Genomic DNA, 57,671 nt, shown 5'->3' on the forward strand with positions numbered 1-57,671 from the left:
GGCGACGAGCACCGCGCGGCGGCGGGCCCGGCCACCCGGCGCCCGACGGCCAACGGGGCCGTGCGCCGGGCGGACGGTGCGAGGAGGCGTGGGGCGGGAGGCGTCGGCCATGGGCTCAGCCCTCCCGCAGGCCATGGACCGGCGGCTCGGCGACCACTCGGCGGGCGACCCACCCGGCGGCGACGACGGCGAAGAGGACGAACCCGGCGGTGACCGCGGCGACGGCGGCGGGGGAGGCCGCGGTGCCCAGGTCGGCGTAGCCCGCGGCGAGCTGCGCCACCAGCGGCGCGAAGACGAGCCGCTGGAGGGCGAACGCCGCCAGCGCGCCCGGGAGCGCCAGCACGAGCCCGGCACCGAGCAGGACCCGCAGCACGGTGCCCGTGCCCGCCCCCTGCGCCCGCAGGAGCGCGAGCGTCGGCCGCCGCTCCCGGGCGGTCAGCGCGAGAGCCTGCACGAGGGCGTAGAGGCAGACCAGCCCGTCGAGCAGCGCGACCGCGCGGAGCACGGTGGCGAGGGTGTCGAGGAAGGAACGGTTGCTCGTCGTCGCGCCGGCCACGTTCGTCGGCGTGGCCCCGATCGCGGCCAGCCGGGCCGCGACCACCGCGCGGTCGGCGCCCCGCTCCAGCCGCACGGCGAGGTCCGGCGTCAGGGACGGGTCGGCGGCCAGCAGGCGGTCCGAGCGGGCGAAGGCCACGCGGCCGTCGTCCTGCAACGCCCGCACGGTCCCGACGACCCGTAGGCGCAGCTCGGCGCCGCTCTGCAGTTGGACGGCGAGGGTGCCCCCGACGCCGAGCCCGAGGGCGGTCGAGAGACCCGTGCCGATCTCGACCTCGCCCGTTCCCTGCACGCGGCGGCCGTCGGCGAGCGGCGGGTTGACGAACCGCCCGACGTCGCCGCCGAACGTCGTGAGCTTGACGGGCTCGCCGAGCGCGAACGAGTCGACGCCCCGCGTCTCGACCCGCGTCCCCGCGTCGGCGACGCCCGGCACGCGGCGCACCGCGGCGGCGCCCCCGGCGGGTGCGGTGACCGTGAGGGCGTAGCGCGTGCCGACGGCGGTGGGGTCGTCGCGCAGGGCGGTCAGCAGCGAGGCGAGGCCGAGCATGAGCAGGATCACCCCGCCCGAGGCCGCCAGCACCACGACGGTGGCGCCGGCGCGCCCCGGCCGCGCGAGGGCGAGCCGGGCCCCGAGGCCCAGGAACCCCGCGCGCCCGGGGCCGCCCGCCCGCCGCCGTGGGGCACGAGCGGCCAGGCCCCCGCCCCGCAGCAGGGCCACGGGCGGGCGCCCGGCGGCGCGCCACGCCGGCCAGCCCGCGGCGACGGCGGCGATCAGCCCGAGCAGCACCGTCAGCCCGGCCAGCGGCAGGAGCAGCGCGCTCCCGGGCGGGGTCTCGTTCAGCGCCGCCAGCAGGTCGCCGCTGGGGCCGCGGACGAGCAGCGCCCCGAGCGTCACGCCGATCCCGCCGGCGACGAGCCCCACGATCCCGGCCGACAGCGCCTGCTCGCCCGCGACGGCGCCCCGCGGCACGCCCAGCGCCCGCTGGACGCCGATCACGGCCAGCCGCCGGCCGACCTCGGTCGCCGCCTGCGCCGCCAGCATCGTGGTCGCCGCGATCAGCGCCACGAGCGAGAACGCCACGAGCAGCGCGACGACGACGCCCGCCGCCTGGTCGATGATGAGCCGGGTGCCCGTGCGGGTGACGAAGCGCAGGTTGCCGACCCCGTAGGTCGTCGCTCGCGCCTGCTGCAGGGTGACGTCGGTGCGCGAGCGGTCGTGGGTCCAGACGAGCGCCTGGTTCACCCGCAGCTCGCCGCCGAACTCGCGCGCCAGGGCGGTGCCGGAGAGGTAGACCCGGGGCGCGGTGGCCAGCGGGAACGCGACGTTGTCCGGGGCGATCGACACGCCGACGATCCGCACCGGGCCCGCGCGGCCGACCTCGATCGTGTCGCCGACCTCGAGCCCCCACGTGCGGGCCAGCCCCTGCTCGACGAGGGCCTCGCGGGTGTTCCCGCCCGTGCGCGGCAGGTCGCGCCCGGCGACGATCGCGTAGCCCCGCCGGGCGGTCGTGTCGACGAGCTGCAGGCTGCCGCGGCGGGTCGACTCGCCCCCGGCGCGCAGCCGCACGTTGGCGATCTCCGTCCGGGGCGCGTAGGCGGCGACGTTCGGCAGCGCCGTGATGCGGGCGCGGATCCGTTCGGGCGGCTGGTCCGCGAAGCGGGCGACGACGTCGGGCAGGTCGGCGCGCTCGGCGGAGCGGTCGAACCCCGACCCCAGACCGACGGAGACCGTCAGCGCGGCGCCGGCCATGGCACCGGCGACGAGCACACCCGCGGCGGCCAGGAGCGTGCGACGGCGGCCGCTGCGCAGCAGGCGCAGCGCGCCGCGCAGCAACGCCGCGGCGCCCGTCACCGGCCTCCGCCGAAGAGCAGCGGCTCGGCCGGCTGCAGGCGGCCGTCGACGAGCGTGACGGTGCGGTCGGCCATCGCGCTCGTCCGCGGCTCGTGCGTCACGACGACGACGGCGCGGTCGGCGGTCGCCGCGGAGCGCAGGAGCGCCAGCACGGCCGCGCCGGACTCCTCGTCGAGGTTGCCCGTCGGCTCGTCCGCCAGCAGGACAGGCGGGTCGAGGACGAGCGCGCGGGCGACGGCGAGCCGCTGCTGCTCCCCGCCCGAGAGCTCGTGGGGCCGGCGGCGGGCGGCGTCGCCCAGGCCGAGGCGCTCGATCAGCTCGCGGCCGTGCTCACGCGCGCCCCGCGGCGCGCCCGGCAACCGGGCGGGCAGCAGCACGTTCTCCTCGCCCGTCAGCTCCGGGACGAGGTGGAAGAACTGGAACACGAACCCGATCCGGCGCCGCCGGAAGCCGCTGAGCTCGCGCTCGGAGCGCCCGTCGACGCGCTCCCCGGCGACCTCGATCGTGCCCGCCTCGGGCCGGTCGAGCGCGCCGACGAGGTGCAGCAGCGTGCTCTTCCCCGTCCCGGAGCGTCCGACGATGGCGACGACCTCGCCCCGCGCGACGTCCAGGTCGGCCCCGTCGAGGACGCGACGTGCCGCGCGGCCGCTGCCGTACGTCTTGACGAGTCCGCGGGCCGCGATCACTCCGAGGGACGGTAGGGCAGCGGACCCGCCGCCGAGCCGGGCCGGGCGATGCCGCGCAACACCGCGCGTCCCGGCCGACGGCCGTGACGCTCAGTCCGCCGCGAGGATCTCGTCGAGGTGCGCCAGCGGGTCGGCGATCTCGAGGGTGCGGACGTCGTCGAGCCACACGCGGAACCCGGCCACGGAGCGGGCGACGAGCAGGCGGGTGCGCCAGTCCGCGGGCCCCGTCTCGCCTCGGCGCGTCAGCAGCTGGCGGGTCATCGCCTCCTCGCGCCGCGCGAGCTGCGTCAGCGGCGAGGACCGCACTGCGCCGGTGTCGGCGGCCACCTGGAAGAACCGGGACAGCCGCTCCCAGTCGGCGATGACGTTGGCCGCCACCTCGCGCTGGCCGACGGCGACGACCTCCGCGTCGCTGAGCCCCGGAGGAGCGGCGGCCATCGCGGCCTCGAGCCGGTCGGCCATCTCGCGCACCGGCTCCAGGAGGACGGCCTCCTTCGTCGGGAAGTACCGGAAGAAGCTGCGCGGCGCGACGTCCGCGGCGGCGCAGATCTCGTCGACCGACGTCTCGGCGTACCCGCGCTCGGCGAACAGCCGGATGGCGACGTCGACTACGCGCGCCTTCGCCGCCGCCCGCTTGCGCTCGCGCAGGGTCGGCTCGGCCTCGGGCGACGCGGGGTGGTCAACGGGTCCGGTCATCTGCCCCGAGATTGTGGCATCTTCTGTCTCGAGGCAGAAACTGCCATGAGGAGAGACATGTCGCACCGCAGCCCCCACCAACCCACCACCCCGGACGGCGCCGGACCCGACGAGGGCTGGGAGCCGCAGCAGATCGCGGCCCTCGCGGCCGTCGCGATCTGCGGCGTCCTCGTGGCGCTGACGCAGACCCTGCTCGTGCCGGTCCTCCCCGAGCTCCAGCGCGACCTCGGCAGCTCGACGAGCGACACGCAGTGGCTGCTGACCTCGACGCTGCTGTCCGCCGCGATCGCCGTCCCGGTGTTCGGCCGCCTCGCCGACCTCTACGGCAAGCGCCTCATGCTGCTCGTCGCCGCGGGCGCCCTGACCGTCGGCTCGCTGATCTGCGCGCTCTCGAGCGACCTCGCGCCGCTCATCGTCGGCCGCGCGGTCACGGGAATGTCGGCCGCGGCGATCCCTCTGGGCATCAGCCTCATCGGCACCGTCCTGCCGGCCAAGCGCGCCGGCACGGGCATCGCGCTCGTCTCCGCCACCCTCGGCATCGGCGGCGCCCTCGGCCTGCCGCTGGCGGCCCTCATCGCCGAGAACGCCGATTACCACGTCCTCTTCTGGATCTGCGTCGCCGGCGGCCTCGCCGCGATCGTGGGCATCGCGACCAGCGTCGCCGAGCCGCCCCTGGGTTCCTCGGGCAGCTTCGACTTCTTCGGCGCCGTGCTCCTGAGCGCCGTGCTCGTCTGCCTGCTGCTCCCGCTGGCGCAGGCGTCGAACTGGGGCTGGGGCGATCCGAAGACGATCGGCCTGCTCGTCGCGGCCGTCGTCGGCCTCCTGACCTTCGTGACCGTCGAGCGGCGCACGACGTCGCCGCTGATCGACGTGGCCAGCAACGCCCGGAAGTCACTCCTGCTCACGAACGTCGCGTCGATGTTCGTCGGCTTCGCGCTGTTCGCCAGCCTGATCGGTACCGCCGCCTTCGTGCAGGCGCCGCCGCAGGCCGGCTACGGGTTCGGCTCGTCCGTGCTCGAGGGCGGCCTGGCGATGCTGCCCAGCGGCGTCGCGATGATCCTGCTCTCGCCGGTGTCGGCGCGGATGTCCAGCCGCCTGGGCCCGAAGATCACCCTGGCGATCGGCGCGTCGATCGTCGCGCTCGGGTTCCTCGTCCGCATCGTACTCGTCGACTCGTACTTCCAGGTCGTGCTCGGCACGACGATCGCCGGCGCCGGCACGGGCATCGCCTACGCCGCGATGCCGAGCCTGATCCTGCTCGGCGCGCCGAAGTCCGAGCTCGCAGCGGCCAACGGGCTCAACACGCTCTTCCGCAGCGTGGGCAGCTCGCTGGCCAGCGCCATCGGCGGCACGCTCCTGGCGGCGCAGACGATCGCGCTGGCCGGCAACGAGCTCCCGTCGCTGGACGCCTACCGGCTCCTCTTCGCGATCTGCGCGGGGGCGGCACTGGCCGGCGCGCTCATCGCCCTGGTGATCCCGAAGGCCGACGACTCCGCCGCGGCCGAGGCCGGCGCGGCGGCCCCGGCGCCCGCGGCCTGACGGGCCGGAGCCGGGCGGCCACCGCCCGCGGGGTAGCCGGCCGGGCGGGCGGTCGCACACGCCTCCCGCACCCTTGCGGCGCGGGCCGGCGGGAACGGCGAGGGCCCCTCCTGGGAGGGGCCCTCGGTCCTGCGGTGGCCGGCGCCCGCGGGCGCCGGGCGGGGAGTCCGCGCCGGGAGCGCGGACGGTCCTAGCGGCGCTTCAGCACGCGCGCCGAGACGTACTGCTTCTTCTCGATCGCGGTGGTGAACTTCGCGGCGAGGACCAGCGACGCCTTCGGGCGCGCCTTCAGGGTCGCGCGGCCCTTGGCGGTCGTCTTGATCGTGACGACGATCGAGCCGGCCTTCGTGACCTTGCGGGTGACCTTGCCCACGACCCGCACCTTCTTGCCGACCTTGACGCCGAGCTGGTAGCTCACGCGGCCGGCCTGCGGGAAGGCGTCGGTGAACCGGAAGACCCGGAGGCTGCGGGACAGCGTGACCTTCTTCGGGGCCTTCTTCAGCGCCTTGAGCATCGCGGCCTTGGAGACCGGATCCGTCGTCGGCTTCGGGGCCACGACGGGCTTCGTCGGGGCGACCGGCGGCACCGTGCCGGCCGGGACCGGCGCGACCGGGGCCGGGGTCGACGGCGTGTCGCCACCGGACGCCGGCGGCTGCGGCAGGTCCGCGGCGAGGCGGTAGCCCGCGGGGAGCACCTTCTCGGCCGGGGCCTGGACCTGGCCGGCCGCGGCACCCGGGGCCTCGGCCGTCGGGATCCGCAGCTGCAGGTTCTGCACGCCGACGGGCGCCTGGCCCGTCGACCGCTGGGCGTAGGGGTAGTCCTGGCCGAGCAGCTCGAGCTTGACCTGGTGCCCCTCGGCGATCTTGTACGCCTGCGGGTGCAGCTGGAACACCTGGCGGCTGGTGCCACCCGGGTTCGTCGGACGGTACGTGGCGCGCGCGATCAGACGCTCGCGGTTCGTGGCCGGGTCGACGTCGTAGAGGCGGGCGTAGACCGCGTCGTTCGCGTTCTTGACCGTCAGGTCGGCGACGACCGTCGGGGAGCCCAGCAGCGTGTAGCCGCCGGCCGGGGCAGCCGGGGTGCGGTACACGGCGGCGCCGGGGGTGTCGGTGGCGTCGGCGTCGGTGCAGACCGTCGGGGCCGGCGAGTTCGGGTTGATCTGCGGGTCCTCCGGCGAGAACGTGCTCGTCGCCTGCGTGTCGGGCGCGACCGTCTGGGCGGCGGCGCCGTCCACGCGGACCTCGCCCGGGGCGAGCGACGCCCAGTTCTTCGCGCGGAAGGTCTGACCGGCGGAGCCGATCGGGCACGTGCTCGTCACGGCGGTCACGCCACCGACGGCGTCGGCCGGCGCGGCGCCCTGGCCCTTGACGTAGTGGGCGAACCAGGCGTTCTGGGCCTGGATCAGCTCGCCGAAGCCGGCGACGCCGCCACCGGTCCCGCCGGAGCGGTTGCCGTGGCCGAGGTCGAGGTTGAAGATCGAGATCGGCGTGTTCGGGTGGTTCGCGCGGACCTTGTTGTAGTACCGCAGGCCCTCGTCGGCGGGGAACAGGTCGTCGTTCCAGCCGTTCTCGAGCAGCACCGGCGCCGGGGCGACGGAGTCGTCGGTGCCGTAGGCGCCGTGGCGCGGGAAGGCGTCGAGCTGCTGCTGGACGACCGGGTCCAGGTCGTACGGCCCGCCGGTGTTGTTCGTCGCGAGCCAGGGCGTGATGTTCGCCGTCGGGTCGGAGTGGGAGGGGGCGTAGAAGCCGGTCTGGGCACCGCCGCCGTACAGCGAGAGGTTCCACACGTACTTCTCGATGCCGAAGCGGTTCTTGCCGTTCGGACCGGAGTACGGGTTGTAGGCCGCGTAGTCCAGGCCGCTGCCGTTGGGCATGAGCGACTGCACGAGGTCGGACCAGCCGAAGAGGGGCGCCGTGGCGGCGATCTGCATCGGCTTGCCCTGCGGGCTCGTCCACGGCACGAGCGTGCCGTCGGTCTGCACGACGCGGTTCTTCAGCGCGCCGAGCTGCATCGACATGCCGCCGCCGTAGGAGCCGCCGGTCGCGCCGATCTTCTGCGGGTCGATGGCGCCGTCGTCGGCGAGCTGGCCGAGCAGGTACTGGGCGTCGCGGACCTCCCAGGCGTTGTCCATCAGGTGGATGTAGCCCTTCGCGCACGCGGCGGGCTTCGGCGCGGGCACCAGGACGCCGCACGAGGCCCAGAAGCCGCGGGTCGTGATGGTCATGACGGCGTAGCCCTGCTGGACCCAGCGCTGGACGGCCGGGCTGCTCGACGCGTCCTTGAACTGCCCGTAGCCGTGGAAGACGCCGACGACCGGGAAGTTCCCGTCGCCGGACACGGGGGCCCTGGGCAGCGTGACGGTCGCGTCGATGGGTGCGCCGTCGAAGCTCGGGACCGTCGTCGGGGTCACGGCGGGGTTGTTGCCGGCCTGCGAGCCGCACCAGCGCTGGCCGTCAATCGCGCCCCCGCTCTGGGTGGCGCACGCGATCGGCCGCGACGTGCCGGTGAACACCTGCGTGATCGGGTCTGCGGCGTTCGCGGCTGGCGCGAAGGCCAGTGCCGCGAACACGGCCCCGATGATCGGGATCTTCCTCATGCTGCTCCCCCTCAGGTACCTGGGGTGCCGGGACCGAGGGGGTCACGCGGCACCGTCGCGTGATGAACGCGACGCGCCAGACTAGGCCGTACCGGCGCGTAGGGGTGAGTGTTTTCGCAAGCCTCGGACACCCGTCCAGAAACACGGTGCTACGAGCGCCGCGGCGCCACGTTCAACGGTCGTTCCGGGGCGTGGCGTCTCGCATCGGCCACCGGGCCGGCCTGCGCCCGGCCCTAGGGCGAGAGCAGCTCGCGCAGCTGCGCCCACGACTCCACGATCGCCGCGACCCCGACCTCGCGCAGCGCGTCGATCCGCGCCGCGCGCTCGTCCGGGGCGACGAACTGCAGGTTGCCGACCGTCGGGAATCCGGCGGCGACGGCCGACTGGGCGCCGACGACGGCGTCCTCGATCGCCACGGCCTGGGGGCCGGCGACGCCCAGGGCCTCCCCGGCGAAGAGATAGACGGCCGGGTCTGGCTTGCTCGTCGGCACCGGGAGGGAGTCCTCGGCGCTGAAGCGGTCCGCGACGGGGAAGAGCTCGTCGAGGCCCGCGGCGGTGAACGACGCGGCCAGGCGGCCCAGCGCGCTCGAGCTGACGACCGTCAGGCGGTAGCGCCCCGCCAGCGCGCGCAGCGGCTCGTGGACAGCCGGGTCGGGGCGCAGCTCGCGACCGAGGTGCGCGGTGACCTCCTCGCGCTCCTGCTGCACGCGGCGCTCGAGCTCGTCCGGGGGCAGGTCGACGCCGTGCTCGGCGGCGAGCGCCAGCGCGGTCGAGCGGAAGTTCCGGCCCTCCGCCGCCCGGCGCAGCTCGTCGACCTCGAACTGCCGGTCGACGCCCAGGTCGTGCAGCAGGCGGTTCGTGACGACCGTCGACGCCTCGAACGCGAGGCCCTCGGACGGGAAGAGGTTGCCGTCGGCGTCGCAGAGCAGCACCTCGACGGCGGACGCGTCGATCGGCGCGTAGGAGAGGATCTCGCCCGGCATCAGACCCGGGTTCCCGTCCGGTCCAGGGCCTCGGCGAGCGCCTGGCGCGCGCCGACCCGCTGGATGCGCACGAGGGCGTCCTCGAGCTCCTCCGCGAACGCCTCGTCCTCGCCCAGCGGCCCGAACAGCTCGGGCTCGGCGAGCAGGCCGCGGGGGTCGGTGCCGCCCGCCCGGGCCAGCGCCTGCAGGCGGTCCGCGGCCGGGTCCTCGACGGGCACGGGCGCGCCGTGCTCGTCGACGCCGCGCAGGTAGCGCAGCCAACCGGCGACGGCCAGGGTCAGCAGGGGGTGGGCGCCGCCCCGGGCGCGGATCTCGACGATGGAGGACACGATGTGGGACGGAACCTTGACGGATCCGTTGCGGCACAGGCGGGCCAGGGGGTCCGCAAGCGTGGCGTTGGCCAGGCGGCGCAGCACACTCTCGCGGTAGCGCCCGAGGTCGAGGCCGTCCGGGGGCGGCAGGATCGGCGCGATCTCGTCGGCCATCATCCGCCGCAGGTAGTCGTGGAACACCTCGTCGGCGACGGCGGCGTCCGTCGTGCGGTGCCCCGCGAGGTAGCCCAGGGGGCCCAGCGCGCAGTGGCTGCCGTTGAGCATCCGCGTCTTCACGAGCGCGTAGGGGCGGACGTCATCGACGAACCGCACCCCGACGGCGTCGAGCGGCGGCCGGCCGTCGGAGAACCGGTCCTCGACGACCCACTGCGAGAACGGCTCGGTGATGACGGGCCAGCGGTCGCGGATCCCGAACTGCCGCGCCACCATCGCCCGGTCCTCGTCCGTGGTCTGGGGGGTGATCCGGTCGACCATCGAGCTCGGGAACGCGCCCTGATCGGCGATCCAGTCCGCCAGCGCCGGGTCGCGCAGGCGGGCGAAGGAGCAGACGGCCTGGCGGGTCAGCGCGCCGTTATCGGGCGCGTTGTCGCAGGAGAGCACCGTGAAGGGCGGCAGGCCGGCGCGCCGGCGGCGGTCGAACGCCTCGACGAGGAACCCCAGCGCCGAGCGGGGCTCGGTCGGCGTGGCCAGGTCGGCGACGACGTCGGGGTCGTCCGCGGCGAAGTGGCCCGTGGAGGGATCGACCTTGTAGCCGTTGCGCGTGATGGTGAGCGTGACGACGCGGGTGCGGGCGTCGGCCAGCGCGTCGACGACCCCGGCGCGATCCTCCGGGGCGAAGAGGTAGCGGTTGATGACGCCGACGACGCGCGCCTCGTCGCCGTCCGCGCCGCGGGCGACGACGGTGTAGAGCCCGTCCTGGGCCGCGAGCGCCGTGCGCATCTCGGGCCGGCGCAGGCCCACGCCGACGAGGCCCCAGGCGTTCGTGATCCCGCGCTCCGCGAGCGCGTCGAAGTACATCGCCTGGTGCGAGCGGTGGAACGAGCCGACGCTCATGTGGACGACGGACGGCACGAGCGCGTGGCGGTCGTACGTGGGCACGCTGACCTTCCCGGCGTGCCGGGCGAGGGTGCGGTCCGAGAGGCGGCGCGCGCGCATCAGGCGCCCACGCACGCCGGTGCCCGGTTCGCGATCATGCGGGGCACATGCGTCTCGTCTACAACGCCTTCGCCGGCCGGTTCGCCGACAGCCCCCGCGCCCTGTACGAGGAGCTCGTGCGCCGCGGCGGGGACCACGAGCACGTCTGGCTCGCGGACCCGAAGCACGTCGACGCCTTCCCGGAGGGCGTGCAGACGGCGATCCTCGACAGCCCGGAGGGCATCGCGGCGCTCGAGGCCTGCGACGCGCTGATCGCCAACACGCACACCGAGGTCGAGTGGGAGAAGAAGCCGGGGGCCGTCTACCTGCAGACCTGGCACGGGACGCCGCTCAAGCGGATCCACTGGGACGTCCTGTGGGCGCCGGAGGGCCGCCTGGAGCGCCTGCAGCGCGACGTCGACCGCTGGGACCTGCTCGTCTCGCCCAACGCCGCGTCGACCCCGCTGCTGCGCGGGGCCTTCCGCTACGAGGGCGAGGTCCTCGAGACGGGCTACCCCCGCAACGACGTCCTGTCCGGTCCCGACAAGGACGCGATCCGCGCCCGGGTGCGCGAGCGGCTCGGCATCGCGGAGGGCACCCGTGCGGTCCTCTACGCGCCGACCTGGCGCGACGACGTCGTCTTCGCGGGCGGCGACGAGCCGCTCGAGCTGGACCTCGACGTGGAGCGGATGGCGGCGGAGCTCGGCGACGACCACTGCCTGCTGCTGCGGCTGCACTACATGCTCACCGGCCGGTTGAAGGCCTTCGGTTCGGACGCGATCAAGGATGTCTCGTTCTACCCGGACATCAGCGAGCTCTATCTCGCCGCCGACGTCCTGATGACGGACTACTCGTCCACCATGTTCGACTTCGCGGTGACCGCGAAGCCGGAGCTCTTCTTCGTCCCGGACCTCGAGACCTACCGGGACACGACGCGCGGCTTCTACTTCGACTTCGAACCCGTGGCGCCCGGCCCGCTGCTGGCGGACACGGACGGTGTGATCGCGGCGCTGCGCGACCTGCCGGCCGTGACCGCGCAGAACGCCGACCGCTACGCGACGTTCCGGGAGCGTTTCGCCCACCTCGAGGACGGGCACGCGACGGAGCGCGTGCTGGACCGCCTGCTCAGGACGCAAGGCGACCGACCGGCGTAGCGGGCACGTCGACGAGGGCGCGCTCCACCAGCTCGGCGACGGTGGAGCGCCGCCCGAACCGCTTGCGGGACAGGATCGTCCAGCGGTCGGGGCGGATCGACGGCGCCGCGAGCACGGCGTCGACGACCTCGTCGTGGGTCAGTCCGAGGTCCGCGGGACACACGGGCAGGCCGAGCCGGGAGTACAGGCGGCGCAGCGTGTCCAGCAGCGGCGACTCGTGCGCGGCCGCGGTGATCAGGGTGCCGAGCGCCACCTGCTCGCCGTGCAGCGCGGCCCGGGAGCCGAGCTGGGCGTCGAGGACGTGCGAGATCAGGTGCTCCGCGCCGCTGCAGGGCCGGCTCGTGCCGGCGGCGGCCATCGCGAGCCCGGAGAGCAGCAACCCCTCGGCGAGCACGCGGTGCGAGGCCGGCGAGCGGACCTCCTCGAGGTCGAGCGCGGGTCGGGCGGCGGCCTCGGCGATCATCGCCGCGTAGGCGTCGAAGCGGTCGTGGCCGCGCTTGTCGGCCAGCCGCCAGTCGAGGCCGGCGGTGAGGTTCGAGACGAGGTCGCCGACACCGGCGAGGATCGTCGGCTGGGGCGCCCCGCCGATGGCGGCGACGTCGACGACGATGCCGGCGGGCATGCGCGCGGCGTGGCTCGCGCGGACGCCGTCGCGGTCGACGAGGGACGCGACGGGGGACGAGATGCCGTCGTTCGACACGGCCGTCGGCACGCTCACGAAGTCGATGTCCGTGCGGGCCGCGGCGAGCTTGAGGGTGTCGAGCGCGCGGCCGCCGCCGACGGCGACGGCCACCGTGACCGCCTCCTCGATGATCGTCGCGGCGACGTCGGCCGCCTGGGCCAGCGTGCCCGTCAGGTCGGGGACGAACCGCACCCGTACGTCGTGGGCGCGCAGGCCGGCCACGACGTGCTCGGCGAGCACGCGGGACGGGCCGGGGCCGCTGCCGACGAGGACGTGGTCCAGCTCGAACTCGTGGTCCCGCAGGAGCGGGCCGACCTCGCGCAGGCAGCCGGTGCCGACGTGCAGCAGCCGGGGAATGGCGACCTCGCGGACGCGGGAGCCGCTCATCGCGCCGCCAGCTGCTCGGCCGTCCGCAGGTCGGCGTCGTCGTCGATCTCGACCCAGTCCGAGTCCGGGAGGGGCCACACGTGCCAGGCGACGCCCTCGGCCGCCGTGCGGCCGACCGCGCCCTCGTACCACTCGTTCCGGCTCGCGTGGTGGCCCTCGAAGGTCGCCAGGCGGTCGCGGAACGCGTGCAGCACCGGGCCGCGGGCGAGCAGGATGCCGATGTACTCGCCGACGGGCGCGTCGATGTCGACCTTGCCGATGCGGTCGAGCGTGCCGTCGGCGCGGCGGGCGACCTTCATGGACTCGTCCGTCAGGTCGCGGGCGAGGTCGACGGCGAGCAGGCCGTCGGCGGGGCCCGCGGCCGCCGCGCGGAGGAACGCGGTCACGTGCGCGGGGGACACGAGCAGGTCGCCGTTCATGACGACGATCGGGCCGTCCTCGGGCAGCTCGCGGATGGCCTTGAGGACGGACCACCAGTTGTTGATCTCGGCGTAGTCCGGGTTACGGACGATGCCGACGGGCTCGTCGCGCAGGGCGAGCTCGCGCTCGATCGCCTCGCCGGCGTGGCCGACGACGACGCGGACGGAGGCGACGGCGTCGCCGGCGGCGCGGATCCCCTCGAGCTGGCGGTCCGCGATCGTCCGCCCGTTCACGTCCAGGAGCCACTTCGGGGTGTCGTCCCCGACGGTCCCGAGACGGCTCCCGCGCCCGGCCGCCAGCACGACCACATGCACGGGGACGGCACCGGATGGTGCGGCATCAGCGTGAACGTGGGCGAGGGGATCAGACATCGGAAACACTTTAGTAACAATGCCCGATCCGGCCGGCTGGTATGCCTCCGGGGGTCTAAGACCTGCCCTACGCGGGTACTCCAGCGTGGCGCTTCGCGCGTCTCGGGGGTCAGAACGGCGTGCCGAGGGGGGACCTCGAGCCGCTCGCGGGGGCTCGCCAAGGCGCTCGCGGGCGCCAGCGCGGCCGGTCAGCCGCCCCAGCCGCGGATCCCCACCCGCACGCGGCCGTCGTGGCGCCCGCGCGGGCCGGAAGCTGGCGCCCGTCCTTGTCCCGGAGGACAAGGACGGGCGTACGACCTACGGCTAGGTTGGTCCGGTCGGGGTCGTGGAGGCCCCGGCGCGGCTCGCCCTCACGAGCCGTCGACCCGCCTCGAGGAGTCGCATGATCCCCCGTCCCCGCGTGCTCGCCGCTCTGCTCGGCGCCGCCTTCCTGGCGGTGGCACCCGCCACCGCCGGCGCCTCGTCGGCCTCCCGGTCCGCCGACGCCTACCGCGCCGTGAGCGGGACGCCCGCGGCGCGCCACGCGGGCAACCCACGCGAGGTCGATCCGGCGCGCTTCCACGCCTTCACCGTCGACCACGGGGCGCTGCGCAGTGTCCTCGCCGACGCACCCGCCCCGCGGCCCACCGCGCGTCGCGGCGGCGACGCGCTGACCGTCACGCTGCCGGGGCCGGACGGGCAGGAGGCAAGGTTCGCGGTGCAGGAGTCCCCGGTGCTCGACGCGGAGCTCGCCGCCGCGCACCCCGAGATCAAGACGTACGCCGGCGTGGGCGTCGACGACCCGACGGCGACCGTGCGGATGGACCTCACGCCGCTCGGCCTGCACGCCGCCGTCCGCGGCGCCGAGGGCCTCTGGTACGTCGACCCGTACTACCGCGACGACCGCTCCCTCTACGTCTCCTACCGCCGCGAGGACCTGGGGGCGAGCGTCCACGGCCCGCTCGTCGAGCCGGAGGACGCGTTCGAGCCCGAGGCGCTCGAGCCGTTCGCCAACGGCGCCCCGCGCGCGGGCGGCACGGTCACGCAGCACACCTACCGGCTGGCGCTCGTCACCGATCCGACCTACGCCGCGTACTTCGGCGCCGAGAACGTCCTGGCGGCGAAGGCCACGCTGATGGCACGTGTGAACCAGATCTACAACGACGACGTCGGCGTGCACCTGCAGCTCAGCAACGCCACGCTGCCCGAGGGCGAGGCGCCGGGCGAGGACCCCAGCGGCGACGCCCTGAACCTCGACACGCCGGCCGAGATGTACGGGCCGAACGGGCCGTGCGGCACCGCTCCCTGCTACACCGTCGAGGACCCGGAGCAGGTCGCGTGCGACGGCGACGTCCTGAACTCCAACGTCACGGCGATCCCGCAACTCATGCGGGGCGAGCCGTTCGAGATCGGCCACATCGCCCTGGGCGCCCCGGGCGGCGGCGTCGCCGAGCTCTCGGCGGTCGGCCTGACGTACAAGGCCGTCGGCTGCACCGGGATCCCGACTCCGGTGGGCGACTTCTTCGCGGTCGACTACGTCGCCCACGAGATGGGGCACCAGTTCGGCGGCAACCACACCTTCGCCGGGACGGACCGCAACTGCTCTACCGGCAACCGCAACGACGGCTCCGGCTCGGAGGGCCCCAGCGCGCGGGGCACGTCCGTCGAGCCCGGCTCGGGCAGCTCCGTCATGGCCTACGCCGGCATCTGCGACGCCGACGACCTGCAGCCCCACTCCGACCCCTACTTCTCGCAGCGGTCGATCGCCGAGATCGTCAACCACACGGTCCGGGAGTACACCGCGCTGCAGGAGTACCAGACGGTCTCGTTGCGGTCGTTCGGCGCCGGGGACGCGTTCCGGCTGCGCAACGGCGCGCAGGTGTCCTCGCCCGTCACCTTCGGCACCGGCTACACGGCGGCGGCGATCCAGGCGGCCCTGGCCGAGATCGCGATCCCGGGCACGGCGGTCACCCCCTACGGCACGGCCGAGACGTTGGGGCCTGAGGGCTTCGGTATCGCGTTCGGCGACGACCTCGACCGCCCGCTGATCGAGGTGGAGCCCGCCGACGCCACGACGGACGTCACCGGGTTCGCGGGGGAGACCGTCAAGGGCGGCACCCCGACGAACAAGGGCACGTCCGTGGCCACGGGCAACCGCGTCCCGGAGGTGAGCGCGCCGGCCACGGCGACCGTCCCGCTGCAGACCCCCTTCACGCTGACGGGCTCCGGCACCGACCCCGACGGCGACCGGCTCTCCTACCTGTGGGAGCAGAACGACCCGAACAAGGCGGGCGGCACCTCGCTGGTCAGCAACGCCAAGGTCACGGGCCCGCTGTTTCGGATCTTCGGCCGACGCGCCGTGGTCAGCGACGCGGACGCCCTGAAGACGCCGTCCCCGGGCGGGAACGTGGCCTCCGCCGACCCGTCGCGCACCTTCCCCGACATGGCGCAGATCCTCGCGGGCAACACGAACGCCGCCTCGGGCACGTGCCCCGCCGCCGCGGCCACGGAGGCGGACGACCCGCCCGTCGCCCCCGACACGGTCGAGTGCTTCGCCGAGTTCCTGCCGACCTCCGCGTACCTGGGCAACACGGGCGTGGCACGGCTCATGCATTTCCGCCTGACCGCGCGCGACGCCCGGATCGGGGGAGGGGGCACCGGCTCGGCCGACACGGCCGTCCGCATCGACCCGACGGCCGGCCCGTTCCTCGTGACCTCGCAGGCGACGCCGTCGTCCGCCGCCGCGGGCGGTCCGCTCGCCGTCACCTGGAACCGGGCCAACACGGACAACGCGACGACGAACGTCCAGAACGTCCGGATCCTGCTGTCCACGGACGGCGGCACGACGTTCCCCACGGTGCTCGCGACCTCGACCCCGAACGACGACGCCGAGACGGTCACGCTGCCCGCGGGCACGGAGACGAGCGCCGCGCGGATCAAGGTCGAGGCCGTCGGCGGCGTCTTCTTCGACGTCACGGACGCGCCGCTGACGATCACCGCTCCGGCGGCGCCCGGGACGGAGCCGCCGACGCCGACCACGCCGACGCCCGCCACGCCGACGCCGGACACGCCCGCCCCGACCGCCCCGACCCCGACGAGCCCCGCCCCGACCACGCCGACGCCGGTTCCCGCCCCGCCGACGCCGACCCCCACGACGGCCACCCTGCGGCCGAGCCTCTCGGGGCTCGCGTCCCGCGTGCCGCTGGCGTCGACGGGGCGCGTGCCGGTCCGCGTGCGCTGCGTGGTCGTCGGGTCCGGCGCGGCCCCGGGACGGTGCACGGGCAGCGTCCGGATCACGACGCGCATCGGGCGGCGCACGGTGACGATCGGCACCGCGTCCCTGCGGGGCGCGCCTGCCGGCTCGACGGTGCGGGTGCGCCTCACGGTCCGCGGTCGCCGGCTCGCGGCCCGGCGGACAGGCGTGACGGTGCGTGTGCGGGTGAGCGTGCGCACGGGTGGGACGACGCGGACCGCGACGAAGGCGGTCCGGGTGATCCGGGCACGCTGACCGCGGGTAGACGTCTGTCCTATACGGCGCCTCGGCCGGTCGTCCACCACGGTGCACACGTGTTGGGTGAAGCGGCGGCGCGGCCGACCACCTCACCATGGAGGACGTCGGCCGACTACGCACACCGCCCCCGTGGCCGTGGGCGCTGGCCGTGCTCGCCGTCGTGATCGTCGGCCTGGGCGGCCTGCACGTGCTCGAGCAGCGTCACGACGCCGCGAAGGAGGGCGCGGTCGCCGCGCAGGTCGTGGTCCGGCAGATCGAGGCGCTCGCGGGCGACGACGGCGGCCGGGCCGTCGCCACCGACACCGAACGGGCCGTCGCCGTCGCCGCGCTCGACCAGGCGGTGCGGGCCACGCGCGCGGCGTTCGGCGAGCTCCGCCGGTCGACGAGCGGTGCCGACGTCGACCGGTTGAGCGTCATCGTCGCGGAGTCCGCCGCGCTGCTGAGGCGGCCTGCCGACGCCACCCTGGCGCGGCTGATGGGGGCCAAGGCCCTCGAGGGCTACGACGTCGCCCGGGGGATCGTCGCCCGGCAGCGCGCCGAGGTGCGGTCGATCCGTCGGCAGACCGCGGCGGGACAGGGGTCGATCGTGGTGGTGGTCGGGGCGCTCGTGCTCATGGTGCTGCTGGCGGCCAAGCGCGCGTTCGAGGCCGAGGCCACACGACACACCGCCCACCTCGTGGAGCTCGCGCACCTCGACCCGCTCACGGGCATCGCCAACCGCCGCTCGCTCTCCCGCGACGCCCCGTGCGTCGAGCGCCGGAACGACGCCCAGGTCCTCGTGCTCGACCTCGACGGCTTCAAGGACCTCAACGACCGGCTGGGCCACGACGCCGGCGACCGTCTGCTCGTCGACGTCGCCCGCTCGCTGGCGGACGACCTCGACGGCACCGTCTACCGCACCGGCGGTGACGAGTTCTGCATCGTCGCCCCGGACGGTGACGGGGACCTGGCGAGCCAGGCCGAGCGCCTCGTCCGCGCCGTCGCCCCGGAGGGCGTGACCGCTAGCGTCGGCGTGGCCCGCCTGCCGCACGAGGCGGACGGCCTGCTCGCGGCCCTCAAGCTGGCGGACGCCCGCATGTACGCGGCGAAGCTCTCCCGGCGCACCGGGCGCCCCGCCGACGCCGGCGGACACCCGATCCCCCGGCCCGGGTTCGCGCAGGCCTAGGCGGCCGGCGTGACCGCGGGCAGGCGCAGGAGCCGCCGGCCGCGCTCGGGCATCCACCAGTTCCAGCGGCCGAGCCACGAGACGGTGGCGGGGACGAGCAGCGAGCGCACGATGAGCGCGTCGAAGAGGACGCCTGCGGCGAGTCCGGTGGCGAGCACCTGCAGGTCGGCGTCGCCGGAGGTCGCCATGGAGGCGAACGCGAGGAAGACGATCAGCGCCGCGCTGGTCACGAGCCGTCCGGTGCCGGCCATCCCGCGCACGACCGCCTCGTCGGTGGAGCCGGTGCGGTCGTACTCCTCGCGCATCCTGGCGAGGATGAACACCTCGTAGTCCATCGAGAGCCCGTAGATGAACGCGAACACGATCACGGGCGCCCACGACAGCACGGCGCCGTTCGCGCCGGTGCCGAACAGCAGCTCGGTGCCGACCCCGTGCTGCCAGACGAGCGTCATCACGCCCCAGGTCGCGAAGACCGACAGCAGGTTCATCGCGATCGCCTTCGCGGGCAGCACGATCGAGCGGAACGCGCGCGCGAGCAGCACGAACGTGACGACCGAGATCAGCACGAGCATCAGCGGGAAGGAGCCGTAGACGCCGTCGACGAAGTCCTTCGTCTCTGCGGTGCCTCCGCCGACCGTCGTCGCGGGCAGCGCGGCGGCGGCGTCACGCACGGCGTCGACCGCCTCGCGTCCGGTCTGCGAATTGGTGTCGCTGCGGGGGAGGACCTCGACGACCGCTTGACCATCGGCGCGCCACGCGCCGCGCGGTGCGCTGGCGGCTCGGACACCGTCGACCGCCGCCATGCGGGCGGCGGTGTCGTCCGCCCGGCCGGCCGGGGTGAGGACCTCGATGGGTGCGAGCGGCGCGGCGCCGATGCCGGAGCGATCGAGCTGCACAACCGCGGCCTTCGGGTCGCCGGTGCCGCCGAGCGACCGTGCTTCAGGGCTGCCGAGCAGCATGCCCTGCGCGACGATGCAGAGCGCGACGAGCGCGGCGGTGCCGCCGAGCGCCGCGGCGACGCGGTGGCGGATGACCAGGCGCGTCCAGCCGGCCCAGTGCCGCTCGGCGCGGTCGGTGCGGCGCAGCCGGCGGGCGTCGGCGACCGGCCCGACCGTCGCGAGCACGACGGGCAGCAGCGTCAGCGCGACGACGACGGACACGAGCGGGATGAGCAGGCCGCCGAAGCCCATCGAGCGCAGGAACGGCACCGGCAGCACGAGCGCCGAGAGCAGTCCGATCGCCACGGTGGTGCCGCTGAACAGCACGGCGCGCCCCGCGGTTCCGGCGGCGTGCACGATCGCCTCCTCGTTGCTGCGCCCGCGCTCTCGTTCCTCACGCCAGCGCATGACGATCAGGAGCGCGTAGTCGATCGCGACGCCGAGGCCGATCAGCGAGACGAGGAAGACGACGACCAGGTTGACCTCGGTCAGCGCGGTGAGCCCCCAGACGGCCAGCAGCGTGACCGGGATCGCGACGATCGCCATCAACAGCGGCACGAGCGCGAGTGCGGACGCGAAGACGAACGCCAGCACGATCAGTGCCCCGACGCCGGCGATGAGCGTCTCGTTCAGGAAGGCGGGGCCGCCACCCTCACCTGGCGCTTCGCGGGCCAGCAGCGCGGCACCCGTCAGCCGGACCTCGGCGCCGCCCACACGAGCGCCGGCGGCGGCTTCCTCGGCGCGCGCCAGCGTCGCGTCGCTGATCTCGTTCCCGCTCGGCCCGGCGTCCTCGACCACGGCCGACGGCGGATGCACGATCGCGAACGTGGTGCGGCCGTCGTCCGAGACGTAGGCCGGCTCGGGTGTGGAGCCGAAGGACGCGATGCGAGCGCCGGGGACGGCGCGCGCGAGGTCCCGCTCGAGTGCCCGCAGGTCGTCTCCGACCGCCGGAGCGCTTGCCGTCGTTCCGGGTGGCAGCGTGACGACGGCGACGAGCGGCGGGGTGGCACCGCCCGAGTCGAAGCGATCGACGATCCGCTCGTTCGCGATGGTGCTCGCGCTGTTGGGCATCGTGAAGTTCTCGTTGAGCGCGTCGGTGACCTTCGCGGAGCCGTAGAACCCGACGAGGGTGAGCGCCAGCCAGCCGACCGCGACCAGGCGCTTGTGGGCGAGCACCCAGCGGGTGAGGTTGGCGAGCCAGCGCCCGGCACGGTCGACCGGTTGGACGGAGATGGGTGTCGTTTGCATGACCGGGGAAGCTAGGTCGGTCGCGGCCCGCGCAAAACGTCCGCTGGGCGGGTCTTCCGTCTCCTCCCGCGGGAGGAGATGCTTCCTTCCGTGGGAGGTGTTCGGGCAGGGGGCGCGCCTCTAGGCTCTGCCTCGTGTCGAGGATCCAGTCCGCGCGGAGCCCGCGCCAGATCGCGCTCGACGCTGCGCTCACGACTGCGGTGTTCGGCTTCTCGGTCGCGCAGGTGGCCACCCAGGCGTTCGGCGCGAAGACCGGCCAGGCGGGCTCGGCCGACGTGGTCGGCGTCGCCGTCTGCCTGCTCGCCGCGCTCCCGCTGCTGGTGCGTCACCGGGCGCCGCGAGCGGCGCTGGTCGCGGTCCTCGTCGGCACGGTGGCGCTCGTCGCCCTCGACCTCGCCGTGCTGACCGCGCCCGCTCCGGCGATCGTCCTCGTCACGCTCGCCGAACGCGACCGGCGGAGACAGGACGCCTCCTTCATCCTGATCGCCTGCATCGCCGCCTTCGCGGCGTTCGTCGCCGTGACCTGGGCGCGCTTCGAACCCGAGTCGGGCGAGTACACGATCACCGCGCTCCTGTGGGCGGGCGGCTGGATCGTCGGCGATCGCCGCCGCCTGGCCCGCCAGCGGGCCGCGCAGGAGCGGGAGCGCACCGTGCGCGAGCAGCGCCTCGCGGTCGCGGAGGAGCGCACGCGGATCGCTCGTGAGCTGCACGACTCGGTCGGGCACGCGATCAACTCGATCCTCATCCAGGCCGGCGCGGCGCGGCTCGTCCAGGACAGTCAGCCCGAGCGCCGCCGCGAGGCGATCGCGAGCATCGAGGCGATCGCGCGCGAGACCATCCAGGACGTCGACGCGATCCTGGGCGGCATGCGCGACGGCGCGCCGGCCGACCTGGAGCCGCTGCCCGGCATCGACCGCATCGCCGCGCTCGTCGAGCGCCACCGGGCCGCCGGCCTGGACTTCTCGCTGCGCGACCGCACGAGCCCCGAGCTGCGATTGCCGCCACCGGTCGATCGCGCCGCCTATCGCATCGCCCAGGAGGCGATGACCAACGCCGCGCGCCACGGAACCGGCGCCGCCGAACTGACGCTCGAGTGCCGCGACGGCGTGCTGACGCTCGCGGTGGCCAACCCCGTCGCCGACGGCGCGACGGCGCGGGCCGCGGGCGGCCACGGCCTGACCGGGATGCGCGAGCGCGCCGCGCTGCTCGGCGGCACGCTGGACGCCCGCCGCGTCGGCGACCGCTTCGAGGTCCGCGCGACGCTGCCCCAAGGCCCGGGGGCACCGTGACCGACGAGCGCGGCGCGGTCCGCGTGATGCTGGTCGACGACGACGACCTCGTCCGCCGCGGCCTGCGCCTGATCCTCTCCAGCGACCCGACGCTCGACGTCGTCGCCGAGGCCGAGGACGGCGACATCGCGGTGCGCCGCGCGCCGCACCACCACCCCGATGTCGTGCTGATGGACGTCCGGATGCCACGGATGGACGGCATCACCGCGACCCGCGAGCTGATCGCACGGGTGCCCGACGCTCGCGTGCTGATCCTCACGACCTTCGACGAGGACGAGTACGTCGTCGGCGCGCTGCGCGCCGGCGCCAGCGGCTTCCTGCTCAAGCGCAGCACCCCCGAGGATCTGCTGCGCGCGATCCATGTCGTGGCCCTCGGCGACGCGCTGCTCTCCCCCGCGGTGACCCGACGCGTGATCGAGCGGGCGATCGAGCAGCCGCTCCTGAGCTCCTCCCCGGATTCCCAGCTTGGAGACCTGACGCCTCGCGAGCTCGAGGTGTTCCTGCTCATCGCCCAAGGGCGTTCCAACCGCGAGATCGCCGCCGCGCTGACCGTCGAGGAGACGACGGTCAAGAGCCACGTCCGCAACGTGCTGACGAAGCTCAGCGCACGCGACCGCATCCACGCCGTGATCCTCGCCTACGAATGCGGCGCGGTCTCGCCCGGCAAGCGGCCGGCGGCGTGATCTGCCGGGTGCCTCGCACCCGCGGCGACCATCCGTCTCGATCCGGAGGCCAAGCCGGGGTCGTGCGCGGTGCAGGTCGGATCTCGAGTTCCGTCCCAGAACGCAAAAAACCCCGCATCAGCGGGGTTTTTCGAGGCGCGCCCGAAAGGATTCGAACCTTTGACCTTCGGTTCCGTAGACCGACGCTCTATCCAGCTGAGCTACGGGCGCAACGGCGGAGAACTATAGGGCACATCCCCGGATCGCGTCGGCTGGCCGGGCGGGGGCTGGTCCCCCGGGGTGCGAAGTACGGCGCACGCCTCGCCGGGCCCGCACCGTCGTGGCCGTGGAGCGGACGGCGCGGGTCCGGCGGGCACGCCGACCGGCCCGCCGATCGCATCGCCGGCCCGGCGGCGACCGGCTCGCGTGACCGCGCGCACCTCCCAGCCGTGACGCCGCGCACGGGCGGGCCGCAGGTGAGCCGTTCTTGTGACCTCCTCCACATTCAGGGGCGTTTCGGACGGCCGATATCTCGCTAGCGTGAACGGTGCGACGGGGTTGCCCGACAGGCGCGGCGTTCGGCTCAATGAGCTGGACAGGCCTGGAGGGACCTGCGGCCCCGCGACGTCCACGGCCCATGGCCGGACGTCGTGCGACCGTCGTCGTGCCCACCCGCGCCCGCCCTTCACGGAGAGGCGGGGCCCACGGGAGGCACGGACCCCACGCACGTCCTGCCCGCCTTCGTACACGAGGCCACGCCGCGAAATGCTGCTCATCTCCGTTCTGTCCTCCGTCGCCATCGCCTTCGGCATCGGCGCCAACCTGCCCCAGATCTCCCGCATGATGCGGTCGCGCTCGGCCGCCGGCCAGAGCCCCGTCGGCTGGGCGATGGGGGCCATCACCAACCTCTGTCTCGCCTACGTCAACCTCGTCGGGCTCGGGGCCACGTTCCTCGGCCTCGCGAACCTGGCGACGGTCGTGCTCTGCTCGATCGCGATCTCGCTCACGCTGCGCTTCGGCGGCGGTGTGGCGACCGACGACGCCGCCCCGGCCCGCCCGGGGCACGACACCCTCGTCGAGCTGCCCACCCAGGAGCTCGTCCTCCTGCGCGAGGCCGTCGACTCCGCCGCCCAGCGCCGCGCCGAGTGGCGGGCCGCCCGCGCCATGGCCGAGGGCGAGGACCCGCAGGAGCTGATCGCGGCGTAGGGCCGCCCGGCCGCGGGGCGGACGCCCGCAGCCCACGGGCGCCGGAGCGCCGTCGTGCGAAGCTCGGCCCATGACGCTCACGCTCGGCAACGGACCGCTCGGCCGCACGGACGGTCGCTTCAAGTTCGACCTCGAGGGCGCGAGCCCCGCGCACCGGCTGTTCCTCCAGCCCTACGGCCTGCGGGTGCGGGCGTCCGTGCGCGGCACGATCGTGCTCGACACGCTCGACGCCCAGCTGCTCCACGAGACGGGGCTGCCCCCGCGGGTCTACGCGCCGACGGGCGACTTCCGCGTCGAGGCGCTGACCCGCACCGCCACCTCGACGCACTGCCCGTTCAAGGGCGACGCGTCCTACTGGTCGCTCGACGTCCACGGCCACACGATCGACGACGCCGTCTGGGCGTACGAGGAGCCGCTCGTCGCGTCCTCGTGGCTGCGCGGCCTCGCGGCGATCGACCCCCGCCACGTCGAGGCGTGGTTCGTCGAGGACGAGCGCGCCACGGGCGGCTTGCGCGACCCGTACCACCGGGTCGAGGTCTACGGCACGTCGCGCCCGGTCGAGGTCCTGATCGACGGCGAGGTCGCGGCGCGCTCCACGCACGCCAAGCTCGTCGCCGAGACCGGGCTCCCCGTGCGCGCCTACGTCCCCGCGATCGACGTGCAGCTGCCGGCCGGCCCGGGCACGGCCGCGCGGACCGTCTGCCCGTACAAGGGCGAGGCGTCGTACTGGACGGTCGGCGGCCGCGACAACGCCGCGTGGAGCTACGAGCTGCCGCTGGCGGAGGCCGCCGCGATCCGCGGACACTGGGCGTTCGACGACTCCCAGGAGGGCGTCGAGGTGCGCATCGGCTGAGGACCTCGGACCCGCAGGACCGGCCCCAAAACGACGGAACCCCCGCGGCGGCGGGGGTTCCGGATCCAGCGGAGCGACGGGGATTCGAACCCCGGAGGGAGCTTTCAACCCCCAACTCGCTTAGCAGGCGAGCGCCTTAAGCCACTCGGCCATCGCTCCGTGGATTCGCGAGTCTAGCGGCCCGCGCCGGAGGTGGAAGTGCCGCCCCCGGGGTGCCGCTCCCGCGGGGCCTCAGGCGTTCGGGACGACCGCGAGCGCGACGACGAGGAAGTGCGCCAGCGCCGCGACGATCACGAGCGCGTGGAAGATCTCGTGGTAGCCGAAGATGCGGGGGAGGGGATCGGGCTTCTTCGTCGCGTAGATCACGGCGCCCACCGTGTAGAGGACCCCGCCGCCGACGAGGCCGACGGCCGGCCAGGGGCCGAGGTCGCCGACGAGCTTGGGGAAGATCGCCATGCCGGCCCAGCCCATGCCGAGGTAGATCGCGGCGGACACCCACTTCGGGGCGCCGATCCAGAGCAGCTTGATCGTGATGCCGACGCCCGCCATGCCCCAGGCGACGCTGAGGACCGTGGTGCGCCAGCCGCCCTCGAGGACGAGCGCGGCGATCGGGGTCACCGTGCCGGCGACCATCACGAAGATCATCGCGTGGTCGAGCCGGCGCATCCACGCCCGGGCGCTCGGACGGGTCCAGTTCACGCGGTGGTAGATCGCGGAGACCGTGAACAGGCCGACGATCGACACGGCGTAGATGGCGGAGACGATGCGCGCCTCGCCCGCGGGGGCGGAGAGGACGAGCGCGGCTCCGGCCAAGGCCGCCACCATCGCGGCCCATTGGTGCAGCACGCCCCGCAATCGCGGCTTGAGGGCGGGCATCGGGACGTTCAGCTTGGAGTTGTCCAGCACCTTGGCCACCCCCCGATGGTACTCCGGCGGAGCGCGTCATGCCAGGGGGTGGACGGCCGTGCACTGAGAGGGTGGTGCGGCGGGTGCGGCGGGCGTCGCGCGCGGCCGGCCGGAGCCGTTCCGTGACGGCGCTCCGGAGCGCGCTCGCGGGCGGTCCGCGCTCGACGCGCGCGGCCCGCGGGACCGGTTGACGGCCTCGGTACGCTCGAAGAAGCCGTCTCTCGAAGGAAGAGTCACCCCATGCTGTTCAGCAAGAAGCCCGACGCCCTCATCGACCCCTCCGAGACCCTCGAGGGCCGCGACACCCTGATGCCGATCCACGGCGTGCACCCCGTGCTCGCGCGCCCGATCGTTCCGCCGTTCCCGGAGGGCAGCCAGCACGCCTTCTTCGCGATGGGCTGCTTCTGGGGTGCCGAGCGGACGTTCTGGCAGACCCCCGGCGTGCTCGTGACGGCGGTCGGCTACCAGGGCGGCGAGACGCCGAACCCGACCTACCGCGAGGTCTGCTCCGACCGGACGAACCACGCCGAGGCGGTCCTCGTGGTCTGGGATCCGGAGCAGGTCACGTTCGAGCAGCTCCTGCGCACGTTCTGGGAGGGCCACGACCCGACGCAGGGCATGCGCCAGGGCAACGACATCGGCACCTCCTACCGCTCCGCGATCTACACCACCACGCCCGAGCAGCAGGAGCAGGCCGAGGCCTCCCGCGTGAACTACGGCAAGGCCCTGAAGGACGCCGGCCACGGTGACATCACGACCGAGATCCGCTTCGCGGGCGACGGCCCCGGTGCCTTCGGCGGCGCGCTCACCGGCGGCCAGATCCCGTTCTTCTACGCCGAGCCGGACCACCAGGCCTACCTCCACAAGGTCCCCAACGGCTACTGTGGCCACGGCGAGACGGGCGTCAGCTGCCCGATCGGGCTCGTCCAGGCCTAGCGCCCGGCGGCCGCCGACCCCTCGTCGGCGGCCAGCAGCCGCTCTGCGCCGTCGATGGCGTAGGGCAGGCTGTGCACGCCGGTGAAGGCCATCGCCGCCCCGTACTGCGGGGCGTCGTAGTACGGCACCTCGATGACGTCGCCGCGGCGCACGACGTCGAGGCGCCTGAACGCCGGGTCGTCCATGACCTTCGCGCGGTTGGCGCGGTCGACGAGCACGAACAGCTTGTCGACGTCGAGGAGGTCCAGCCGCTCGCGGCTGAGTTCAAGCCCGAACTCGCCCTTCGCGGCGGCATCCAGCGGCTTCGACGGCGCGAATCCGAGCTCCTTCAGGAGCTGGCCGCGCGGGTCGCTCGAGCTGAACGCGTAGAACGACCCCTCGTTCCCGTCGGTGATCGCGGCGGTCTTCCCCGCGTACTCCGGGTGCGCACGGCGGAATGCGGCGAAGCGCTCCCGCACGCCGCGGATCAGCCGTTCCCCCTCCTCCTCGCGCCCGACGGAGCGCGCGATGGCCCGCGTCTCGTCCGGCCACGGGGTCGTGTACGGCTTGAAACGCGGATCGTGGGCGACCGTCGGCGCGAGCTTCGAGAGCTTGGCGTAGTCCCCGGCGCCCAGGTCCTGGTAGACGGCCAGGATCAGGTCGGGTCGCTGGGCGGCGACGCGCTCGAAGTTGATCTCGAACCCGCCGGTCGACACGACCTGGGGCTTCTGCCCGCCCCAGTCTCCCCACGGCCAGTTCGCGAACGTGCCCTGACCGAACCAGTCCATGGCCCCGACGGCCTTGATGCCGAGGGCCAGCAGCGTGTCCTGATCGCGCAGGCCCACGGTCACCACCCGCTTCGGCGCGGACGGGATCGTCGTCGTGCCCCGCGCGTGGGTGACGCGCACCGGGAACGCGTCACCACCGGTCTTCGCGGTCGCTGACGCCTCGGTGCTCGCCGGATCGTCCCCGCCGCACGCGGCCAGGACGAGGGCGGCGAGGAGCAGGGGGAGGAGGAGCAGCCGTCGCATGGAAGGGAACCCTAATGGCGGGCTGGCCGTCGCTTGCGCCGGGCATGCCGACGGGCACGCAGCACGGAGGTGCGTTCGCCCGGGCTGTCCGTTTGGCGACATCCGCTGTCCAGCAATCGCGACGTCTCGAGCGGGGCGACACGGTCCCGAGCGCGAGCTCCTAAGGGGACACGGTTCGGTCCCACGGGCGTCCGCGTCGGCGTCGGGCGGGACCGACGCGTGCGAGTCCGTGGGAGTGACGTGGCTCGGACGAATCGTGTCGCCGGGCGGACATGGCGGGCGGTAGCCTGGCCCGATGGGGCCCCGCGCCGACACCGCCGTGCGCCGGGGCGCGCTCTCCTCCTCCGCTCCGACGGAGCCGGCGCGGCCCCCGGCCGACCCGATCCGGGGCGAGCCGATCGGTGAGGCGGCGGGCCCGGGCGGCGCGGTCCCGGTCCTGCGGTCCGCCCGCTACGAGCTCGCCACCGGCGAGGGGTTCGGCGTCCACGCGCACCCGGAGCACCAGCTCGTTTGGGCGCCCCGGGGCGTCGTCGACGTCCGCGTGGGTGCGGAGGCCTGGTCGATCGGGCCCACCCAGGCCGCGTGGTTCCCCGGCGGCACGGAGCACGACGTCGTCGCCCGGCGGCCCGCCAGCGTCCACTGCGCCTACGTCGACCCGTGGCGCTGCCCCGCGGCGCTGGCCGGGCTCGGCCCCGCGGCGCTGGCGGCGACGCCGCTGGTGTGCGAGCTGCTGCGGTTCCTCGGGGCCGACGCCGCCGACGGCCGGGAGCGCGCCCACGCCGAGGCGCTCCTGCTGAGCCTGCTGCGCCCCGTCGGCGGCCGGGTCGTGGCGCCGCGCATGCCGCGGGACGACCGCGCCGTCGTCGTCGCCCGGGCGCTGGCCCAGGACCCGGCGGACGGCCGCAGCCTGGAGCAGTGGGGGCGGCTGACGGGCGCGAGCGCACGGACGCTCGCGCGGATCTTCGTGGCGGAGACGGGTGTCCCCTTCGCCCGCTGGCGCGCGCAGCAGCGGATGAGCGCAGCCGCGGGACTGCTGGACGAGGGGCTGCCCGTCGGGGTCGTGGCGCGGCGCGTCGGCTACGCGGGACCGAGCGCCTTCGTGGCCGCCTACCGCCGGGCGACCGGCCGCCCGCCCGCGGCGTCGCGCCGCGGCGGCTGAGGGCGGCCTCAGACCCCGGCGACCGTCCCCTGCCGCAGGCGCGAGCCCTCGCGGGCCTTCTCCACGGTCAGCTGCATCGGGACCCGCTGCTTCAGCTCCGGCACGTGGGAGACGATGCCGACGGCGCGGCCGCCGTCGCGGAGGTCGTCGAGGACGCCGAGGACCTCGTCGAGGGTCTGCTCGTCCAGGGTGCCGAAGCCCTCGTCGATGAAGAGGGTGCCGAGGTCCAGGCCGCCCGCCTCGGCGCTGACGGTCTCCGCCAGCCCGAGCGCCAGGGCGAGGGAGGCGAAGAACGACTCGCCGCCGGAGAGGGTCGACGTGTCGCGCTCCTCGCCCGTCCAGCCGTCGCGCACTCGCAGGCCCAGGCCGGCGTTGCCCTTGCCGCGGCCCGTGGCGGCCTCCTCGTGGAGGACGAGCGCGTAGCGGCCGGCGGACATCTGCAACAGGTGGACGGTCGCGGCGGCCGCGACCTGCTCGAGCCGGGCGGCGAGCACCCAGGACGAGAGCTGGATCCGGCGCCGGTTGCCCGTGCCGCCGCGGGCGAGCTCGGAGAGCTCCCGCGCCCGGTCGGCGGCCGCCATGAGCGGCGCGAGGGCGTCGAGCGCGGCGCGCAGCGCCTCCCGGCGCTCCGCCTCGCCGTCGGCGCAGCGCCCGACGGACGCGGCCTCCGTCGCCGCCTCCTCCGCGGCCCGCGCGGCGGCGGCACGGGCAGCCTCGACCTTCGGCAGGTCGACAGGCGGCTCGAGGGCCGTGGCCGCGATCTCGGGGACGGCCAGGACGCCGCGGGCGGAGGAGCGGGCCTCGTCGACCTCCCGGACCTGCGCCTCGAGCGCCTGCACCTCGCGTGGGGCCATGATCGCCGCTGCGGCGGCGTCGGCGTCCGTGACCTCCTGCTCCCGCAGCGCGGTGGTCAGCGCGGCGTCGGCCTCGGCCTGCGCGGCGACTGCGCCGACGTGCGCCTCGTGCGCCGCGGTCGCCTTCTCGAGGAACGTCGCCTCGTGCTTGAGGCCCGCCACGCGCGCCGCGACGTCCGGGAAGTCCCCCCGGGCGGTTGCGATCCGCTCGCGCAGCAGCGTCAGCTCCGTCTCGAGCCCGTCGGCCTGCGCGCCGAGGGCCGCGGCCCGGTCGCGGGCCGCGGAGAGGGTGGCGCGGTCGCGCTCCACGCGGGCGTCGAGATCCCGGCGCTCGGCGGCGGCGCGCTCGCCGTCGGCCGCGGCCGCCCGGACGGCCCGCAGCCGCTCGGCCAGGGTCGCCGCCTCGGCGCGCAACGCGTCCGTGGGCACGTCGACGACGGCACCCGCGGCCGGACTGCCCGGGCCGCCCGCGGCCTGCCGCGCGGCGGCCAGCGCGGACCGCAGCTCGCCGGCCTCACGCTCCGCGGCCTCGCGGGCGGTACGCGCCGCGTCGGCCGCGTCGGCCGCCGCGCGCTCCTGCTCCGCGGTCACGTGGCCGTCTCCCGGCGTCGCCGGTGCGGGGTGGTCGGTCGCACCGCAGACGGGGCACGCGTCGTCGATGCCCAGGCCCGCGGCGAGCTCGGCGGCGTAGCCCTCCAGGCGCGCGTGCCGTAGGCGCTGCACGTGGTCCGTGGCGGCCTGGTGCGCGTCGACCGCGGCGCGCGCCGCGTCGGCGGCGCGGGTCGCGCGGGCCGCGAGGTCGTCGCGTCGGGTGCCGGCGTCGGCGCGGGCGGCCGCGGCCGTGGCCTGCTCGCTGAGCGCGGCCGCCTCCGTCGCGGCGTCCGCTGCCCGTGCGCGCCGCTCCTCGAGCGCAATCCCCGCCGCCTCGGCGCCGCGCAGGCGCTCGTCCGCGGCCGCGCCCTCGTCCAGGGCCGCCCGCGCCGCGCCGCGCAGGCGCTGCAGCTCGGACGCGCGTCCCGCCAGCCCGGCCTCGGCCGCGACGAGGTCGCGGAGGCTCGCGGCGTCGTCCGCGCGGCGACGGGCGCCGGCGGCCCAAGTCTCGGGGTCGGCGGAGAGCGCCTCGTCCTCGAGCGCGGCGATCCAGCCGCGCGCCTTCACCATCGTCCGCTCCGTGTCCTGCGCGCGGGCGCGGGTGGCGCGCACGCCGTCCAGGTACCCCCGCAGCGGGGCGGCACGGTGGTGGGCCGCGAGCCGGGCGACGCGCTCCTCGTGCTCGGCGGCGTGCGCCTCGATCTCCGCCAGGCGGGCCTCGGCCTCGCGCCGGCGACGCTGGCGGTCGGCGTGCTCGCGGGCCTCGTCCCGCTCGAGCTCGGCGGCCCGCAGGGCGCCCGCGGCCTCCTCGCGGGCGCGGTCCGCGGCGGAGCGCTCGGCGGCCAGGCGCTCGCGCTCGGCGGTCAGCCAGGCGTCGACGTCCTCCGTCGTGGCGCCCTCGCGGAGCTTCGGCGGGGGCTCGGGCGCCGACCACGCGCCGCAGCCCTCGCTCAGCGCGTTGTCGGCCTCGTGCTGGGCGGCCTCGACCGCCGTGCGGGCCTCCCGCGCGCGGTCCTGCAGCCACAGCTCCATGCGCGAGAACCGGCCGGCGTCGAACAGGCGCTCGAGTACGCCCTGGCGGGCCTTGGCGTCGGCACGCAGGAACGTGGCGAACGCGCCCTGGGGCAGCATCACGACCTGCAGGAACTGCTCCGCCGTCATCCCGAGCAGCGGATCCAGCTCGTGCTTCACGTCCTGCACCTTGGCGGCGACGGCCCGCCACTCGCCGTCGGCGCCCTGCAGCTCGAGGACGGCCGACGCGAGCTCCGCGACCAGGTCGCCCTCGCCGCCGCGCTTGCGGGGACGCAGGTGTGGGGGCACCCGGGCGACGCGGATGCGGCGCCCGCCGACCGTCGCCTCGAGGGTCACCCGGGGGGTCGCCTCGGCGCTGCGGTGGTCGCTGGCCAGGCGCCCGGCGTCGCCGCGGGCCCCGGGGACCTCGCCGAACAGCGCGAAGCAGATCGCGTCCAGCACGCTCGTCTTGCCGGCGCCCGTGGGGCCGGACAGCAGGAACAGCCCCGAGTCCGACAGCGCGTCGAAGTCGACCTCCTCGTGGCCACCGAAGGGGCCGAACGCCTCGATCTCCAGCCGGTGCAGGCGCACTCAGTCCTCCTCGTGGTCGCGGCCGACGCGCTCGGCGGCGGCGCGCAGCAGCGCGGTCTCGGCGTCGTCGGGGCCCGCCCCGCGGACGTCCTCGACGAACCGCTCGAGCACCTCCAGGTCGCTGCGGCCCTGGACCCGCTCCGCGGCGATCGTCGCGGCGGCCAGCTCGCCCTCCGGCGCGTGCTGCAGCACCAGGACGCGCGGGAACCGCCGGCGCAGGCGCTCCATCGGGCGGGACGGGAGGCGGGCGTCCGTCAGCGTGATCTCGACCCACGCGGCCTCGTGCTCGTGCTCCGCGTGGGCGGGATCGCCGAGCAGCTCGTCGATCGTGCCGCGCAGGCGCACGAGCCGGAACGGCGCCGGCACGGGGACGAACCGCACGTCGGCCACACCAGTCGCGTCGAGCTCGACGATCGCCGTCGTCTTCGCGGCGTCGGCCTCGGTGAAGGAGTAGGGGAGGGGCGAGCCCGCGTAGCGGACGGTGGGGCGCGCCTCGGGCGGGGCGCCGCTGTCGGCGCCCGCGGAGGGAACGGAGGCGACGGCCGTCGCGGGCGCCGCGGCGGGAGCAGACGCGACGGGTCCGGCCGGGGCGTCGGGCGCCGTGGCGGTCGCCGCGGGGGCGGGGTCCTCGAGGGCGAGGGCGAACAGTCCGCCGAGCTCGGCGAGGTCGTCGGCGGGCGTCGGCGCGGCGGCGCTGCGCCCGTCCGCGCGGTCCCGGCCCTCGTCCTCGCCACCCGTGGCGCCGTCGCCCTCCCGGCCCGTACCGTCCGTGGTCCGCTCGTCGCCCGCCGCGGGTGCCGCGGCCACCTGCTCCCCCGCGGTCACGTCCCCCGCGCCGCCCCCGACCGCGTGCGGCCGGTGCAGGTGCCCGAGCGCCGCGTAGGTCACGCCCGCGAAGACGCTGGGCGGGACGGTCTGGGCGCCGCCGATCGAGATGTCGCGCTCGGATTCCGACGGCTCACCGCCCTGCACGAACGCGTGGGCGACGACGACGGCGCGGGGCGGGGGGCCGTCGGCCGGGGTGCGGGCATCGAGGTCGGCGCGCACGCGCGACATGGCGGCGCCGATGACGGCTTCGTGGGAGCGCTCCTCGACACCGAGCGGGCCGCGGGTCAGGTCGGGGTCGAGGTAGGGGAGCGCGTAGATCGCGACGGGGCCGTGCTCGTCGTCGAGGACGACGGGGTCGCCGGCCCCCAGCGGCTCCGTGCGCAGGTGGACGCCGCCGGCGGCGATGAGCTCGGCCGCGAAGCCGAGGCGGCCGGCGGAGTCGTGGTTGCCGGAGATCGCGATGACGGGGGCGATCTCGGCCAGCCGGCGCAGCGCATCGCCCGCCACGCGCACGGCCTCGACGGGCGGGAGCGCCCGGTCGAAGACGTCGCCCGCGAGCAGGATCGCGTCGACCCGCTCCTCGCGCGCGACCTGCACGAGGTGGTCGAGGACCTCGCGCTGGGCGTCGAGCAGTGGGACGCGATGGAGCGTGCGCCCCAGGTGCCAGTCGGCGGTGTGGAGAAGCCGCATCGGGCAGACCACGCTACGCCCCGGACCGGACATCGGCGGGCACCTCCACCGAGCCCTATCTATTGACTTTCGATAGATAGTGCGCGAGGGTCGATGCATGCCGTCGGTTCGTCGCGTCGTCCTGCCCCTCCGAGCCCTCCTGGCCGTGACGTTCGCGGCCATGCTGCTGCTGCAGTTCTTCTCGCTCCCCGGGCAGTTCGCGCACATGGCGAGGGAGCAGCCCGAGGACGCGTTCCTGCGCTGGCCGCTCACGATCTTCGGTGGGCTCGAGGTGCTCTGCGTGCAGGTCGTGATCGTCTGCACCTGGCGCCTGCTGACGCTCGTGCAGCGGGACCGGATCTTCAGCCAGCGCTCCCTCGTCTGGGTCGACGGGATCGTCGCGGCGATCGCCGTCGGCTGGCTGCTGCTGCTCGCGCTCTTCGTCTACGTCGGCTCCCGCGCGGACGACCCCGGCAACCTCGTGGTGCTGCTGGTGCTGCTGCTCGCGGGCGGCGTCCTCGGCCTGCTGATGGTCGTGATGCGCGCGCTGCTGCGGCAGGCCACGACGCTGCGGACCGAGATGGACGCGGTCATCTGATGCCGATCGTCGTGCGGATCGACGTCGAGCTCGCCCGGCGCAAGATGAGCGTGGGCGAGTTCGCGGAGCGCGTCGGGCTGACGCCGGCGAACGTCGCGGTGCTCAAGAACGGGCGCGCGAAGGCGGTGCGCTTCAGCACCCTCGAGGCGATGTGCCGGGTGCTCGACTGCCAGCCCGGCGACCTGCTCGAGTGGGTTCCGGACTGACCGCGGCGCGGCGTGCGGGCCGCACCGCGCGGGCCTCGCAGCGTGCGCGGTCGTCCGGCCCCGCCGCGCATCGCGCCCCGCCGGGCTCCCCGCGCCGCGGTGCCAGCGGCGTCCCACGGCTTCCCGTCGCGCGCCCGATTGGCCTACGATCGCCGCTATCGCCGATCGCTACGACACGGACCCCGACGACGCCGCCGAGGAGGGCCGCGAGCCGTCGCCGCTCGACGCCATGCCCGGTCTGGCCCGGATCGCGACCCGCGGCGGCCTGCAGGCCGCGACCTGGGGCGCCCGGACGTCGGTCAAGACCGGTGTGGCGATCACGAAGCGCCTCCCCTTCGGCGGCCTGGCGCTCAAGGCGGCCGAGGAGGCCGCCGGCCAGGCCCGGCGCGGCGCCCGCCAGCTGCTCGGCGTGGACGAGGTCGAGCAGCGGCTCAGCCGGCTGGTCCCGGAGCGGGTGACGGAGACCTCGCGCGCGTGGTCGAACGCCGCGGCGCAGGCGCCGGTCGAGGACCCCCACGCGCTCGACGCCACCGAGGTCCTGCAGCGCCGCGGCGCCGGGCTGCTCGCCCAGGCGGCCGACGTGCGGTTCGAGGAGCGGACGCACCCCGCCTACGGCCGCATCCTCGACGAGCTGACCCCGGACGAGGCCCGCATCCTGCGGCTCATGGCGACGAAGGGCCCGCAGCCCGCCGTCGACGTGCGCACGGGCCGGCCGCTGCGGATCGGCTCCGAGGTCGTCGCCGCCGGGCTGACCGTCATCGGCGCCGAGGCCGGCTGCCGCTACGTCGAGCGCGTCCCGGCGTACCTGAACAACCTCTTCCGCCTCGGCCTGATCTGGTTCTCGCACGAGGAGCTGCACGACCTGCGCGGCTACCAGGTGCTCGAGGCCCAGCCCGAGGTGGCCCAGGCGATGAAGCGCGCCGGCCGCGCCGCGCGCGTCGTCCGCCGGTCGATCGCGCTGACGCCGTTCGGCGACGACTTCTGCGAGGCGTGCCTGCCGCTGCGCCCGCCCGGCCGGCCCGACCTGCTGCCGACGCAGACGCCCGCGCCGGGCACGCCGCCCGGCGGCGGGCCGGCCCCGGCCGCCCCGCGCGGCACGCCGCCGCCCGGCCCGGGCACGCCCGTCGTGCCGCCCGCTCCCGCCGCCCCGCCCGCCCCCGGAAACGCCTCCGCGGCCCCCGGCGGTGCCTCCGCGCCACGCGGCTCGCGGTGGGGCGGACCCGGCTCCGCCGGCGGGGCCTCCCGGCCGTGAGCGACGCGGTGCTTCCCGTCGCGGCGGCGCTGCACGTCCTCGGCCTGCACATCCCGCTGCAGGAGCTGATCTCCGTCCCGCTCTTCATGGGCGCGATCGGCTACGTCACGAACTGGTCCGCCGTGTGGATGCTGTTCAACCCCCTCGAGTTCAAGGGGGTCCGAATACCCGGCATGCGCTTCTTCGTCCGGCTCGCACCGCGCAAGGTGCAGCAGATCCCGGGCGTGATGCACGGGGGGATTGGCTGGCAGGGGATCATCCCGTCGCGCGCGGCGAAGATGGGCTCGATCGCCGTCGACAAGGGCATCGCCAAGCTCGGCAGCGCCGCGGACTTCTACCAGCAGCTCGAGCCGGAGAAGATCGCCGAGCACATGGTCGCGTCGGTCCAGCTCGAGCTGCGACCGCTCGTGGAGCGGATCATGGAGCGCGAGCACCCGCGGCTGTGGCACGACCTGCCGCCGCAGGTGCGCGAGGCCGTCCACGCCCGCGTCCGCGCGCAGCTGCCCGACATCGTCCGCGAGATCACGGACGAGATCGGCGAGCACATCGACCAGCTCCTCGACGTGAAGCTCATGGTCATCCGCCACCTGGAGGCGCGGCCCGAGCTGTCCAACCGGATCTTCCAGGAGGTCGGCCGGCGCGAGCTGCGCTTCATGGTCAACTTCGGGTTCTTCTTCGCGTTCCTGCTCGGGTTCCCCGTCGTGCTGATCACGGAGGCCGTGCCCTACTGGTTCGTGCTCCCGGTGCTCGGCACGTTCGTGGGCTGGGCGACGAACCTCGTCGGCATCTCGATGATCTTCGAGCCCGTCGAGCCGCGCCGGATCCTCGGCGTCAAGGTGCAGGGCCTGTTCCTGCGCCGCCAGCCGCAGGCCGCCGACATCTACTCCCGCGTGATCTCGGAGGAGGTGCTGACGCTCGCGGCGATCGGCGACGAGCTCCTCAACGGCCCGCGCTCCGACCGCACGCGGATGATGATCGAGGACGCGCTGCGCCCCGCCGTCGATCGCGCGACCGGCCCGGCCCGCGCCGCCGTCCGGCTGATCATGGGCGGACGCTCCTACGACGCCATCCGTGACCAGGTCGCCGTCGAGGCCGTCGAGTACACGATGACCCCGCTGCTGGACCCGGAGTTCAACAAGGTCCAGGGGGAGCGCATCCGGCTGCTGATCCGCGACCGGTTGACGACGATGTCGCCCCACGACTTCGTCGAGATGCTGCGCACCGCGATGAAGGAGGACGAGTGGCTCTTGTTCCTCCACGGCGCCGTCCTCGGCTTCGGCGCCGGCCTGCTGCACCTCGCGATCTTCGGCTGAGCGCCGGAGGAAGCACGGCGTCGCGCGGCTCACCCGGGCGCGCGCACCTGTCGACCGTGGGCGTCACGAACCCCGGTCGGCCGGCCCGTCGTCGCGTCGTCCCGGGGGGCAGAGCGGTCGACCGCACGTCCACGCGGCACGGGGACCCGGGGCACGCTGCGCCCGGCCGCTCTAGAGTTGAGGAGCGTGTTCCGGCGCCCACGGAGGGGTGGCAGAGTGGACGATTGCGCCAGTCTTGAAAACTGGAGGCCGGGTAACCGGCCCAAGGGTTCGAATCCCTTCCCCTCCGCCTCCTGCCGCGCGTCGCGGCCACCCGTGACGGGCCCGCGGCCCGTCTCCACCACCCGGAGCACGCAGCGGCGCCCTCCCCCGGAGGGGTAGAGGGCGCCGGAAGGTGCTGACCCGGGGATACGACGGCAGCACGGGCGTCGCCACCCGCACGCCGGTCGTCGCCGGTCAGTTCGGGTAGAGCGCCCCGATGCCGTTGAGGTCACCCTGCGAGTTCCACCGCTGCTTGATGTCGTTCTGGAACGAGTAGGGGTACATCACGAGCCAGTCGTCGTACGCGCCGCCCGAGACGTGGTCCAGACCGTAGGCGTGGCCCCATTCGTGGGCCGCGACCGACCACACGTCGTAGAACCCGGGGAGCGCGCCGTCGGTGTAGGGCTGCTCGTAGTTGAAGAGCATGTCGAAGCTCACGATCCGCCGCGTCTGCCCACCCGGACCGGCGACGGCCTCGGGGGCCAGCTGCCAGTTGATGCACGCGAGGATCAAGCTCGGCGCCGCCTGGCAGTAGTTCTGAACGAGCGTCCCGTTGCCGACCAGGATCGCCGAGATGCCGTCGGCGAGGTTGACCCCGAGCCCCGGGACGGAGCCGCCCCACGTGCTCTGCGTCCGCCACGGCACGGCGAACCCACACTCGTTCCAGCGGTCGTCGATGGTCGCCCGGCCGCCGTTGATCAGGCCCTCCCAAGAACCGTTGGGGAGGTTGGTGTAGTAGGTGACGCCGCGGTTGGGCCACATGCTGAAGCGGCGGCCGGTGTTGAAGTTCGCGTTGAAGCACCGCGGGTGGCTCGGCGGGTAGGCCCGCGTCTGCGCCGGACGCCTCTCGTGGTCGTGCTCCGCCGACGCGGGCGCCGTCAGCGCCTTCTCGTCCGCCGGCGCCTCGGCCAGTGCGCCGTCCGCCAGCGCCTCCGTCACGAGCCGCGTCGCGCGCGGATCCTCCGGGCTGATGTAGTCGACGGTGCCGGCGGTCAGGACGCCCTCCGGCGTGGACTCCATGTGGTCGGTGGGAACGTAGGTGCGCTTCTTGCCGAACGTCCGCAGCTCGTACTTCGTGGCCTTCTGCAGCGTGCCGTCTGCTCGGCAGCGCTGGACGGCGTACGACGCGTCGTCGAGGTAGAGCGTGCGGCGCTTGGCGCTGCCGTCGACGGGCACGGACCCGGCACCGTCGCCGAACTGGTCGGCGATGCCCTGCGGGTCGCTGCACAGCGCCTTCGACGACGCCTTGCTCGCCTGGGCCTGCTGCGGGACCGGCGCGGCGGCGGCCGACGCCATGCCCACCATGGCGAGACTCATCGCCGCCGCGCAGGCGGCGGTCGAGGTGACCTTCTTCAACATCGGGGGACTCCTGATCGGGGGATCCGGGCCCACGCAGGCCCGGGCTGCGGTCGTTCGCCGCGACACGACAATACGACGTACGCGCAGGCTCCGTGTGGATTTCTGGTGACCGGCGCGCGGGCACGCGGGGCCCGCGCACCCGCTCCGTCAGCGGGTCGTCAGGCCCAGGTCGTCCAGGCGGAAGGTCGTCGCCCGGGCGCCGTCCTCGCGGGCGACGAACCGCAGGGTGACGCGCTCGCCGGCGTAGGCCGAGAGGTCGACGGTGTGGGAGACCCAGCCGCTGCGGTCCGCGTTGGACCACGTGCGCAGGGTGGTCGCCGACGGGCCGCTCTGGACGTCGAGGCGCAGCGTGTCGCGGACGGAGGTCTGCCGCAGGCGCGCGGCGGCGCGGCGGTTGCGGGCACGGACGGCGGCGCGGAGGGTGCGGGCCGCGGCGCGCTCCTCCGTGGTCACGGCCATCCAGATCCGCAGGCGCCCGTCGGCCGGCACGCGCAGCGTCTGGCTGAGGACGGTCGTGCCGGTGCGGCCGCGGGCGCCGAGGCGGGCGTAGCGGGCGCCGCTGCGTGCGCGCGCGGCGTCGCGGACGATGACGCCGGTGGAGGCCGCCCAGCCGAGCGTGCCGCCCTCGAAGCCGCCGTTGACCAGAGCCGGGGCGGGAGCGGGTGCCGGGGCCGGCGCGGGCTCAGGCTCGACGGGCGCCGGTGCGGGGGCCGGGGCGGGCGCCGGGGCCGGCTCCGGCGCGGGTGCCGGGGCGGGTGCGGGCTCCGGGGCGGGCGCGGGGCTCGGGGCCGGCGTGGGTGTCGGTGCGGGTGCCGGGCTCGGCGCCGGCGCGGGCGTCGTGGTCGGCGCGCCGAGCGTGAGGCCGGAGAAGAGCAGGGCGTTCGGCGAGCCGGCGCCCGGGTCGGTGACGACACCGGTGGTGGCGCCGCCGACGAGCGCGTCGCGGACGGCGGCCGGGGTCGCCGCCGGGGCGCCCTGCAGGAGGAGCGCGGCGGCGCCGGCCACGTGCGGGGCGGCCATGGAGGTGCCGCTCATCGTCGCGACGGCGGTGTCGCTGCCGTGGCCGGCGGAGCGGATGTTCGCGCCGGGGGCGAAGAGGTCGAGGCAGGTGCCGTAGTTCGAGAAGGAGGCGCGGGCGTCGCGATCGGTGCTCGCGCCGACGGTGATCGCCGCGGGGGCCCGGGCCGGCGACGTCGTGCAGGCGTCGACCGACTCGTTGCCCGCAGCGACGGAGTAGACGACGCCGTCGGCGATGGAGCGGTTCACGGCGGAGTCGAGCGCCCGGGAGGCGGAGCCGCCGAGGCTCATGTTCGCCACGGCGGGGGTGCCGGCGACGTGGTCGGCGGTGACCCAGTCCACGCCGGCGATGACGCCCGAGGTCGCGCCGGAGCCCGTGCAGTCCAGGACGCGGACGGGCGTGAGCGCCACGTCCTTCGCGACGCCCCAGGTGCGGCCGCCGACGGTGCCGGCGACGTGGGTGCCGTGGCCGTTGCAGTCCGCGGTGCCGCGGCCGTCGTTGATGGAGGAGTAGCCCGCCCCGACGCGTCCGGTCAGGTCGGCGTGGGTCGCGCGGATGCCGGTGTCGATGACGTAGGCGGTGACGCCCGCCCCGGTCGTCGCCGTGGTGAACGCGCCGTTCAGCGGCAGGGCGCGCTGGTCGATGCGGTCGAGCCCCCACGGGGCCGGCGACTGGGTCGCCGACGCGGTCAGCGCCCGGTCGGCCTCGACGTAGGCCACCCGGGGGTCGCGCAGCGTCTCGCGGAGCTGGCGCGGGCTCAGGCGGCCGGCGAACCCGCGCACGGCCTGGCGGTAGGTGCGGGAGACGGACGCCCCGCGATCGCGGGCGTCCTCGACGGCGTCATCGGTCGCGGCGGCCGGAGCGTCGCCGTCCAGGACGACGATGTAGCGGTCGGGCAGCGCGTCGGGCGCACCGGCGCCCATCAGGGGCGCGTCGGCCTGGGCGACGGCCGGCAGGCCGAGCGTCGCGGCCGCGACGACCGCGGCGGCGAGGGAACGACGGGTCGTGCGAGCACCGGGGGTCACGCCCTGGTGATCGGCGTCGCGCCCGCGGGCTTGAGGGCCGCGGGCGTCACGCCGCCGCCCTTCAGCCGCCCTTCGCCCGCTCCTCCTCCATCGTCCGCAGCTCGATGCGGCGGATCTTGCCCGTGAGCGTCTTGGGCAGGTCCTCCACGAACTCGACCTCGCGGGGGTAGGCGTACTTCGAGTGGCCGTCGCGCACGAAGGTCGAGATCTCGGCCGCCAGCGCGTCCGAGGCGTCGTGGCCCTCCGCCAGGACGACGAACGCCTTGACGATCCACCCGCGGCGCTCGTCGGGCTTGGCGACCGCGGCGGCCTCGGCCACGGCGGGGTGCTCGAGGCACGCGGACTCGACCTCGAACGGGCCGACGCGGTAGCCGGCGGTGAGGATCACGTCGTCCGCGCGGCCCTCGAACCAGACGTAGCCGTCCTCGTCGATCCGGGCGGCGTCCTTGGAGTGGAACCACTCCCCGCCGAACGTCGCCTCCGTGGCCTCGGGGTTGTTCCAGAACCGCAGCGGCCAGGTCGGGCTGGACTCGCGACGCCAGCAGATCTCGCCGCGCTCGTTCGGGGCGACGGGGCGCTCGTCCTCGTCGAGGACCTGGACGTCCCAGCCCGGCATGACCTTGCCCATGGAGCCCTCGCGGACCTCCATCCACGGGAAGTTCGCGCACAGCGGGTAGCCCTCGGAGAGCCCGTAGAAGTCGAGCACCGTGACCCCGAACTGCTCGCGGAACCACTTGATCGCCTCGGGGTTCAGCGGCTCGCCGGCCGAGCACGCGCGGCGCAGCGGGATGGGGAACCGCGTGCCGGCGTCCTTCACCGCCATCAGAGACCGCATCGCCGTCGGGGTCGTGAAGAGGTTCGTGATCTCGTGGCGCGAGAGGAAGGACAGCTCGTCCTCGGGCGCGAACCCGCCGCGGCGCTGGTGCACGTAGTGGGTGGCCCCGGTGCGCCAGGCGCCGAGCAGGGGGTTCAGCCCGGCGGCCCAGGCCCACTCGCTCATGGAGCGGAACCGCTCGCCGGGCTGGATCTCGTGGCAGAGCTCGAACTCCTCGTGCGCCAGGACGAACCGGTGCGCGTGGAGGATGCCCTTCGCCAGGCCGGTCGTGCCCGAGGTGTAGAAGAGCTGCGCCGGGTCGTCGCACGAGGTGTCGACCGTCTCGAACTCCGGGGATGCCGCCTCGAGGGCGTCGGGCGTGAGCACGAGCAGCGTGTGGTCGGCGGAGCCGGGCAGGCCGTCCTTGCCGCCGTCCGCGTCCCAGCCCGGGAGGCCCGTGACGGCGGCGGCGATCTGGTCGCGGTGCGCCTCGTCGGTGACGACGAGCCGGGCGCCGGAGTCGCGGATGCGGTGGCGGATGCCCTCCTCGCCGTAGAGGACCGACATCGCCAGCAGGATCGCGCCGGCCTTGTACGTGCCGAGGAACGCGGCGGCGGCCTCGGGCGTGGGCGGGACGAGCATCGCGACGACGTCCTCGCGCCCGATGCCGTGCTCCACCGCGAGGTTCGCGAAGCGGTTGGCCAGCTCGCGCTGCTCCTTCCAGCGCACCTTCCGAACGGTGCCGTCGGGGCCCTCGTGGACCATCGCCAGCTTCTCGTCGGGGTGCTTGTCGCAGACGTCGGAGGCGATGTTGTAGCGCTCCGGCACGTTCCAGACGTGGTTCGCGACGAGTTCGTCGTAGGACTTCGCGGGGGCGGACATGGTGGGCTCCATCATGCCGCCGTCCACGCCGCGACGCCAGCCTCGGCGACCTGCTGGTCCTGGTCGACGGTTCCCGCGCTGACGCCGATCGCGCCGACCGGCTCGCCGTCCGGACCGGGGAGCGGGATGCCGCCGGCGAAGGTCACGAGACCGCCCGAGGAATGCTCGAGGCCGTAGAGCGGCGCGCCCGGCTGGGTGACGTCCTTCAGGGCTCCCGTCGGCAGCTTCATCGCGGCCGAGGTGTAGGCCTTGCGCTGCGAGATGTCGATCGAGGCGAAGATCGACCCGTCCATCCGCGCGAACGCGACGAGGTGGCCGCCGGCGTCGACCACCGCGATGTTCATGGGCTGGCCGATTGCCTGGGCCTCGGCCTTCGCCGCGGCGACGACGGCCTCTGCGGCCTCCAGCGTCAGGCGGGCCGGCGCGGCCGGAGCCTCGGCCGCGTCGGCGGGGGAGGACTTCGCGGCCGCGGCCTTCGTCGTGCGGCGCGGGGCGCGCGGCTTGGCGGCGGTCTTCGCCGCGCTCGGGGTGCTCGGGCTCATCGGGGGCTCCGGTTCGTCGGGTGGTCGGTCAGGGGAACGGTCTTGACGAGGCGCGCGGCGTCCTGGCCCAGGCAGCGCAGGGCGAACGGGTCGGTCGCGTCGCCGTGGAGGAACGGCGCCGCGTCGGGGAGCCGCGGCACGGTCACGCACGCGTGCTCGGCGTCGAGCGCGACGCCGACGCGCAGGGTCGACGCCCCGGCGGCGGCGTGGGCGGCGGCGGCGAGGGCGGCCGCGGTCGAGACGGCGGCAGAGGGCGCATCTGCGTCGACGACGGTCGCGGGCACGCCCTCCTCCTCGAGCCCGGCGAGCAGCTCGCGCAGCGCGCCGTCGGCGGCGCCGGGCAGCCGGGCGACGCGGATCGCGGGACCCGCGGTGTCCTCGTCGCGCCGGCGCCCGCGGCGCAGGTCGGCCGGGCTCACGACCGCACCTCCGTGGGGGCGCCCGCCACGCCCGCGTCTCCGCGATGGGGACCTTCGGCGTCGTGCCCGGGCCGGGCGTCGTCGCCGGGCCGGGTGCCTTGGGCGTCGTTCCCGGGCTCCGCGATCTCGGTCGCCCCGTCCTCGCCCTCTGCGTGCCGCGCCACGAGCCCCGTAGCCACCGCGTTGCGCGGGCCCGCGACGCCGCGGACGTTGCCGGTGCCGCAGACGATCCCGAACTCGGCGGTGGCCTCGGCGATCATCTCCGGGATCTCGAAGTCCAGCGAGGACCCGCCGAGCAGGACGACGAAGTCCAGGCGGCGGATCGCGCCGTCGGGGGCCACCTGCTCGAGGGCGCGCAGAGCGTTGACGACGAAGACGCGGCGCTTGGCCTCGCGGCGTACGCGGCGGATGGCGTCGAGGGACGCCCTCGTCGGGATCGGCGTCAGGCGGCCGTCGTCGCCCAGGGTCACGACGCGGGCGAAGACCTCGGCGGGGAGTGCCTCGTCGAAGAACGTCACCGACCCGTCCTCGAGCCGCAGCTGAAACAGGCTCTCGACCTTCGCGAGCGGCAGCCGCTTGATCTGCTCCGCGACGTCCCGGTCCTCCAGGCCCAGCTCGGACTGGATGAGCTTCGTGACGAGGTCGCCGGCGCCCGAGACGTGGACGGTGGCGATCCGGCCCTCGCGGTCGGCCAACGCGGCGTCCGTCGAGCCGCCGCCGAGGTCGAGCACGGCCAGGGGGCGGTCGGTGCCGGGGGTGGTGAGCGCGCCGCGGATGGCCATGTCGGCCTCGATCCCGCCGATCACGACCCGGCAGCCCGTCTCGTCCGCCAGCGCGACCGCCAGGCGCTCCATCGCGGTGCGGCCCGTGCGGACCATCGCCGCGAGCGCGACGGCGTTCTCGAGCCGGAACTCGCCGGCCAGCCCGCCCCGGACCTCCTGGGGGACGGAGGTGTCGACGGCGAGGATGTCGCGGATCCGCACGTCGCCCGGGTCGTCCTCCGTCAGCGCGGCCATCGTGTCGCGCACGCCGGCGAGCATGCCGCCGACGTTCGTGCCCGCCGCGCCCGTGGCGTCCTGCAGCGGCCGCACGGCCCGCAGCACGCGCATGATCTCCTCCGCGCCCGCGTCGACGTCGACGCTGCGGCGGGTCCGCTCGCCGATGAGCTCGAGCGCGCCCGCGGGGATCCGGCGCGCGGTGATGTCGCCGCTGGGCGTGCGGACCACGACGGCCGAGCGGTTGCCGATGAGCGCGCGCGAGACGGGGGCGATGAGGCGCGTCTCCTCCGGGTCCAGGCCGAAGATCGTCGCCAGGCCGTAGGTGTTCGAGAGCGTGGAGATCGTGCGGCCGGGCGCGGCGACCTCGACGGCGGCGTCCATCCCGAGGGGGACGCGGTCGACGAACGCGACCTCGTCGACGATCGGCAGCGGCGCCGAGAGCCGGTTGGCGATGAGCCGCGCGTCGTCGCGCTGGACGACCGCGCCGCGCACCTCGACGCCGCGGGCGCGGGCCGCCTCGATGGCCGCGGCGGCGTCCTCGAAGTCGACCTCGCGGGGGATCACGACGATCGCCGCGTCGCCCTCCGGCACCTCGCCGAGGGCGTCGTAGCCGACGGTGCGCCCGACGCCCAGGCCCTCGCCGCCGGGGGTCGACGGGTCGTGGCCGATCATCGTCGACTCGGTGATGATCGTCTCGGTGATGGTCTCCATGGCCATCCCGGAGATCACCGGCGTGGCCTCGTTCAGGAGCAGCACGTCGACGTCCTCCAGCGCGCGGCCGCAGCCCTCCAGCGCGCCGCGCACGGACTGCACGATGCCGGCGACGTTCTGGCTCGTGCCCTTCACGCCGCTCGTGCGGGCCAGGTGCCCGCCGAGCCAGCGCGGGTCGGTGGCGGGGGGACCACCGACCGCGCCGGTCGACGCCGGCAGCTCGGCGACGCACGACTCCGTCGTCGAGTTGCCGACGTCGACGCCGACGACGAGCCGCGGCCGCTCAGGCGATGCGGACATCGAGCTCGACGGGCGCGCGCCCGGGCTGCACGAACTCCGTCTCCTTGATGTGCAGCACGGCGGCCTTCGCCTGGTAGCGGGGGCGGGCCATGAAGTCGTTGCGCGTCGGCACCGGCTCCGGGGCCTCGCCCTTGGCGTAGCCCGCGGCGTTGCGGCCGATGGCGCGGAACGCCTCGGCGTCGAGCAGCGGGGCCTGGGGGAAGAGCTCGAGGTTCGACAGCCGCGGCAGATCCCGCTGGTGGATCATCGTCGTGCCGCGGGAGAGGATCCCGATCGAGACGCCGGAGCCGGAGAGCTTCGCGCCGGCGTGGGCGATCCGGGCCAGGTCGGCGCCCGCGAAGAAGCGGATGACCCGCGCGGAGACGCCCTGCTCCTCGATGCCGGCCAGCGTCTGGCGCAGCACCTCGGCCAGCGGCAGGTCGACGATCGTCTTGCGGAAGAAGTCGCCGAACGCGGGGGAGAGCGCGATCACGACCTCGTCGCTGCGCGTGCCCTGCTCGGCCGGGCCCTTCTCCGTCAACTCGAGCGTGCGCTCGGGCGCGGCGGCGACGGGCCCAGAGGCCGCGGAGGGCTCGGCCGACGGGGTCGGGGTGGTCGCCGGCGTCGGCGTGGTCGTGGGCGCGCCCGCGCTGTCGGTGGTGCTCATGGTCTGCTCCTCGGCCGGGGCCGGATCAGTCCTCGGGGTGGTCGGCGTTGGTGACGAAGCGCAGGCGCTTCATCTCCTCCCAGCGCTCGCCGGTCGGCCGGTAGCCCGTCCCGGGCCCGGCGTAGTCGTTCTTGTCATTCACGGCGGAGAGCGTGTTGCCGTTGCGGTCGATGATCGCCGCGGTCTGCAGCAGGTCGCCGGCGACGCGCTGACGCAGCAGGTCGAAGAGCCCGGCGGCCAGGTCGGGGAACCCGCCGGCGTCCAGCGCGCGCACGACGTCGAGGCCGGTCACGCCGTCCTCCGTCATCCGGGTGGCGGCCTTCAGGTCCTCCACCACGTCGCGGCGGGGGAGGTCCTCCGAGCCGTGTCCGTAGACGACGGCCTGAATCTCCTCCTCCGTGATCGCGGGGAACCCGAGCTGCTCGAACACCGCCTGCAGCGCGCGCCCCGCCTTCTCGCGGGCGGCCAGCAGCTCGGCCTCCTCGACGTGGCGCAGGCCGCCGTCGATCTTCAGGTCGCGCTGGATGACGTTCCAGTCGTCGAAGTCTGCGGCGTCCCAGTTCGAGCCGGCGAACATGTTGTCCGAGTTCGGCACCGCGGAGTAGCCCGAGCAGACGAAGTCGGTGCCGGGCAGCATCTGCATGAGCGAGCGCGAGACGCGGCGCATGTCGGAGTGGCTGAAGGACTGGTCGTTGCCCGACGCGCACTCGAGGTCGGCCATCGCGGCGATCAGGTTCTCCGCCAGCACCGCGCGGATCCCGGAGGGCACCGCACCGGGGACGCCGATGCACGAGATCGAGCCGTTCTGCAGGCCCTGGACGCCGCCGCCGCGCGTGACGAGGATGCAGCGGATCTCGAGGTAGAGCATCGACCGGCCCTCGGCGTTGCCCATCTGCACCTCGGAGCCCGTGCCCGACGTGAAGCGCATCTTGATGCCGCGCGACGCGTAGGCCGAGGCGAGGAACGCCTTGGACCACGGCGTGTCGTCGCCGTCCTTGAACACCGCCTCGGTGCCGTAGACCGAGATCGTCTCGGCGTAGGTCGTCAGGCCGCGCATGCCGAGGGAGAGCTCCGTGGCCTCCTCGAGCGCGCACTGCGTGAGGATCCCGGGGCGGCCGGCCTGGGCGCCCACGAGCAGTCCGAGGGCGACGAGCGGGGCGTAGCGGACGATGCCGAGCGTGGTCTCGAGCTCGTCGAAGCCGCGGCGGGCGGCCTCGGCGGCGTCGGCGGCGACCTGCAGCGGGTTGTCGCGGGCGCTCGTGCAGTGCGCCTGGTTCGACGGGGTCCGGCGGGACCGCATCTTCTGCATCGCCATCATCATCTCGACGACGTTCATCGTCTTGACGACCTCGAGCAGCGCCGCCGGCGTGAGGCCCGAGGCGATGCGGATGACCTCGGCCCGGGGCAGGCGCGCGTCGACGAGCATGTGGGCGATCTCGACCGGCGGGATCGCCATCGCCTCCTCAGCGACGGCCGGGTCGATGGCGCGGTCGGCGATGAACGTGTCGAGGAAGTCGAACTCCTCGCGGGTCCGGCCGTCCATCTCGACGATCACGCCGTCCTCGACGCGGACGCTCGGCGTGGGGTCGCCGTCGTGCTCCATCGCGACGAGGCCGACCTCGGGCCACTCGTCGACGAACCCGTCGCGGTTGACGGGGCGGTTCTCGAGGATCTCGGTGCGGCGGGAGCGGCGGGGGCCGTCGTCGCCGGCGCCGGTGCCCGCGGGCTGGTTCAGGGTGCTCGACATGATGGGGCTCTGTCCGGTTCCGAGGGGAGGTCAGTCGGCGAGGCAGTCGCGGCGCTCGTAGACGCGGGCGGCGTCGCGGACGAGCTCGGCGTTGATGGGCGCGGAGTACGTCGACTCGAGCTCCTCGGCGATCGCGAGCAGCTCCTCCTTCGTCGACGCGTTCGGGCGCAGCGCGGCGTAGATCGACAGCACGCGCTCGTCGGGGACGGCCGTCAGCTCCGCGGCGCGGCGGAAGTTCTGGGCGAGCTGCGGCCGGTGCGCCGCCTCGGCCACCTCGGCCTGGAGCGCCAGGGTGTTCGGCGTGATGCGGAGGTCCTCCGCGGTGACGCCGCCGTGCAGCGCGCGCTCGAGCGTCAGGTCGTCCAGCGTCTTGCCCGTCGGGGTCCGCAGGAGGTCGGGTCGGTGGCGCCCGAGGGGGTAGTCCTTCTGCGGGTCCAGCGTCGTGGGGGCGTCGGCGTCCATGGGGTCTCCTGATCGGCGGGGCGGGGCCGGAACACCCCCCGGGTGGCGCTTGTTGCGCCCGTCCGGGAAGTGCATGATGTGACGACCATCACCTCCGCGGTCCGGCGTTGCAACGCGGGGGCGGGGGTAGCAGCGACGTTGCGCGGACAAGGAAGGACGCGGGCTCCCCCACATGCAGAACCCCTGGCTCGGCATCTCTCCCGGCATCGACCCGGTCGGGCTCGCGCGACTGCTCGCGAAGGCGCACGAGCGGGCCGCGGCGGGGCGCCCCGTCCCTCCGATGGTGCGCGAGGTCATCTCGTCCTCGTGGGCCCGCGCGGCGAGTGCCGGGATCGACCCGGGCGAGCACGACGTGCCGATGGTGCTCGACTACGGCGACGCGATGGCGCGCTGGTCCGAGCACCCCCTGAGCCGGTTCGGCACGGTCATCGAGGGCGTGCTGGGCGAGGTCGCCCACGACGTGCAGCACCTCGTGACGGCCGCGGACGTCGACGGCACGATGCTGTGGTCCATGGGGCACCCGCGGGTGCTCGCCGCGTCGGAGTCCATCCGCTTCGTCCCCGGCCACCTGTGGGACGAGGACGTCGCCGGCACCAACGGCATCGGCACGGCGCTGAAGGTCGACCACGCCGTCCAGATCTTCTCCGCCGAGCACTACGCCCGCCGGTACCACCAGTGGTGCTGCACCGGCGCACCCGTGCACGATCCGGAGACCGGCAAGGCGATCGGCGCGCTGTGCCTGTCGACGGGCATCAAGGGCGCCCACCCCTACGCGCTGTCCCTCGTCCAGAGCGCCGCGAGCACGATCGAGGCGATGCTCGGTGGCGAGCTGGCGATGCGCCGCGAGGCGCTGAAGAGCCGCTACTTCGAGCTGGCCGCGAGCCGCCCGGGCACCCCGAGCGCGCTCGTCGACCGCGCCGGCCACGTGCTGGCCTGCCAGCCCGTCGGCTGGCTCCACGGCCCGCTGGTGCGGGTCGACGGCGGGGGCTTCATCGGCAGCGGCGGCGAGGCGGTCCTGGCCGCGGAGCCGCTCGCCCACGGCGCGTCCGTCGTGTGGCGCGAGCGCGCGTCGTCCAAGCGCCCGGCCGCGCCGGAGGAGCCGCTCGAGATCGAGGTGCTCGGCCGCTCGTCCGCCAGGATCCGCCTGCACGGCCATGAGATCGTCCTGCCGCCGCGGCGCTCCGAGGTGCTCCTGCTGCTCGCGCTCTCTCCCGGCGGCCTGACCGCCCGCGACCTCGCGATCGAGCTCTACGGCAGCGACGACGCGCTCGTCACCGTCCGCGCCGAGGTCTCCCGCCTGCGCCGCCAGCTCGGCGGCCTGCTGGGCACGAAGCCCTACCGGCTGGTGGGACCGGTGCGGCTCGACCTGCTCGAGCTCGAGGCGCGGCTGGAGGAGCACGGTCCCGAGGGCGACGGTGCGCGCGACGCCGGCGCCGACCCGCTGCCCGGCGCCGACAGCCCGACGGTCCTCGCCGCGCGCGACCGCCTGCAGGCCCTGCGTCATCCGGACGCGCCGCCGCCCGTGGTGCCGATGGCCGAGGCCGCGTAGGGACCCGGACGGTCTCCCCGACCGAGGCCGCGTAGGGCCCGTCGAGCTCCCCGGCCGCGGGATCGCACCGACCCTGGGCCCGGGCGCGGCCGACGGCGTCCGCTACCCGTACCGCTCGCAACCTCGTTGCAACGTGGTCGTGTGGCGGGGGCGGGACGAGGATCGGCCCATCCGACAGTCGGGGCCCGACGGGCGCCGACGACCCTGAGGAGGGGGATGCATCGTGAGCACGGAACATGACGGGGTGGCCGGGGCCGACGCCGGGACGACGGGTGCGCCACGTGGTCCGGGCCACCGTCGCTGGGGCTGGCAGCGGACGATCCGCGGCGAGCTGGCCTCGGAGTTCCTCGGCACCTTCGTGCTGATCCTGCTCGGCAACGGCGTCACGGCGATGTCGATCGCGGCGCTGAACCAATCGGGGCGCGGAGCCGAGGCGTTCGCGGCCAGCGGCGACTGGCTGCTGCTCGCGGTCGGCTGGGGCCTCGCGGTGATGTTCGCCGTCTACGTGGCGGGTGGGGTCAGCGGCGCGCACCTCAACCCGGCGGTCTCCGTGCTGCTGGCCGCCCGGCGCGGGTTCCCCTGGCGCAAGGTGCCGGCCTACGCGGCGGTGCAGGTCTTCGGCGCGTTCTGCGGCGCGGCGGTCGTCTACCTGAACTACAAGGGCGCGATCGACAGCATGGAGGTGGCGGGCAAGATGACCCGCGGCGAACCGGACTCGCTGTCGGGGTTCGCGATCTTCGCGACGACCCCGGCCCCGTACTTCGACTCGTGGGTCGGCCCGTTCGTCGACCAGGTCATCGGCACGGCCCTGCTCGCCGGCCTGCTCTTCGCGGTCACGGAGGAGCTCAACCCCGCCGTCCGCGCGACCCTCGGACCCATGCTCATCGGCCTGATCGTCGTGGCGATCGGCGTCTCGATGGGCGCGAACGCCGGCTACGCGATCAACCCGGCCCGTGACCTCGGGCCCCGCGTCCTCGCCTGGGTGGCCGGGTGGGGCGACCTGGCCCTGCCCGGCGACTACGGCAAGGTCAACGGCTACATGTGGGTCCCGATCGTGGGCCCGATACTCGGCGCCCTGCTGGGCGGCCTGATCTACGACCGCTTCATCGGCGGCACGCTCAAGGCCCGCGAGGAGGCGGGGATCGAGGCCGAGGTCGGGCGGACTACGGCGAACGGGCCGGCCTGAGGGGTCCGACCGCACGACGTGTAGCCGTCAGGGCTGGCGGCCGAACGTCGTGACCGCCGGCTCCCAGGCCGGAACGGGATCGACGGGCTGACTCCGCGCCAGGCCGTCCTCCGTCCACCGCACCGCGCCGTCGATCGCCAGCGACAACGCGGTCGAGGTCCCGACGGCGCGCACGCCGGCGCGGTCGGCCAGCATCACCGTGTGGCGACGGCCCGTCGGGCTGGTCTCCCCCGACGGCGCGCTCCACGCGAGGGCGCCAGGGGCCAGCACGACGGCGGGCCAAGCCCCGAGGGCGGCGATCAGGAACTCCGGGGTGGGCGTGCCCGGGGGCGCGTCCCGCTCGACGGCCGGCGGCGGCGCACCCGGGGCGGCCAGGCCGCCCGGGGCGTCGAAGGTCTCACCGGTGACCATGTTCCGGCCGACGGAGCGGTGGAACACGACCCGGGACCCGCAGGCCGATCCCTGCTCCGTGCGCCGATGCTCCAGCACGAGCCACGGCCCGATCGCCGCGGCCCGGTCGATGTCCTGCCAGCTCGAGCAGTAGTGGTCGGAGCTCGAGACGGTCGACTCCGCGTGGATCAGTCGCCCGCTGCGGGGATCGCACACGAGCACGTGGTTGACGTCCGCCGACCCCTCCTCCCCGGTCGTGAACTCGTCCACCTGGCGGATGCGCCAGGGTCCGACGTCGGACCAGGCACCCGCCGTCGGTCGGGCACACCGTCCGGGTCGTGCCGGGGCGAACGCCCGCGGCTGATCCTCACCGTCCACGATGAGGTGCTGGTCGTCGACGAGATGGATCGTGAAGGTCCGGGCACGCTCGGAACGCGAGAGCGGGACCCGTGCGGGACGCCCGCGGCGGGGCCAGGCCCACAGCGACGACTTCCAGGACGCCCGTCGCCCCCGGCGCTCCGAGAGGGCCCAGGCGACGTCGCCGCTTGGTGTGACCGTGATCCGGCCGTCGCGCGCGCGGAGCCTGCCGGTCGGTGCGGTTCGCGCCGTGCGGACGCCGACGACCCGGCCCCGGCGGACGCGGCCCACCGAGAGCACCCCACGGCGGGGCCCGCTCGCGGTACGCCAGGCGAGGCGGTCGCCGTTGAAGCTGACGCCGACGACGTGGTCGTAACCGCGCAGGGCGGGCAGGCGCGCGATCGAGGTCCGGTCGGCACAGAGGTACGGCGTGCGACGGGACCCCGTGGCGGGCGCCGTGCGGACCGTCAGGGCGCGCTCTCCGTCTCGGCTCGCCCGCAACGCCAGCCCCTGCACGAAGCCGGCGGGTGGCGACCACTCCAGGACGTCCTGCGTGCCCCAGGTGACCGCGACGGTCGATACGGGCGACGCCGGGGTGGCGCATGGCGCCGCCCCGGCGGCCGGGGCGGCGCCGAGCAGGCAACCAGCGGCGATGGCGCAGGCCGCCGCGAACCGGACGACCGCTGATGCGGGACGGGATGAAGGGGGCACGCGGCTCCGGACGGTGGGGACACCGGAAGGAACCCGGTGCGGTGTCCGTCGATGCGGCGGGCGTGGCAGGTGCGGAGACCGCCCACCGGGGGCGCGCGCACCCGCCGGCGCCCGATCCTGAAGGCGAAGCGTGCGCTCCGTGCGCCGTCGCGCGCGTGCCCTCCCTACCCTTGGGCGCCATGTTCGCCGTCTCGCGCACCGACCCCCGTGGCACCCGCCGGTTCCTGAACCTCATGCTCGTGCTCGCGATCATCGACTTCGTGCTGCTCGTGCCGCTGTTCCTCGGCATGATCGGCGTCATCGACACGGAGTCGTTCGTCGCGCCGATGGGGATGACGCACGGGCTGCTGTTCATCGCGCTCGTGGGCCTCGGCGCACTCGGCGTGCTGCAGCGCCGCTGGAACTGGAAGTACCCGGCCGCCGTGGTCGTCGCCGGGCTCGTCGGCCTCGTGGTCATCCCCGACCTGCTGATCCGCCGCGAGCTCGAGACCGCGGTGCCCGCCGAGCGCTGAGTTCCGGCGGCGGCCGCTCAACCGGCCGCGCGCTCGCGCAGCCGGAACTTCTGGATCTTGCCCGTGCCCGTCTTGGGCAGCGCGTCGACGATCTCGACGCGCTTGGGCACCTTGAACCCGGCGAGCCGCTCGCGGACGAACGCGCGCAGCTCCTCGGGGTCGGCCCCGTCACCGCGCAGCACGACGTAGGCGACGGGCACCTCGCCCCAGCGCTCGTCCGGGGCGCCGACGACCGCGACCTCGCTGACGGCGGGGTGCGCGTTCAGCGCCTGCTCGACCTCGATCGTGGCGATGTTCTCGCCGCCCGAGATGACGACGTCCTTCAGCCGGTCGCGCAGCTCGACGTAGCCGTCCGGGTGCATCACGCCGAGGTCGCCGGAGTGGAACCAGCCGCCGCGGAACGCCTGCTCCGTGGCCTCGGGATCGCGGTAGTAGCCGATCGTCACGTTGTTGCCGCGCATGACGACCTCGCCGAGCGAGACGCCGTCGCGGGGCACGTCGTGCAGCTCCTCGTCGACGACCCGCAGGCGCTCGGAGACGATCGTCCCGACGCCCTGCCGCGCGCGCAGCCGCGAGCGCTCCTCCTCCGGACGGTCGTCCCAGTCGGGGTTCCAGGCGCAGACGGCGAACGGGCCGTACGTCTCGGTCAGCCCGTACATGTGGGTGATCCGGATGCCCAGCTCCTCCGCGCGGGCGATGAGCGCCGGGGCGGGCGGCGCGCCGCCCACCACCAGGCTCACGGGCGTCTCGAGCGGGGCGGCGTCGGGGGACTCGACGATCGTGACGATCACCGTCGGCGCCGCGCACAGGTGGGTGATGCCCTCGTCGCGCAGCCCGCGCCAGATCGCCCCGCCCTCGACCCGCGGCAGGCACACGTGCTTGCACCCCGTCGCCGTCACCGCCCACACGTAGGCCCAGCCGTTGCAGTGGAACATCGGCAGGGTCCACAGGTACGCGCTGCGCACGCTCAGCCCGGCTTCGGCGATGACCCCCAGGCTGTGCAGGTACGAGCCGCGGTGGGTGACCATCACGCCCTTCGGCCGCCCCGTGGTGCCCGAGGTGTAGTTCACCGACAGCAGCGCGCGCTCGTCCTCGGGAAGCGCCAGGTCCCGCGGCGTGGCGTCGGCGAGCAGGGCCTCCCACTCGCAGCCGTCCCCGCCGTCGGGAAGCACCCATACGACGTCCGGAGCGGCGTCGCCCAGCTCGTCCAGGGCGGGCTGGAGCGCGTCGCGGAGGCCCTCCCAGGCGACGAGCAGCCGGGCGCCGCAGTGCTCGAGCACGTAGGCGTACTCCGCCGCCGCCAGGCGGGTGTTCAGAGGCACGATCACGCCGCCGGCGCCCGGCACCGCATAGTGCAGCTCGAGCATGGCGGGCACGTTGGGCAGGGCCGCCGCCACCCGGTCGCCCGGCCCGACGCCCCGCGCGTGCAGCCCGCCGACGGCGCGCCGCACCCGCTCGAGGTGCTCGGCCCACGTCCAGCTCCGCGCCCCGTCGACGACGGCCGTCCGCTCCGCCCATACGTCGGCGCTGCGGAGCAGGAAGCTCAGGGGCGTGAGCGGCGCGTCGGCGACCGCCGGGGTCGCGGGGTGCTGATCCTCGTGCTGCACGTGCTCGTCCCGTCGTGGGGGCTGGCCTGGTCGGCCGAACGTACCAGCGGCGGCCTCCCGGACGGGACGGCTGCGGCGCTCAACCCGAGGCGGCGACGACGGCGACGCCGAGCAGCGTGAGCGCCGCACCGCCGGCCTGGGCGCGCGACATCCGCTCGTCCAGGAGCGCGCGGGCGAGCAGCACGGTGATCACCGGATAGAGCGAGGAGAGCACGGAGACGACGGGCAGCAGGCCGGAGCGCGAGGCCACGGCGAAGAGCAGGCTGGCGGAGATGTCGATCGCGCCGGCCAGGGGGAGCAGCCCCGGCGAGCGCAGCTGCGGGCCCCACGTGCGCCAGCGCACCGCCAGCAGCGAGATGACGATCACGACCTCCGTCGCGCGGGCGACGAAGACGGCGGAGAGCGCGTCCTGCTCGGCGGCGAGGTCGGTGAGCACGAGCCCGACGCCGATCCCCAGCGCCGCGCCCAGGGCGTAGGCGACGCCGCGGGGCTCGACGCGGCCGCCGTCCGTGCTCGGCGCCCGGGCGGCGAGCACGGATCCGGCCGCGGCCACGGCCAGCCCGGCGAACGTGTATGCGTTGGGGGCCTCGCCGGAGATCACGCCCCAGATCACCGGCACGATCGCCCCGGTGGCGAAGATCGGGGCGAGCACGGACATCGGCCCGATCGCCAGCGCGCGGTACAGGCACCACATGCCGCCGATGAGCGACGCGCCCGAGCACATGGCCGCAACCCAGCGCTCCCCGACCACGGGGCCGCCGCCGATCAGGACGAGCACGCCCACGATCACGAGGCCCGTCGGGCGCGTGATCCCCAGGACGCCGACGACGTGGCGGCCGCGGGTGGCGCGGCCGCCGATGAAGTCGCTCGTGCCCCAGGCCGCCGAGGCCAGGAGCGCGAGCAGCAGGGCCGTCACGCCGGCGACCCGAGCGGGGACAGGCGGGCCGTCATGCCGTCGACCCGCCCGGCGCCACGCGCGCGGTCACGACGCGGCGGGGACGGCGCTCATCGCGCCGCGGGCAGCACGGCGGGCGCGCCGAACGGGCGCAGGCACTCGGGGAGCACGACGCTGCCGTCCTCGCGCTGGCCGTGCTCGAGCAGCGCGATGATCGTGCGGCCGACAGCGACGGCCGTGCCGTTGAGCGTCGCCAGCGGCTCGGCCTTCCGCGGCGGGGTCGCGGCGGCGTCCTTGATGCGGATGCCGAGCCGGCGGGCCTGGAACTCCGTGGTGTTCGAGGTCGACGTCAGCTCGCGGTAGGTGCCCTGCGAGGGCAGCCACGCCTCGCAGTCGAACTTGCGGGCGGCCGACGCGCCCAGGTCGTCCACGGCGATGTCGACGACGCGGTAGGGGAGGCCGAGCTCGGTGAGGATCTCCTCCTCGATCGCCAGCAGCCGGGCGTGCTCGTCCTCGGCGTCCTCCGGCGGGACGAAGCTGAACATCTCGACCTTGTCGAACTGGTGCACGCGGAACAGCCCGCGGTCGCTCGCGCCGGCCGCGCCGGCCTCACGGCGGAAGCAGGGCGAGAAGCCGGCGTAGCGCAGGGGGAGCTCCGAGGCGTCGAGGATCTCGCCCGCGTGCATCGACGCCAGGGCGACCTCGCTCGTGCCGACGAGGTAGAGGTCGTCGTCGGGCAGCGTGTAGATCTGCTGCTCCGTGTCGGGCAGGAAGCCCGTGCCGTAGAGGGCGTCCTCGCGCACGAGCACGGGCGGGATCACGGCCTCGTGGCCCTTGCCGCGCAGCTTGGAGAGCGTCCACTGCACGAGCGCGAGCTCGAGGAACACGAGCTCGCCGCGCAGGTAGGCGAACCGCGAGCCGGAGAGCCGCGCGCCGCGCTCCATGTCGACCCGGTCGGGGCCGGCGAGCTGCAGGTGGTCCTTCGGCTCGGTGGCGCGGGCGGCGACCTCGAAGACGCGCTCGTCGCCGCTGGCGTACTCGATCACGCCCGCGGCGGCGGGCCGCAGCTCGAGCCCGTCGATCGCGGGCTCGCCGACCGTGCGCACCACGGTGTCCTGGAGCGGCGCGTCCGGGTGAGGCAGGTTCGGCAGCCGGTGCTGGGTCGTCTGCAGGTCGGCCTCGACCGTCGTCAGCTCCTCCTGCAGCGCCTTCGCGCGGGCCGAGACCTCGCGCATGTTGGCCACCGCGGCGTCGGCGGCGGCGGTGTCGCCCGTCTCCTTCGCGGCCTTCTTGGCCCGCGCGATCGCGCCGTTGGCAGCGTTCTGGTCGGCGCGGAGCGCCTCGAGCTCGGGCAGCAGCTCGCGCCGGCGCTCGTCCAGCGCCAGCACGCGGTCGAGCGTCTCCGCGTCGGAGCCTCCGCGGCGGGCCAGGGCGGCACGGGCGGCGTCGGGGTCGCGGCGCAGGGCCTTCAGGTCGAGCATCACGGGGGAGGCTAGCGGTGGGTCACACCCTCCTGCCCGACCGTCGCCGGCGACCCGTGGTCGTCACTCGACGAGGTGGGTGGTGGTCCGCTCGAACTGGGCGGGGCGTTGGACGCCAAAGGGCGCCCGGGGCGGGGTCGACCCGTCGAGCGGGACGGTGGCCACGAACTCGTCGTGGAGGGTGCCCGAGAACCGGCTCTGCGCTGCCTCCATCGCCAGCACGAGCTGGCCCGTCGGGGCGTCGAGGCCGGCACGGAGCACCGAGGCCTCCGTCGAGCGGGAGTCGGGCAGCCCGACGGCGTGGGCCACCCAGACGGGCGTGATCGGCCGGCCGCCCGATCGCAGGACGCGCACGCGGCCGGCGGCGTCGAGGGTGCGCAGCGGTTCGCCCGTGGCGGGGCGCGGGACCGGCTCCGTGGCGCCCCCGGCCAGGATCCAGCGCCCGTCGGGGAGCGTGCCCACCACGTCGTAGGGGAACGTGCGCAGGCGCTTCGTGGAGCCGTCGGGGCGGACGAGCACGGCGGGCCCGGCGGTCGCGTCCAGACCCGGAAAGGTGTCCCGCGCGGGGTCGTGCTGCACCATCGACAGGCGCACCAGCACCCCGCTCCTACTCGGGTAGGCGCGGTCGTAAGCGGGAGCGCCGCGGCGCAGGGTCCCGGTCTGCGACCAGGTGGACGACGCCCCGGGGCGGCCGGTGACGCGGATGCGCACGGTGAAGCGGCGGCGCAGGCTCGCCCGGACCGTCTCGTCGACGCTCCCGCTGTCCGGGTCGCCGGTGCGGCCCTCTCCGGCGGGGGCGGTCAGGCCCGCCGCCACCCGCACCGTGCCGCCACCGGGCAGGTCGATCGCGTCCTCGCGGCGGACGGGTCCGCAGCGGCCTGTCACGGCGTCGCACCGGCGGACGGTCGGCCGGGTGAACCACGGGTCGCCCGGCAGCACGTCGAACGCGTGCAGGGCGAGGGAGGTGCCGTCCGGCGACCACGTGATCCACGGGGTACGGAGGTCGTAGGCGGGGCCGTCGGAACCGGACGCGTCGACGCCGAGCGGCGCCCCGTCCGGATCGGTGAGGGGCATGGACGCCCCGCCCCCCACGCGAACACGCCGGCGCGGCGCTGGGGACGCGCGGCATCCTCCGTGCCAGCGAACGCGACGCGCCCGCCGTCCGGCGACCGGCCGAGCGCGGCGAGCGCGTCGGGCAGGCCCGTGACGGGCACGGCCGCGGTCGGGCGGCCGGCGAGGGGGACGATCGCGACCGCCGCGGTCGAGGGCGCCTCGTTCGACCGTACCGTGTCCACCCGCACCACGTCGGCGGGCGCGGCGGCGGGGGCTCCGAGGGACGCGGCGGCCACGCCGGCGACGAGGGCCTGCCGCACCGAGCGGCGGAGCCGACGGGGGCCAGGGCCGGAGACGCCGCGGGCGGTCCGGGCGCGAGGGTGCTCAGCGGACGGCATAGCTCGCTCCGGTCTTGTGGTCGAGGGTGCGGGCGGGCGCCGATCCGTCGAGCGGGACCCGGACGACCGCGCGGTCGGACGGGGCGAAGACGATGCCCCCGGACCCCCAGTCGCTCAGGGTCACCACGAGGTCGCCGCCACGGACGAGGACGCTGTCGAAGCGGGCGCCGACGGCGAACGGGTCCG

At 75.0% G+C, this 57,671-nt stretch carries 46 protein-coding genes, 3 tRNA genes and 1 pseudogene (2 of these 50 cut by a window edge); 18 read left to right on the plus strand and 32 right to left on the minus strand.

What is annotated here, in order from left to right; all coding sequences use genetic code 11:
* From F593_RS0115670 to F593_RS0115685, 4 genes are all read right to left on the minus strand, one after another.
* Window positions 1–111, minus strand: the beginning of a protein-coding gene (locus tag F593_RS0115670) for a metallophosphoesterase family protein (RefSeq protein ID WP_022929697.1). It extends 1,449 nt beyond the left edge of the window; the window shows 111 of its 1,560 coding nt (coding positions 1–111); the start codon lies at window positions 109–111; its stop codon lies off the left edge, out of view.
* A gap of 4 nt (window positions 112–115) precedes the next feature.
* Window positions 116–2,407 (minus strand): FtsX-like permease family protein, encoded by a 2,292-nt coding sequence (locus tag F593_RS0115675; RefSeq protein WP_022929698.1) that lies wholly within the window; start codon window positions 2,405–2,407, stop codon window positions 116–118.
* Window positions 2,404–3,093, minus strand: a complete 690-nt coding sequence (locus F593_RS0115680) for an ABC transporter ATP-binding protein (protein ID WP_022929699.1) — start codon at window positions 3,091–3,093, stop codon at window positions 2,404–2,406. Before F593_RS0115680 ends, F593_RS0115675 begins: the two co-directional genes overlap by 4 nt.
* A gap of 90 nt (window positions 3,094–3,183) precedes the next feature.
* A complete protein-coding gene (locus F593_RS0115685) occupies window positions 3,184–3,789 on the minus strand; it encodes a TetR family transcriptional regulator (RefSeq protein WP_022929700.1) in 606 nt (201 codons plus the stop codon).
* Between the two features lie 57 nt (window positions 3,790–3,846).
* On the opposite strand from F593_RS0115685, the gene F593_RS25845 reads away from it, so the two are divergent.
* Window positions 3,847–5,328 (plus strand): MFS transporter, encoded by a 1,482-nt coding sequence (locus F593_RS25845; RefSeq protein WP_022929701.1) that lies wholly within the window; start codon window positions 3,847–3,849, stop codon window positions 5,326–5,328.
* Window positions 5,329–5,518: 190 nt separating this feature from the next.
* Here F593_RS25845 and F593_RS0115695 read toward each other — a convergent pair whose 3' ends face one another.
* From F593_RS0115695 to F593_RS25850, 3 genes are all read right to left on the minus strand, one after another.
* Window positions 5,519–7,924: a S15 peptidase family protein gene (locus F593_RS0115695; RefSeq protein WP_084630111.1), complete on the minus strand. Its 2,406-nt coding sequence runs from the start codon at window positions 7,922–7,924 to the stop codon at window positions 5,519–5,521.
* Window positions 7,925–8,157: 233 nt separating this feature from the next.
* Window positions 8,158–8,910 (minus strand): HAD family hydrolase, encoded by a 753-nt coding sequence (locus F593_RS0115700; protein WP_425415786.1) that lies wholly within the window; start codon window positions 8,908–8,910, stop codon window positions 8,158–8,160.
* Window positions 8,907–10,394, minus strand: coding sequence for a mannitol dehydrogenase family protein (locus F593_RS25850; RefSeq protein ID WP_022929704.1), 1,488 nt, complete (start codon window positions 10,392–10,394; stop codon window positions 8,907–8,909). The genes F593_RS0115700 and F593_RS25850 overlap by 4 nt, the downstream gene beginning before the upstream one ends.
* A 47-nt stretch (window positions 10,395–10,441) precedes the next feature.
* Between F593_RS25850 and F593_RS25855 the strand changes: the two genes are divergently transcribed.
* Complete coding sequence (locus F593_RS25855) at window positions 10,442–11,527, plus strand: CDP-glycerol--glycerophosphate glycerophosphotransferase (RefSeq protein WP_022929705.1); 1,086 nt, start codon at window positions 10,442–10,444, stop codon at window positions 11,525–11,527.
* Here the strand turns inward: F593_RS25855 and F593_RS25860 are convergent.
* Together F593_RS25860 and F593_RS0115720 are read right to left on the minus strand one after the other, a co-directional pair.
* Entirely contained in the window at window positions 11,499–12,596 is a 1,098-nt protein-coding gene (locus F593_RS25860) for an iron-containing alcohol dehydrogenase (RefSeq protein WP_022929706.1), read from the minus strand. The genes F593_RS25855 and F593_RS25860 overlap by 29 nt on opposite strands.
* Complete coding sequence (locus F593_RS0115720) at window positions 12,593–13,387, minus strand: phosphocholine cytidylyltransferase family protein (RefSeq protein WP_084630112.1); 795 nt, start codon at window positions 13,385–13,387, stop codon at window positions 12,593–12,595. Before F593_RS0115720 ends, F593_RS25860 begins: the two co-directional genes overlap by 4 nt.
* A gap of 382 nt (window positions 13,388–13,769) precedes the next feature.
* On the opposite strand from F593_RS0115720, the gene F593_RS25865 reads away from it, so the two are divergent.
* Together F593_RS25865 and F593_RS31115 are read left to right on the plus strand one after the other, a co-directional pair.
* Window positions 13,770–16,874, plus strand: coding sequence for a reprolysin-like metallopeptidase (locus F593_RS25865; protein ID WP_157251870.1), 3,105 nt, complete (start codon window positions 13,770–13,772; stop codon window positions 16,872–16,874).
* Window positions 16,875–16,971: 97 nt separating this feature from the next.
* Window positions 16,972–18,042, plus strand: coding sequence for a GGDEF domain-containing protein (locus F593_RS31115; protein ID WP_022929709.1), 1,071 nt, complete (start codon window positions 16,972–16,974; stop codon window positions 18,040–18,042).
* Here the strand turns inward: F593_RS31115 and F593_RS25875 are convergent.
* Window positions 18,039–20,228 (minus strand): MMPL family transporter, encoded by a 2,190-nt coding sequence (locus F593_RS25875; protein WP_022929710.1) that lies wholly within the window; start codon window positions 20,226–20,228, stop codon window positions 18,039–18,041. The genes F593_RS31115 and F593_RS25875 overlap by 4 nt on opposite strands.
* 134 nt (window positions 20,229–20,362) lie before the next feature.
* On the opposite strand from F593_RS25875, the gene F593_RS28605 reads away from it, so the two are divergent.
* The gene (locus F593_RS28605; RefSeq protein WP_022929711.1) at window positions 20,363–21,517 is read left to right on the plus strand and encodes a sensor histidine kinase; all 1,155 of its coding nucleotides are present in this window, start codon (window positions 20,363–20,365) and stop codon (window positions 21,515–21,517) included.
* Entirely contained in the window at window positions 21,514–22,200 is a 687-nt protein-coding gene (locus F593_RS0115745) for a response regulator (RefSeq protein WP_022929712.1), read from the plus strand. The genes F593_RS28605 and F593_RS0115745 overlap by 4 nt, the downstream gene beginning before the upstream one ends.
* Before the next feature lie 136 nt (window positions 22,201–22,336).
* Here F593_RS0115745 and F593_RS0115750 read toward each other — a convergent pair.
* Window positions 22,337–22,410: transfer RNA gene (locus F593_RS0115750), tRNA-Arg, on the minus strand.
* Between the two features lie 534 nt (window positions 22,411–22,944).
* On the opposite strand from F593_RS0115750, the gene F593_RS0115755 reads away from it, so the two are divergent.
* A complete protein-coding gene (locus F593_RS0115755; protein WP_022929713.1) occupies window positions 22,945–23,385 on the plus strand; it encodes a PQ-loop repeat-containing protein in 441 nt (146 codons plus the stop codon).
* 70 nt (window positions 23,386–23,455) lie between these two features.
* Window positions 23,456–24,238, plus strand: a complete 783-nt coding sequence (locus F593_RS0115760) for a DUF427 domain-containing protein (protein WP_022929714.1) — start codon at window positions 23,456–23,458, stop codon at window positions 24,236–24,238.
* A gap of 69 nt (window positions 24,239–24,307) precedes the next feature.
* On the opposite strand, the gene F593_RS0115765 is transcribed toward F593_RS0115760, so the two are convergent.
* Window positions 24,308–24,397 (minus strand) — tRNA-Ser (locus tag F593_RS0115765).
* A gap of 72 nt (window positions 24,398–24,469) precedes the next feature.
* The gene (gene trhA, locus F593_RS0115770) at window positions 24,470–25,153 is read right to left on the minus strand and encodes a PAQR family membrane homeostasis protein TrhA (protein WP_022929715.1); all 684 of its coding nucleotides are present in this window, start codon (window positions 25,151–25,153) and stop codon (window positions 24,470–24,472) included.
* Between the two features lie 231 nt (window positions 25,154–25,384).
* Here trhA and msrA point away from each other — a divergent pair, with 231 nt between their 5' ends.
* Entirely contained in the window at window positions 25,385–26,080 is a 696-nt protein-coding gene (gene msrA / locus F593_RS0115775) for a peptide-methionine (S)-S-oxide reductase MsrA (protein ID WP_022929716.1), read from the plus strand.
* Here msrA and F593_RS25885 read toward each other — a convergent pair.
* On the minus strand, window positions 26,077–27,090 hold the full coding sequence (locus F593_RS25885) for an iron-siderophore ABC transporter substrate-binding protein (RefSeq protein WP_022929717.1): 1,014 nt from the start codon (window positions 27,088–27,090) through the stop codon (window positions 26,077–26,079). The genes msrA and F593_RS25885 overlap by 4 nt on opposite strands.
* A gap of 295 nt (window positions 27,091–27,385) precedes the next feature.
* Here F593_RS25885 and F593_RS0115785 point away from each other — a divergent pair, with 295 nt between their 5' ends.
* Window positions 27,386–28,249, plus strand: a complete 864-nt coding sequence (locus F593_RS0115785; RefSeq protein WP_022929718.1) for a helix-turn-helix domain-containing protein — start codon at window positions 27,386–27,388, stop codon at window positions 28,247–28,249.
* Between the two features lie 8 nt (window positions 28,250–28,257).
* Here F593_RS0115785 and F593_RS0115790 read toward each other — a convergent pair whose 3' ends face one another.
* The 3 genes and pseudogenes from F593_RS0115790 to F593_RS31240 all read right to left on the minus strand — a co-directional run.
* Entirely contained in the window at window positions 28,258–31,296 is a 3,039-nt protein-coding gene (locus tag F593_RS0115790; protein ID WP_022929719.1) for an AAA family ATPase, read from the minus strand.
* Window positions 31,297–32,121: an exonuclease SbcCD subunit D C-terminal domain-containing protein gene (locus F593_RS31235; protein WP_342672898.1), complete on the minus strand. Its 825-nt coding sequence runs from the start codon at window positions 32,119–32,121 to the stop codon at window positions 31,297–31,299.
* Window positions 32,122–32,154: 33 nt separating this feature from the next.
* Window positions 32,155–32,814 (minus strand): annotated as a pseudogene (locus F593_RS31240) (metallophosphoesterase family protein); the annotation flags it as partial.
* A gap of 97 nt (window positions 32,815–32,911) precedes the next feature.
* On the opposite strand from F593_RS31240, the gene F593_RS0115800 reads away from it, so the two are divergent.
* The 5 genes from F593_RS0115800 to F593_RS0115820 all read left to right on the plus strand — a co-directional run bounded on the left by F593_RS0115800 (window position 32,912) and on the right by F593_RS0115820 (window position 36,451).
* The gene (locus tag F593_RS0115800) at window positions 32,912–33,391 is read left to right on the plus strand and encodes a DUF2975 domain-containing protein (protein ID WP_022929721.1); all 480 of its coding nucleotides are present in this window, start codon (window positions 32,912–32,914) and stop codon (window positions 33,389–33,391) included.
* Entirely contained in the window at window positions 33,391–33,597 is a 207-nt protein-coding gene (locus F593_RS0115805; RefSeq protein WP_022929722.1) for a helix-turn-helix domain-containing protein, read from the plus strand. The genes F593_RS0115800 and F593_RS0115805 overlap by 1 nt, the downstream gene beginning before the upstream one ends.
* Before the next feature lie 229 nt (window positions 33,598–33,826).
* Window positions 33,827–34,849 carry a DUF4393 domain-containing protein gene (locus F593_RS29400; protein ID WP_022929723.1) on the plus strand — a complete coding sequence of 341 codons (1,023 nt, stop codon included), beginning with the start codon at window positions 33,827–33,829 and terminating at the stop codon, window positions 34,847–34,849.
* The gene (locus F593_RS0115815; RefSeq protein ID WP_028721733.1) at window positions 34,846–36,162 is read left to right on the plus strand and encodes a DUF445 domain-containing protein; all 1,317 of its coding nucleotides are present in this window, start codon (window positions 34,846–34,848) and stop codon (window positions 36,160–36,162) included. Before F593_RS29400 ends, F593_RS0115815 begins: the two co-directional genes overlap by 4 nt.
* Window positions 36,163–36,364: 202 nt before the next feature.
* Window positions 36,365–36,451 (plus strand) — tRNA-Ser (locus F593_RS0115820).
* A 167-nt stretch (window positions 36,452–36,618) separates the two neighbouring features.
* Here F593_RS0115820 and F593_RS0115825 read toward each other — a convergent pair.
* The 9 genes from F593_RS0115825 to F593_RS0115870 form a co-directional block, all read right to left on the minus strand.
* Window positions 36,619–37,782 (minus strand): matrixin family metalloprotease, encoded by a 1,164-nt coding sequence (locus F593_RS0115825; protein ID WP_157251872.1) that lies wholly within the window; start codon window positions 37,780–37,782, stop codon window positions 36,619–36,621.
* 147 nt (window positions 37,783–37,929) lie between these two features.
* Window positions 37,930–39,825, minus strand: coding sequence for a S8 family peptidase (locus F593_RS29405; RefSeq protein WP_022929727.1), 1,896 nt, complete (start codon window positions 39,823–39,825; stop codon window positions 37,930–37,932).
* Window positions 39,826–39,886: 61 nt separating this feature from the next.
* Entirely contained in the window at window positions 39,887–41,521 is a 1,635-nt protein-coding gene (locus F593_RS0115840) for an acetate--CoA ligase (protein ID WP_051160562.1), read from the minus strand.
* An 11-nt stretch (window positions 41,522–41,532) separates the two neighbouring features.
* Window positions 41,533–41,934, minus strand: coding sequence for a heme-binding protein (locus F593_RS0115845; RefSeq protein ID WP_028721736.1), 402 nt, complete (start codon window positions 41,932–41,934; stop codon window positions 41,533–41,535).
* Between the two features lie 125 nt (window positions 41,935–42,059).
* Complete coding sequence (locus tag F593_RS0115850) at window positions 42,060–42,482, minus strand: glycerol dehydratase reactivase beta/small subunit family protein (protein ID WP_051160561.1); 423 nt, start codon at window positions 42,480–42,482, stop codon at window positions 42,060–42,062.
* Window positions 42,479–44,491 (minus strand): diol dehydratase reactivase subunit alpha, encoded by a 2,013-nt coding sequence (locus F593_RS25900; RefSeq protein ID WP_022929730.1) that lies wholly within the window; start codon window positions 44,489–44,491, stop codon window positions 42,479–42,481. Before F593_RS25900 ends, F593_RS0115850 begins: the two co-directional genes overlap by 4 nt.
* Window positions 44,475–45,137 carry a propanediol/glycerol family dehydratase medium subunit gene (locus F593_RS25905; RefSeq protein WP_084630114.1) on the minus strand — a complete coding sequence of 221 codons (663 nt, stop codon included), beginning with the start codon at window positions 45,135–45,137 and terminating at the stop codon, window positions 44,475–44,477. Before F593_RS25905 ends, F593_RS25900 begins: the two co-directional genes overlap by 17 nt.
* 25 nt (window positions 45,138–45,162) lie before the next feature.
* Window positions 45,163–46,884, minus strand: coding sequence for a propanediol/glycerol family dehydratase large subunit (locus F593_RS0115865; protein ID WP_022929731.1), 1,722 nt, complete (start codon window positions 46,882–46,884; stop codon window positions 45,163–45,165).
* Window positions 46,885–46,914: 30 nt separating this feature from the next.
* A complete protein-coding gene (locus F593_RS0115870; protein ID WP_022929732.1) occupies window positions 46,915–47,346 on the minus strand; it encodes a diol dehydratase small subunit in 432 nt (143 codons plus the stop codon).
* Window positions 47,347–47,518: 172 nt separating this feature from the next.
* Here F593_RS0115870 and F593_RS0115875 point away from each other — a divergent pair, with 172 nt between their 5' ends.
* Window positions 47,519–48,895, plus strand: a complete 1,377-nt coding sequence (locus F593_RS0115875; protein WP_022929733.1) for a helix-turn-helix domain-containing protein — start codon at window positions 47,519–47,521, stop codon at window positions 48,893–48,895.
* A 223-nt stretch (window positions 48,896–49,118) separates the two neighbouring features.
* On the plus strand, window positions 49,119–50,081 hold the full coding sequence (locus F593_RS0115880; RefSeq protein WP_245540815.1) for an MIP/aquaporin family protein: 963 nt from the start codon (window positions 49,119–49,121) through the stop codon (window positions 50,079–50,081).
* 27 nt (window positions 50,082–50,108) lie between these two features.
* Here the strand turns inward: F593_RS0115880 and F593_RS25910 are convergent, their stop codons facing one another.
* Entirely contained in the window at window positions 50,109–51,539 is a 1,431-nt protein-coding gene (locus F593_RS25910) for a hypothetical protein (protein WP_169449204.1), read from the minus strand.
* A 179-nt stretch (window positions 51,540–51,718) separates the two neighbouring features.
* Between F593_RS25910 and F593_RS0115890 the strand changes: the two genes are divergently transcribed.
* Window positions 51,719–52,051, plus strand: a complete 333-nt coding sequence (locus F593_RS0115890) for a DUF3817 domain-containing protein (RefSeq protein WP_022929736.1) — start codon at window positions 51,719–51,721, stop codon at window positions 52,049–52,051.
* A 17-nt stretch (window positions 52,052–52,068) separates the two neighbouring features.
* Here F593_RS0115890 and F593_RS0115895 read toward each other — a convergent pair whose 3' ends face one another.
* The 5 genes from F593_RS0115895 to F593_RS0115915 form a co-directional block, all read right to left on the minus strand.
* On the minus strand, window positions 52,069–53,658 hold the full coding sequence (locus F593_RS0115895; RefSeq protein ID WP_022929737.1) for an AMP-binding protein: 1,590 nt from the start codon (window positions 53,656–53,658) through the stop codon (window positions 52,069–52,071).
* Between the two features lie 79 nt (window positions 53,659–53,737).
* Complete coding sequence (locus F593_RS0115900; protein ID WP_022929738.1) at window positions 53,738–54,574, minus strand: DMT family transporter; 837 nt, start codon at window positions 54,572–54,574, stop codon at window positions 53,738–53,740.
* Window positions 54,575–54,663: 89 nt separating this feature from the next.
* On the minus strand, window positions 54,664–56,034 hold the full coding sequence (gene serS, locus F593_RS0115905; RefSeq protein WP_022929739.1) for a serine--tRNA ligase: 1,371 nt from the start codon (window positions 56,032–56,034) through the stop codon (window positions 54,664–54,666).
* A 63-nt stretch (window positions 56,035–56,097) separates the two neighbouring features.
* Window positions 56,098–57,108 (minus strand): hypothetical protein, encoded by a 1,011-nt coding sequence (locus tag F593_RS29985; RefSeq protein ID WP_022929740.1) that lies wholly within the window; start codon window positions 57,106–57,108, stop codon window positions 56,098–56,100.
* Between the two features lie 363 nt (window positions 57,109–57,471).
* Window positions 57,472–57,671: the 3' end of a hypothetical protein gene (locus F593_RS0115915; RefSeq protein ID WP_022929741.1), read on the minus strand. Its footprint extends 1,147 nt past the window's final position; only the last 200 of its 1,347 coding nucleotides appear in the window; the start codon falls outside the window, past its right edge; it ends in the stop codon at window positions 57,472–57,474.

Origin of the sequence: Patulibacter americanus DSM 16676, from assembly GCF_000420025.1 — a bacterium.
Taxonomy (GTDB): domain Bacteria; phylum Actinomycetota; class Thermoleophilia; order Solirubrobacterales; family Solirubrobacteraceae; genus Patulibacter; species Patulibacter americanus.

What these genes read in the sequence shown, in the direction of transcription:
- F593_RS0115685 (WP_022929700.1), bottom strand. Translation starts at nt 3,789, where the DNA reads ATGACCGGACCCGTTGACCACCCCGCGTCGCCCGAGGCCGAGCCGACC.
- F593_RS25845 (WP_022929701.1), top strand. Translation starts at nt 3,847, where the DNA reads ATGTCGCACCGCAGCCCCCACCAACCCACCACCCCGGACGGCGCCGGA.
- F593_RS0115695 (WP_084630111.1), bottom strand. Translation starts at nt 7,924, where the DNA reads ATGAGGAAGATCCCGATCATCGGGGCCGTGTTCGCGGCACTGGCCTTC.
- F593_RS25850 (WP_022929704.1), bottom strand. Translation starts at nt 10,394, where the DNA reads ATGCGCGCGCGCCGCCTCTCGGACCGCACCCTCGCCCGGCACGCCGGG.
- F593_RS25855 (WP_022929705.1), top strand. Translation starts at nt 10,442, where the DNA reads ATGCGTCTCGTCTACAACGCCTTCGCCGGCCGGTTCGCCGACAGCCCC.
- F593_RS25860 (WP_022929706.1), bottom strand. Translation starts at nt 12,596, where the DNA reads ATGAGCGGCTCCCGCGTCCGCGAGGTCGCCATTCCCCGGCTGCTGCAC.
- F593_RS0115720 (WP_084630112.1), bottom strand. Translation starts at nt 13,387, where the DNA reads ATGTCTGATCCCCTCGCCCACGTTCACGCTGATGCCGCACCATCCGGT.
- F593_RS25865 (WP_157251870.1), top strand. Translation starts at nt 13,770, where the DNA reads ATGATCCCCCGTCCCCGCGTGCTCGCCGCTCTGCTCGGCGCCGCCTTC.
- F593_RS31115 (WP_022929709.1), top strand. Translation starts at nt 16,972, where the DNA reads ATGGAGGACGTCGGCCGACTACGCACACCGCCCCCGTGGCCGTGGGCG.
- F593_RS25875 (WP_022929710.1), bottom strand. Translation starts at nt 20,228, where the DNA reads ATGCAAACGACACCCATCTCCGTCCAACCGGTCGACCGTGCCGGGCGC.
- F593_RS0115755 (WP_022929713.1), top strand. Translation starts at nt 22,945, where the DNA reads ATGCTGCTCATCTCCGTTCTGTCCTCCGTCGCCATCGCCTTCGGCATC.
- F593_RS0115760 (WP_022929714.1), top strand. Translation starts at nt 23,456, where the DNA reads ATGACGCTCACGCTCGGCAACGGACCGCTCGGCCGCACGGACGGTCGC.
- msrA (WP_022929716.1), top strand. Translation starts at nt 25,385, where the DNA reads ATGCTGTTCAGCAAGAAGCCCGACGCCCTCATCGACCCCTCCGAGACC.
- F593_RS25885 (WP_022929717.1), bottom strand. Translation starts at nt 27,090, where the DNA reads ATGCGACGGCTGCTCCTCCTCCCCCTGCTCCTCGCCGCCCTCGTCCTG.
- F593_RS0115785 (WP_022929718.1), top strand. Translation starts at nt 27,386, where the DNA reads ATGGGGCCCCGCGCCGACACCGCCGTGCGCCGGGGCGCGCTCTCCTCC.
- F593_RS0115800 (WP_022929721.1), top strand. Translation starts at nt 32,912, where the DNA reads ATGCCGTCGGTTCGTCGCGTCGTCCTGCCCCTCCGAGCCCTCCTGGCC.
- F593_RS0115805 (WP_022929722.1), top strand. Translation starts at nt 33,391, where the DNA reads ATGCCGATCGTCGTGCGGATCGACGTCGAGCTCGCCCGGCGCAAGATG.
- F593_RS29400 (WP_022929723.1), top strand. Translation starts at nt 33,827, where the DNA reads ATGCCCGGTCTGGCCCGGATCGCGACCCGCGGCGGCCTGCAGGCCGCG.
- F593_RS0115825 (WP_157251872.1), bottom strand. Translation starts at nt 37,782, where the DNA reads ATGTTGAAGAAGGTCACCTCGACCGCCGCCTGCGCGGCGGCGATGAGT.
- F593_RS0115840 (WP_051160562.1), bottom strand. Translation starts at nt 41,521, where the DNA reads ATGTCCGCCCCCGCGAAGTCCTACGACGAACTCGTCGCGAACCACGTC.
- F593_RS25900 (WP_022929730.1), bottom strand. Translation starts at nt 44,491, where the DNA reads ATGTCCGCATCGCCTGAGCGGCCGCGGCTCGTCGTCGGCGTCGACGTC.
- F593_RS25905 (WP_084630114.1), bottom strand. Translation starts at nt 45,137, where the DNA reads ATGAGCACCACCGACAGCGCGGGCGCGCCCACGACCACGCCGACGCCG.
- F593_RS0115865 (WP_022929731.1), bottom strand. Translation starts at nt 46,884, where the DNA reads ATGTCGAGCACCCTGAACCAGCCCGCGGGCACCGGCGCCGGCGACGAC.
- F593_RS0115870 (WP_022929732.1), bottom strand. Translation starts at nt 47,346, where the DNA reads ATGGACGCCGACGCCCCCACGACGCTGGACCCGCAGAAGGACTACCCC.
- F593_RS0115875 (WP_022929733.1), top strand. Translation starts at nt 47,519, where the DNA reads ATGCAGAACCCCTGGCTCGGCATCTCTCCCGGCATCGACCCGGTCGGG.
- F593_RS0115890 (WP_022929736.1), top strand. Translation starts at nt 51,719, where the DNA reads ATGTTCGCCGTCTCGCGCACCGACCCCCGTGGCACCCGCCGGTTCCTG.
- serS (WP_022929739.1), bottom strand. Translation starts at nt 56,034, where the DNA reads ATGCTCGACCTGAAGGCCCTGCGCCGCGACCCCGACGCCGCCCGTGCC.
- F593_RS29985 (WP_022929740.1), bottom strand. Translation starts at nt 57,108, where the DNA reads ATGCCCCTCACCGATCCGGACGGGGCGCCGCTCGGCGTCGACGCGTCC.